At 50.8% G+C, this 57,671-nt stretch carries 47 protein-coding genes and 2 pseudogenes (1 of these 49 running past the window's edge); 25 read left to right on the forward strand and 24 right to left on the reverse strand.

What is annotated here, in order from left to right:
• From EHT25_RS01755 to EHT25_RS01790, 8 genes are all read right to left on the reverse strand, one after another.
• Positions 1-1,169: the 5' portion of a DUF1501 domain-containing protein gene (locus EHT25_RS01755; protein ID WP_124869738.1), read on the reverse strand. Its footprint begins 277 nt before the window's first position; 1,169 of the gene's 1,446 nt are visible here — the first part of the coding sequence; the start codon lies at positions 1,167-1,169; its stop codon lies beyond the left edge, outside the window.
• Between the two features lie 5 nt (positions 1,170-1,174).
• Positions 1,175-4,519 carry a DUF1553 domain-containing protein gene (locus EHT25_RS01760; protein WP_124869741.1) on the reverse strand — a complete coding sequence of 1,115 codons (3,345 nt, stop codon included), beginning with the start codon at positions 4,517-4,519 and terminating at the stop codon, positions 1,175-1,177.
• A 145-nt stretch (positions 4,520-4,664) separates the two neighbouring features.
• The gene (locus tag EHT25_RS01765; protein WP_124869744.1) at positions 4,665-6,293 is read right to left on the reverse strand and encodes a RagB/SusD family nutrient uptake outer membrane protein; all 1,629 of its coding nucleotides are present in this window, start codon (positions 6,291-6,293) and stop codon (positions 4,665-4,667) included.
• Between the two features lie 11 nt (positions 6,294-6,304).
• Positions 6,305-9,655: a SusC/RagA family TonB-linked outer membrane protein gene (locus tag EHT25_RS01770; protein ID WP_185731250.1), complete on the reverse strand. Its 3,351-nt coding sequence runs from the start codon at positions 9,653-9,655 to the stop codon at positions 6,305-6,307.
• A gap of 43 nt (positions 9,656-9,698) precedes the next feature.
• A complete protein-coding gene (locus EHT25_RS01775; protein WP_185731251.1) occupies positions 9,699-10,724 on the reverse strand; it encodes a FecR family protein in 1,026 nt (341 codons plus the stop codon).
• A 258-nt stretch (positions 10,725-10,982) separates the two neighbouring features.
• Positions 10,983-11,594: an RNA polymerase sigma factor gene (locus tag EHT25_RS01780; RefSeq protein ID WP_124869753.1), complete on the reverse strand. Its 612-nt coding sequence runs from the start codon at positions 11,592-11,594 to the stop codon at positions 10,983-10,985.
• A gap of 184 nt (positions 11,595-11,778) precedes the next feature.
• The gene (locus EHT25_RS01785) at positions 11,779-14,643 is read right to left on the reverse strand and encodes an outer membrane beta-barrel protein (RefSeq protein ID WP_124869756.1); all 2,865 of its coding nucleotides are present in this window, start codon (positions 14,641-14,643) and stop codon (positions 11,779-11,781) included.
• Between the two features lie 97 nt (positions 14,644-14,740).
• Positions 14,741-15,604 carry a GLPGLI family protein gene (locus EHT25_RS01790; RefSeq protein ID WP_185731252.1) on the reverse strand — a complete coding sequence of 288 codons (864 nt, stop codon included), beginning with the start codon at positions 15,602-15,604 and terminating at the stop codon, positions 14,741-14,743.
• Positions 15,605-15,739: 135 nt separating this feature from the next.
• Here EHT25_RS01790 and EHT25_RS01795 point away from each other — a divergent pair, with 135 nt between their 5' ends.
• A complete protein-coding gene (locus tag EHT25_RS01795; RefSeq protein WP_124869759.1) occupies positions 15,740-17,224 on the forward strand; it encodes a sensor histidine kinase in 1,485 nt (494 codons plus the stop codon).
• Positions 17,225-17,332: 108 nt separating this feature from the next.
• Complete coding sequence (locus EHT25_RS01800) at positions 17,333-18,010, forward strand: response regulator transcription factor (RefSeq protein WP_124869762.1); 678 nt, start codon at positions 17,333-17,335, stop codon at positions 18,008-18,010.
• Positions 18,011-18,020: 10 nt separating this feature from the next.
• On the opposite strand, the pseudogene EHT25_RS33410 reads toward EHT25_RS01800, so the two are convergent.
• From EHT25_RS33410 to EHT25_RS01820, 4 genes and pseudogenes are all read right to left on the reverse strand, one after another.
• A pseudogene (locus EHT25_RS33410) lies at positions 18,021-18,340 on the reverse strand (DUF5615 family PIN-like protein).
• A pseudogene (locus EHT25_RS01810) lies at positions 18,340-18,574 on the reverse strand (DUF433 domain-containing protein). The pseudogenes EHT25_RS33410 and EHT25_RS01810 overlap by 1 nt, the downstream one beginning before the upstream one ends.
• A gap of 55 nt (positions 18,575-18,629) precedes the next feature.
• Positions 18,630-19,406, reverse strand: a complete 777-nt coding sequence (locus EHT25_RS01815; RefSeq protein ID WP_124869765.1) for a recombination directionality factor — start codon at positions 19,404-19,406, stop codon at positions 18,630-18,632.
• A 68-nt stretch (positions 19,407-19,474) separates the two neighbouring features.
• Entirely contained in the window at positions 19,475-21,154 is a 1,680-nt protein-coding gene (locus tag EHT25_RS01820; RefSeq protein ID WP_124869768.1) for an ELWxxDGT repeat protein, read from the reverse strand.
• 156 nt (positions 21,155-21,310) lie between these two features.
• Between EHT25_RS01820 and EHT25_RS01825 the strand changes: the two genes are divergently transcribed.
• Positions 21,311-22,063: an ABC transporter substrate-binding protein gene (locus tag EHT25_RS01825; RefSeq protein WP_124869772.1), complete on the forward strand. Its 753-nt coding sequence runs from the start codon at positions 21,311-21,313 to the stop codon at positions 22,061-22,063.
• On the opposite strand, the gene EHT25_RS01830 is transcribed toward EHT25_RS01825, so the two are convergent.
• Positions 22,055-23,323: a hypothetical protein gene (locus tag EHT25_RS01830; protein WP_124869775.1), complete on the reverse strand. Its 1,269-nt coding sequence runs from the start codon at positions 23,321-23,323 to the stop codon at positions 22,055-22,057. The genes EHT25_RS01825 and EHT25_RS01830 overlap by 9 nt on opposite strands.
• A gap of 119 nt (positions 23,324-23,442) precedes the next feature.
• Here EHT25_RS01830 and EHT25_RS01835 point away from each other — a divergent pair, with 119 nt between their 5' ends.
• The 4 genes from EHT25_RS01835 to EHT25_RS01850 all read left to right on the forward strand — a co-directional run bounded on the left by EHT25_RS01835 (position 23,443) and on the right by EHT25_RS01850 (position 26,690).
• Positions 23,443-23,958: a DUF2911 domain-containing protein gene (locus EHT25_RS01835; RefSeq protein ID WP_124869778.1), complete on the forward strand. Its 516-nt coding sequence runs from the start codon at positions 23,443-23,445 to the stop codon at positions 23,956-23,958.
• Entirely contained in the window at positions 23,955-24,824 is an 870-nt protein-coding gene (locus tag EHT25_RS01840; protein ID WP_124869781.1) for an alpha/beta fold hydrolase, read from the forward strand. Before EHT25_RS01835 ends, EHT25_RS01840 begins: the two co-directional genes overlap by 4 nt.
• Positions 24,825-24,950: 126 nt before the next feature.
• Positions 24,951-25,631, forward strand: coding sequence for a hypothetical protein (locus EHT25_RS01845; protein ID WP_124869784.1), 681 nt, complete (start codon positions 24,951-24,953; stop codon positions 25,629-25,631).
• Positions 25,632-25,661: 30 nt separating this feature from the next.
• Positions 25,662-26,690, forward strand: a complete 1,029-nt coding sequence (locus EHT25_RS01850) for an AraC family transcriptional regulator (RefSeq protein WP_124869787.1) — start codon at positions 25,662-25,664, stop codon at positions 26,688-26,690.
• Here EHT25_RS01850 and EHT25_RS01855 read toward each other — a convergent pair.
• From EHT25_RS01855 to EHT25_RS01885, 7 genes are all read right to left on the reverse strand, one after another.
• Complete coding sequence (locus EHT25_RS01855; protein WP_124869791.1) at positions 26,623-27,042, reverse strand: DUF4260 domain-containing protein; 420 nt, start codon at positions 27,040-27,042, stop codon at positions 26,623-26,625. The genes EHT25_RS01850 and EHT25_RS01855 overlap by 68 nt on opposite strands.
• Positions 27,043-27,140: 98 nt before the next feature.
• Entirely contained in the window at positions 27,141-27,539 is a 399-nt protein-coding gene (locus EHT25_RS01860) for an OsmC family protein (RefSeq protein WP_124869794.1), read from the reverse strand.
• Entirely contained in the window at positions 27,536-28,258 is a 723-nt protein-coding gene (locus tag EHT25_RS01865; RefSeq protein ID WP_124869797.1) for a carbon-nitrogen hydrolase family protein, read from the reverse strand. The genes EHT25_RS01860 and EHT25_RS01865 overlap by 4 nt, the downstream gene beginning before the upstream one ends.
• 57 nt (positions 28,259-28,315) lie before the next feature.
• Entirely contained in the window at positions 28,316-28,732 is a 417-nt protein-coding gene (locus EHT25_RS01870; RefSeq protein WP_124869799.1) for a DUF6157 family protein, read from the reverse strand.
• Between the two features lie 60 nt (positions 28,733-28,792).
• On the reverse strand, positions 28,793-30,349 hold the full coding sequence (locus EHT25_RS01875; RefSeq protein WP_124869802.1) for an FMN-binding glutamate synthase family protein: 1,557 nt from the start codon (positions 30,347-30,349) through the stop codon (positions 28,793-28,795).
• Positions 30,350-30,455: 106 nt separating this feature from the next.
• Complete coding sequence (locus EHT25_RS01880; protein ID WP_124869805.1) at positions 30,456-31,694, reverse strand: 3-phosphoshikimate 1-carboxyvinyltransferase; 1,239 nt, start codon at positions 31,692-31,694, stop codon at positions 30,456-30,458.
• A gap of 162 nt (positions 31,695-31,856) precedes the next feature.
• Positions 31,857-32,450, reverse strand: coding sequence for a hypothetical protein (locus tag EHT25_RS01885; RefSeq protein WP_124869808.1), 594 nt, complete (start codon positions 32,448-32,450; stop codon positions 31,857-31,859).
• A gap of 249 nt (positions 32,451-32,699) precedes the next feature.
• On the opposite strand from EHT25_RS01885, the gene EHT25_RS01890 reads away from it, so the two are divergent.
• Together EHT25_RS01890 and EHT25_RS33415 are read left to right on the forward strand one after the other, a co-directional pair.
• Positions 32,700-32,972: a glycoside hydrolase family 97 N-terminal domain-containing protein gene (locus EHT25_RS01890; protein ID WP_185731253.1), complete on the forward strand. Its 273-nt coding sequence runs from the start codon at positions 32,700-32,702 to the stop codon at positions 32,970-32,972.
• Positions 32,926-33,096 (forward strand): glycoside hydrolase family 97 C-terminal domain-containing protein, encoded by a 171-nt coding sequence (locus EHT25_RS33415; protein WP_374756146.1) that lies wholly within the window; start codon positions 32,926-32,928, stop codon positions 33,094-33,096. Before EHT25_RS01890 ends, EHT25_RS33415 begins: the two co-directional genes overlap by 47 nt.
• Positions 33,097-33,159: 63 nt before the next feature.
• Here EHT25_RS33415 and EHT25_RS01895 read toward each other — a convergent pair whose 3' ends face one another.
• Complete coding sequence (locus tag EHT25_RS01895) at positions 33,160-34,770, reverse strand: DUF4139 domain-containing protein (protein WP_185731254.1); 1,611 nt, start codon at positions 34,768-34,770, stop codon at positions 33,160-33,162.
• 175 nt (positions 34,771-34,945) lie between these two features.
• On the opposite strand from EHT25_RS01895, the gene EHT25_RS01900 reads away from it, so the two are divergent.
• From EHT25_RS01900 to EHT25_RS01940, 9 genes are all read left to right on the forward strand, one after another.
• Positions 34,946-36,022: an Ldh family oxidoreductase gene (locus EHT25_RS01900; RefSeq protein WP_124869817.1), complete on the forward strand. Its 1,077-nt coding sequence runs from the start codon at positions 34,946-34,948 to the stop codon at positions 36,020-36,022.
• A gap of 29 nt (positions 36,023-36,051) precedes the next feature.
• On the forward strand, positions 36,052-37,401 hold the full coding sequence (locus tag EHT25_RS01905) for a hypothetical protein (protein WP_124869820.1): 1,350 nt from the start codon (positions 36,052-36,054) through the stop codon (positions 37,399-37,401).
• A gap of 138 nt (positions 37,402-37,539) precedes the next feature.
• The gene (locus EHT25_RS01910) at positions 37,540-38,481 is read left to right on the forward strand and encodes an EamA family transporter (RefSeq protein ID WP_124869822.1); all 942 of its coding nucleotides are present in this window, start codon (positions 37,540-37,542) and stop codon (positions 38,479-38,481) included.
• 93 nt (positions 38,482-38,574) lie between these two features.
• On the forward strand, positions 38,575-39,612 hold the full coding sequence (mltG, locus tag EHT25_RS01915) for an endolytic transglycosylase MltG (protein WP_124869825.1): 1,038 nt from the start codon (positions 38,575-38,577) through the stop codon (positions 39,610-39,612).
• 97 nt (positions 39,613-39,709) lie between these two features.
• Positions 39,710-40,129 carry an acyl-CoA thioesterase gene (locus EHT25_RS01920; protein WP_124869828.1) on the forward strand — a complete coding sequence of 140 codons (420 nt, stop codon included), beginning with the start codon at positions 39,710-39,712 and terminating at the stop codon, positions 40,127-40,129.
• Between the two features lie 27 nt (positions 40,130-40,156).
• Positions 40,157-41,107, forward strand: coding sequence for a YihY/virulence factor BrkB family protein (locus EHT25_RS01925; protein WP_124869831.1), 951 nt, complete (start codon positions 40,157-40,159; stop codon positions 41,105-41,107).
• A 268-nt stretch (positions 41,108-41,375) separates the two neighbouring features.
• Positions 41,376-42,422, forward strand: a complete 1,047-nt coding sequence (locus EHT25_RS01930) for a glycosyltransferase family 2 protein (protein ID WP_124869834.1) — start codon at positions 41,376-41,378, stop codon at positions 42,420-42,422.
• A gap of 113 nt (positions 42,423-42,535) precedes the next feature.
• Positions 42,536-43,159: an L-threonylcarbamoyladenylate synthase gene (locus EHT25_RS01935; protein WP_124869837.1), complete on the forward strand. Its 624-nt coding sequence runs from the start codon at positions 42,536-42,538 to the stop codon at positions 43,157-43,159.
• A gap of 233 nt (positions 43,160-43,392) precedes the next feature.
• The gene (locus EHT25_RS01940) at positions 43,393-44,382 is read left to right on the forward strand and encodes a hypothetical protein (protein WP_229311405.1); all 990 of its coding nucleotides are present in this window, start codon (positions 43,393-43,395) and stop codon (positions 44,380-44,382) included.
• Between the two features lie 72 nt (positions 44,383-44,454).
• On the opposite strand, the gene EHT25_RS01945 is transcribed toward EHT25_RS01940, so the two are convergent.
• Positions 44,455-45,330 carry a lysophospholipid acyltransferase family protein gene (locus tag EHT25_RS01945; protein ID WP_124869840.1) on the reverse strand — a complete coding sequence of 292 codons (876 nt, stop codon included), beginning with the start codon at positions 45,328-45,330 and terminating at the stop codon, positions 44,455-44,457.
• Between the two features lie 115 nt (positions 45,331-45,445).
• Between EHT25_RS01945 and EHT25_RS01950 the strand changes: the two genes are divergently transcribed.
• The 3 genes from EHT25_RS01950 (at position 45,446) to EHT25_RS01960 (ending at position 49,985) form a co-directional block, all read left to right on the forward strand.
• Positions 45,446-46,099, forward strand: a complete 654-nt coding sequence (locus EHT25_RS01950) for a WbqC family protein (protein WP_124869843.1) — start codon at positions 45,446-45,448, stop codon at positions 46,097-46,099.
• A gap of 60 nt (positions 46,100-46,159) precedes the next feature.
• On the forward strand, positions 46,160-48,688 hold the full coding sequence (locus EHT25_RS01955; protein WP_124869846.1) for an ATP-dependent Clp protease ATP-binding subunit: 2,529 nt from the start codon (positions 46,160-46,162) through the stop codon (positions 48,686-48,688).
• A 151-nt stretch (positions 48,689-48,839) separates the two neighbouring features.
• On the forward strand, positions 48,840-49,985 hold the full coding sequence (locus tag EHT25_RS01960) for a hypothetical protein (RefSeq protein ID WP_124869849.1): 1,146 nt from the start codon (positions 48,840-48,842) through the stop codon (positions 49,983-49,985).
• Positions 49,986-49,989: 4 nt separating this feature from the next.
• Here the strand turns inward: EHT25_RS01960 and EHT25_RS01965 are convergent, their stop codons facing one another.
• Positions 49,990-50,913, reverse strand: coding sequence for an alpha/beta fold hydrolase (locus EHT25_RS01965; protein WP_185731255.1), 924 nt, complete (start codon positions 50,911-50,913; stop codon positions 49,990-49,992).
• 204 nt (positions 50,914-51,117) lie between these two features.
• Between EHT25_RS01965 and EHT25_RS01970 the strand changes: the two genes are divergently transcribed.
• Positions 51,118-52,260, forward strand: coding sequence for a hypothetical protein (locus EHT25_RS01970; protein ID WP_124869854.1), 1,143 nt, complete (start codon positions 51,118-51,120; stop codon positions 52,258-52,260).
• A gap of 588 nt (positions 52,261-52,848) precedes the next feature.
• On the opposite strand, the gene EHT25_RS01980 is transcribed toward EHT25_RS01970, so the two are convergent.
• Positions 52,849-53,622: a phosphatidylinositol-specific phospholipase C/glycerophosphodiester phosphodiesterase family protein gene (locus EHT25_RS01980; protein ID WP_124869857.1), complete on the reverse strand. Its 774-nt coding sequence runs from the start codon at positions 53,620-53,622 to the stop codon at positions 52,849-52,851.
• A 134-nt stretch (positions 53,623-53,756) separates the two neighbouring features.
• Between EHT25_RS01980 and fabG the strand changes: the two genes are divergently transcribed.
• The 3 genes from fabG (at position 53,757) to EHT25_RS01995 (ending at position 57,617) form a co-directional block, all read left to right on the forward strand.
• Positions 53,757-54,503: a 3-oxoacyl-[acyl-carrier-protein] reductase gene (fabG, locus tag EHT25_RS01985; RefSeq protein ID WP_124869859.1), complete on the forward strand. Its 747-nt coding sequence runs from the start codon at positions 53,757-53,759 to the stop codon at positions 54,501-54,503.
• Between the two features lie 98 nt (positions 54,504-54,601).
• Positions 54,602-56,686, forward strand: a complete 2,085-nt coding sequence (locus EHT25_RS01990; RefSeq protein WP_124869861.1) for a vWA domain-containing protein — start codon at positions 54,602-54,604, stop codon at positions 56,684-56,686.
• Positions 56,673-57,617 carry a DUF2279 domain-containing protein gene (locus EHT25_RS01995; protein ID WP_124869864.1) on the forward strand — a complete coding sequence of 315 codons (945 nt, stop codon included), beginning with the start codon at positions 56,673-56,675 and terminating at the stop codon, positions 57,615-57,617. Before EHT25_RS01990 ends, EHT25_RS01995 begins: the two co-directional genes overlap by 14 nt.
• Positions 57,618-57,671 lie beyond the last annotated feature (54 nt).

Genomic DNA, 57,671 nt, shown 5'->3' on the forward strand with positions numbered 1-57,671 from the left:
TGCGAGTAGTTCGTCCGGCCAAATTCGCCACCAAAAATCACCAGCGTATCGTCCAGCAAACCCCGCTGCTTTAGATCTTTGATGAGCGCGGTTGTCGGCTGATCGACCGAGTCGGCCATGATTTTGATGTCTTTGGGCAAATTGCCGTGCTGGTCCCAACCCTGATGATATAACTGAATAAACCGCACATCTTTCTCCGCCAATTTGCGGGCTAAGAGGCAGTTGGCGGCATACGTCCCCGGTTTTCGACTTTCGGGACCGTACATATCAAAGATGTAATCTGGTTCTTTGGAGAGGTCGAGCGTTTCCGGAACCGACGTTTGCATCCGGTATGCCATCTCGTACTGCTGCATCCGGCTGTTGATTTCGGGATCGAGCACGTGTTTGTACTGATCTTCGCTCATTTTGGCCAGGTAGTTCAACATCGTCCGGCGCGAGGTTTTATCGACACCTTCCGGATTGTTGAGGTAAAAAATCGGATCCGGCCCCGACCGGAATACCACGCCCTGGTGCGTCGACGGAATAAAACCGTTGCTCCAAAGCTTGGCGTACAGCGGCTGATCACCACCCCGCGCCCGCGACAGCAGCACGACAAACGCGGGCATATTTTTATTCTCCGATCCCAGTCCGTAACTCACCCAAGACCCCATCGACGGACGACCGCCAATCTGATTCCCCGTCTGAATAAACGTAACGGCCGGGTCGTGGTTGATGTGTTCGGTATACATCGATTTGATGAAACACAGGTCGTCCACCATCGACGTGTGGTGCGGCAGCAACTCACTGACCCACGACCGGCTTTTACCAAATTGCGCGAACTTATAGACCGAAGCCGCCAGCGGAAATGAACTCTGGCTTGCCGACATGCCCGTCAGCCGTTGCCCTTTTCGGACGGACTCGGGGAGGTTTTGGCCCCACATCTGTTCCAGTTTGGGCTTATAATCAAAGGTTTCCAACTGCGAGGGCGCCCCACTTTGCAGCAGGTAAATGACCCGTTTGATTTTGGCCGGAAAATGCGGCAAGCCCAGCCCCGGATCGGCTCCGGCGGCTGTCGCATTCGGAGACAACAGGGAAGAAAGAGCCGCTGCCCCCAGCCCCAAACCGCTGCTTTGCAGGAATGTCCGGCGGCTCATCTGATCGTGGATGCTATCTTGCAAATCGTTAGTCATGACACTTATCGTTTGATGGTCGCTTCGTCGTAATTCAAAATGGTATTCGCAACAATTGTGTAGGCCGCGAGTTCGGGGCTTTTCAGACCGGGGTCGCGGGCGTACTCACCGGTTTTCAGCAAGGATTCGGCCCGTTTCGGTGATTTTATAAAGCCCTGATAGGCAACACCGTACAATTCGTTCATTAACGCTAACTCGCTGGCGCGCGGATTTCGGGAAACGATGGACTGAAAAAAGTACCTGATCCGCTCATTCGGGTTTGCTTTCGAACGCATGGTTCGCTGGGCCAGCACGCGGGCGGCTTCCACAAACTGCGGATCGTTGAGCGTCACCAGTGCCTGCAAGGGTGTAGCGGTTTTTTGCCTTCGAACGGTACACAAACTTCGGTCCGGCGAATCAAAATTCAGCATCATCGGCGGAGGACTGGTCCGTTTCCAGATCGTGTACATACTGCGCCGGTACAGGCTATCGCCGTGTTGCTGGCGGTAACTGATCGTGTTGCGGGTTGCCAGGGCTTCCCAGATGCCGGCGGGCTGGTAAGGATACACGCTTGGTCCGCCAATTTTCTGAACCAGCAAACCGCTGGCTGCCAAGGCATTGTCGCGAACCTGTTCGGCCGAAAACCGGTAGCTGCTACCGCGCGCCAGCCATTTGTTATCCGGATCACGCTCGATTTCTTCCGGCGTCGCTTTGGACGACTGCTGGTAGGTGGCCGACATCACCATTCGTTTGATAAACCGCTTTGTGTCCCAGTTTTCCTCCCGAAACTGAACAGCCAGCCAGTCCAGCAATTCGGGATGCGAAGGCAAGTCGCCCTGACTCCCGAAATCTTCCTGCGTTTTGACGATGCCATTGCCGAAGTAATTCAACCAGAGCCGGTTGACCATGACGCGGGCAAACAGGGGATGATCTTCCGCCAGCAGCCATTGCGCCAGTCCAAGCCGGTTTTGCGGGTAATCGGTGGGTAATTTGCCCAGTCGGAGCGGGGTTTGGGAGGAAACTTCCGCACCCGGCGCATCATAAACTCCGCGATTTAGCACGAAACTTTTGCGTTGCTGACTGGCAGGTAACTCCTGCATCACCATTACTTCGGGAATGTCGGACAAAACCGCCACCTCCTGACCCCGAACCGCAGACAGTTGACGGTTTGTCTGAGCGAAGGTAGAATCCGCCGTCAACAGGTAATGTTCGAGGAGATTTTGTTGCTGTTGTGCGGTTCGTTGGGAGGCTGGTAGTTGTAAAACCGGGGTGATTCGATCGGTGTTCCCAGACAGGGACTGAACTTCCAGGACAGACAATCGACGGTTATAAATCCGTAATTCGTCCAGGCTAACATCTTGCAGCGTTTTCTCCCGAGCGTCATAGCCCAGCTCAAACCCGTAAAATTTGCCCTGTTTGTTGGAGTTGAATTCGCCGTGCAGCAAGCCTTTCGTGAGGTTGTCGGTAATGACGTTCATCCGCGCCGGTTTGCCATCGACGAAAAACCGCACGCCGGCGGCTTTGGCTCCACCGTCGTAGGTCAGCGTGAGGTTTTGCCAGCGATTGAGTCGCAGTTTGTCGGTGGTTCGCAATTCGATGCAGTTGGCGGGCCAGACGTAACTCAGCAAAACCGTCAGTGTTTGATCCGGATTCAGCTTCACCGAATACCCGCGGTAGCCTTCATTTTCGTAGTTAGTCCGCCGAAAAATAGCGCCTTCAACACCTGCTTTGGCCGGATTGATCCACACACTGACCGAAAATTCCTGATTCCGCTCGAAGTTCAGCCCCTTGCCAAACCGCTTCGGCGATTCCACGAGTTTGCCATTGATCCGGTCAACCGTTTCCGACAGAATCCCGATGCCACATTCGCCCTTGAGCGCTATGGCGTTACCGATTTTTCCGGCGGTCGGCAGCGGTTTTCGCTCTTTGTCGCCCGTTACAAATGCCGTAAAGGAGTTGTCGCCCCGGTTTTCGTAACCGGTAGTTCCCTCCCCATCCAGCGGCAAATGCACCAGCAAACCGCGATTCAGGGTTGAAACCGTTGTCGGTTGACGGGCCCATTGCGTAAAGGCGGTTTCGTACAATTTGGGTTGTAAGCGGGTTTGGAGGTGTTGAATTTTTGTCCGTATAAATTTCAGCGTTTGCTCGGTTTGGGCCGTCGGTAACATCACCGTGGGGCAGGCTTCTCCGTTGTGCGTAATCTGACCCGCTTCTTTATTCTGGTTGAAAAAAGCAAACAGCGAATAGTAGTCTTTCTGGCTAATGGGGTCGTATTTGTGGTCATGGCAACGGGCGCATTCCATCGTCAATCCCAGAAATGCTTTTCCGAATGTATTGGCACGATCGGCCACGTATTCGATGCGGTATTCTTCGGGAATAATGCCGTTTTCGCCACTTTGAGAGTGCAGTCGGTTGAAGGCCGTGGCCAGTATTTTCTCCCGTTGAACCTGCGGATTGGGCGAAACCGGCAAGAGATCCCCGGCAATCTGGTTGATCACGAACTGGTCGAACGGCAGGTTTTGATTGAAGGATTTGATGACCCAGTCGCGGTACGGAAACGCATTACGCATCGGATCGTCCTGATAGCCCTGCGAGTCGGCAAAGCGGGCCAGATCCAGCCAGCTAACGGCCTGCTGTTCACCGTAATGTGGTGATGCCTGCAGTTTGTCGACCACCTGTTCGTAGGCATTCGGTGCCGTGTTTTTTTCAAACGCTTCTACCTCAGCGGGCGTGGGAGGGAGGCCCGTCAGGTCCATGTAAATGCGCCGGAGTAAGGTCGCTTTTTCGGCCTGAGGACATGGTTTTAATCCCAGTTCCTTCATTTTCGCCAGTGTAAACCGGTCGATTTCGTTGCGGACCCAGTCGGTTTCGACATCGGACGTAATGCCCCAGCGTGACAGAAAACTTTGCCCGACTTTCGGAACGTCCGGTTTTTCGATCTTCGTCAGCGACCAGTGTTCCTTGTATTCCGCGCCCTGCTCGATCCATTTGATCAGGATGGCTTTTTCGTCCGCCGTCAACGTCAGATTGGACTTGGGTGTGGGCATCACTTCGTCGGGATCGTGACTCAGAATCCGCTTGACCAGTTCACTTTTTCCGACATTGCCCGGCACAATCGCCCGTCGTCCTTCCTTGTTTTCCAGCGTGGCACCTTCGAAGTTCGCCAATTGCAAACCGGCTTCGATCTTGGCTTTGTCGGGGCCGTGGCATTTGAAACAACGATCCGAAATGATCGGCTTGACGTGCAGGTTGTAATCCACCGTCTCGGGCGTTTTCTCCAATGCCAACTGCACGTCCTGCGGGAGTTGATTCGTCTGACAACTCGCCAAACTCACTACCGCCAGAATCCCCCAAATGCCAATCGTTTTCATACGCATTAATTGCAAAACAATCTAAAGATACTGAAAAACCGGGTTTTCAGAAGAATTTAGCCTATTATAATAAGTGGGTATGCCAAAGAATAATTATCAGCCCACGGTTTGGATCGTGGGCTGACATTTCTCTCTCGCTATTCAATCAATATCCTTTATTCTGCGGGAAAGCCTGAATCCCACCCTCCGTTCGGTCAATCTGAGTTTGGGGAATGGGACGCAGGACGTGGAAATCCCGGATCTGATTAGCCCCGTCAGGATTGTATTTCTTCACCCGTTCGAGCAGTTTCCCGGTCCGGACCAGATCGAACCAGCGGACGTATTCGCCCAGCAATTCACGGGCGCGCTCGTCCAGAATAAAGTCGATCGTTAGCTGATCTTCCGTCACCTTCATGGCGGTTTCCGAGCCTTTTTTAGCTGCCCGCGCCCGAACCGCATTGATGTACGTCAGCGCTTCGCTTTTCTTCCCACTCATCATCAGTGCTTCGGCAGCAATTAAGTAGGCTTCGGCCAGTCGGAAAACCAGAAAATCCCGCGACCCCCGCATTTCCTGCACACTGACCCGGGTTGGGTCCAGAAACTTGGTGAGTGTCGGATAAATCCGGTCATTATAGGCACTGGGCGGATAAACGCTGTAATTTTTCTTCGCCAGTTCGGCGGCCGTTAGTTCGCGGTCGGCGACCCAGATGGCGGTATCGCCCTGCGCAAACGTCACCTGTTTTTGACCGATGGTATACGTACCCGGTTTATTCGAGTAAAAAACAAATTTGAACGAAGCTTCGTAGCGGCTGTCGTTTTTCCGGTCGAACAGATTCATGACGGTAAACATCGTCGGCTTAAACCGCACCCAGGGCCGACCATTGGCGATGTCGCGCTGCATGCCGGGAAGCCGGTCATACTCCGCCAGATAATATAAGTGGGCTGAATTGCCGAGGCCGGTGGTCAGTAAATCCGTGCTGTATTGGATCGCCCAAACCACTTCACTGTTTTTTTCACCCGCGCCCTGTTCGAAAATTTTGGGGTAGCTGCTGAGCAGACTCAGGTTCGTATTGGCGATCACTTTCCTGGCCAGATCAGCGGCTTTCGCGTAGTCGTCGGCTCCGGCAGCTTCCGATCCGGCTCGGGTCAAATAGACTTTCGACAACAGAAATTCGGCGGCCGATTTGTAAACACGTCCGTAAATCGCAGCCGTAGCGGGCAGGTTGGCGATGGCAAAATCCAGGTCGTCAGTGATGACTTTGTAAACGTCTTTGATGGGCGAGCGTGTTGCCGTAACCACCACACCTTCCGATTCCTTCAGCGAAATATGCACCGGCCCAAACGTTTGAACAAGTAGAAAATAATAGTAAGCACGCATAAACCGCACCTCCGCAATTCGGGTCGTTTTGACCTTTTCATCGAGCCCCGGCACCTTGTCGGCCCGACCGATCACGGCGTTACAGTTGTTGATGCCGATGTACATATTGTCCCACAACGTGGCCAGTACGGGTGCGCGGGGATTCAATCCGCTGTCGTAGAAGTTCAGATTCATGAACGTGCCGCCGTAGCCGTTGGTGAATTCGTCGGTCCCGAAAACCGACAGCGCACCGCCCTCTTCCTGTCCGTAAAAGATCCGGATGTGGCTGTACGACGCATTGACGGCAGTTTCAAAACCTTCGGGCGTATTCAGGTAGTTGTCGGTAATCTGCGAACGCACGTCTTCCACCAGCAGACTGTTGCAGGAAGAGGTGAAAATGCTCAGGCCGATCAGGGTACAAATGAGTGTCTTTTTCATCGGATTGCTCGTTAGAAAGTGATGTTAACGCCGGCCAGAAACTGGCGGGAAAGGGGCGTGTCGGAAGTCGGAATTTCCGGATCAATGCCGTTGTGTTTTTGAACGTATGGCGCATACATCAGTGGATTCTGAATGCTGCCGTATACCCGGATGGCGTTGGCTTTCAGTTTCTTGGCGAATCCGGATGCCAGGTTGTAACCCAGATTGATGTTCCGTACTTTGACAAACGAACCGTCGAAGTAGGTCAGCGTGGAGTTGAACAACGGCCGTTCCTGCGACAGATTCGGTTGCGGATAGGCGTTGGTTGGGTTGTCTTTCGTCCAGTAATCCACTTTAAAATTGTTGAACCGGCCCGCCAGTGCGAAAATCGAACCGTCGTGAAAACCGCTCTGGATCATATTCCCGAATCGGGCGAAGAGGAAAATCGACAGGTCAAAACCTTTATACGAAAACCGGTTGGTCAAACCGCCGGTAAATTTCGGAACCGAAGTGCCCAAAATCATCCGGTCGTTGGGGTCGATCACGCCGTTGCCGTTGCGGTCGTTAATTTTGTTCTGACCGACTTTCGAGCTGAATTGAGCCGCCTGTTTGTCTTCGCCCAATTGCCAGATTCCGATGCGTTCGTAATCGTAAAAAACCGAAATCGGCTGTCCGATAAACCGGGCATTCCCTACGTCATCGGTCTTTCCCTGCGAGAGTTCCAGAATTTTTTCCTTGTTGGTAAAGAAATTGAAATCCGTCGACCAGGTAAAACCGCCGTTTTGCGCGGTGATGTTGCGGGTCGATAAGGTACACTCAAAACCGGTATTTCGGGTCGAACCGACATTTTCGAGAATGGACGTAAAACCGCTGGTGGTGGGTAAAACCCGGGGCAATAGCAGATCGCGGGTGGTCGAACGGTAAAATTCCACCGAACCGGTAATCCGTTCGTTCAACACGCCGAAGTCGACACCGATGTTGGCCGAACTGGTGGTTTCCCATTTCAGGTTGCTGTTCCGGATCGTTCCCGGGCGATACCCATAAGCCGCCGTTCCGTCGAAATCATAGGTAGTCCGCGTCAGCAAACCCTGTGTCTGGTACGGATCGATGCCGGTATTTCCGGTTTCGCCGTAGCTCATGCGCAGTTTCAGGTTGCTGAAAACCTTGCTGCTTTTGAGGAAATCTTCGTTGATCACGTTCCAACCCAGGGCTACGGACGGGAAGAAGCCCCACTGATTGCCGGGTGCAAACCGCGACGAACCGTCGAATCGCCCGGTGAAGGTCAGCAAAAACCGGTCGTCGAACGCGTAATTAATCCGCCCCATGTACGACAGAATCGCCCATTTGGAATAAGCACTGCCCACGCTGTTGATGGTGCTGCCCTGACCGAGATTGAAAAATTGCAGCGATTCGACCGGCAGCCCCTGCACGTTGGCCGAGAGGTTTTCCTGCGTCCGCGCCTGAATACTGTACAAACCGGTCAGGTCGAGCGTATGCAGCCGGGCCAGCGTTTTCTTGTACGTCAGGATATTTTCCCAGGTGTAATTAAAGACAAATTCGTCGGCCACATTTGCCGACGGAACCCCACCCTGGTTGGCGTTGGTGAATTTTCCGCGAAAATTGCCAATGTTACTTTTCGTCAAATCGGGACCAAAATTCATCCGAAACTTCAAGCCGTCCAGAATTTCCGCTTCGCCGTACAGACTCGTAAACAGCCGAAACCGCTTATTGACATTGATAGCCGCGCCCTTCACCAGATCGGACATGGGGTTGGTAATCAGGGCATCGTTGGTCGGGCGAAAAATCAGATTTCCCATCGGGCCATAGGGGACGCCCAGCGGGTTGGCCTGCAGGGCCAGTTGATAGACATTGAGGTCGGCACCGTTCTGAATGCTGTACGCACCGAGCATGGATGTTCCGACGCTGAAGCGTTTGCCGATCTTCTGGTCGATGTTGATGCGGGTTGTAAACCGGGTAAAATCCTGCCCCGGAATGATGCCTTTGTCGCGAAAATACCCGAGCGAAATATTGAACCGGGTTTTGTCGCTGCCGCCCGAAATGCTCAGGTCGTGGTTGTTGGTAAAACCGTTCCGGACCACCATGCGCTGATAATCCGTCGAGCGACCTTCGGCAATGGAAGCCAGTTCGACCGGTTCGAAGAGCAGTTTGTCCGACTCGGCCGGTTTTTCAACGTCGTAGCGCCCGGCCGTGCGGGCGGCTTCCCGGCGGTAGGCGGCAAACTCGGCGCCGTTCATCATGTTGGCGTAGCGCGATATGGTCGAAACGCCCAGGTAATTGGTGTAATTGACGGTGATTCGTCCCGGCGTTCCGCGTTTGGTCGAAATAATAACGACCCCATTCGCACCCCTTGAACCGTAGATCGCGGTGGCAGACGCATCTTTCAGCACCTCCATCGACACGATGTCGCTCGGGTTGATGTCGTTAAAACCGCCCGCAATGGGAATCCCATCGACAACATACAACGGGTCGTTTCCAGCGCTGAACGACCGGCGACCCCGGATTTGAACGGTTGCGCCCGACCCCGGTTTGTAGCTGCTCTGAACCACATAAACCCCGGCGGCCCGGCCCTGCAACATCTGCTGGGCATTGGTGACCGGCACTTCCCGCAGTGATTTTTCGGAAATTGACGTAATGGCTCCGGTAATGTCGGCTCGTTTCTGAGTTCCGTAGCCGACAACCACGATTTCTTCGAGCGCTTTGGTATCGGCTTTCAGAACCACGTCGATGACCTTTAATTTGGCCACAACCACTTCTTCGGGCAAATAACCCACGAACGAAAAAATGAGCGTTGAAGCTTCGTCCGCAACGTCCAGCCGAAACTTCCCCTCGGCGTCGGTCGTCGTCCCTTTTGTCGTTCCTTTAACGATGACGCTGACGCCGGGCAGCGGTTCTTTGTTGTCGCCCGCCGTTACGCGACCGGTAACTTCAATGGCCGTTGATTCATGGAGGAGTGTTGGTGAAATGAAGGCCGGAGCGGTTTCAACCCGGCTGGTGGCTGGATCGGCGGTTTTGGTACTTTTCGGCGTGACCTGGAAAATCAGATACCGGCGTCCGGATTGTTTTTCAAACTGGAGGCCCAGCGGCTGAAGCAGCTCGTTCAGCTGTTTATCCAGGTTGTCGTTCGTAATTTCGTCCAGATTAACGACCACTGTCTTATTCTGGATGAGCCGGTTACTGTAGTTAAAAAATACCTTTTGCCGGGCCTGAATCGTCTGCAAAACCTGCTCCAGTGCCTGCGGACTTTCCATCCTGTTTGACGCAGGTTTGGTTTCCTGATCAGGAGTAAGCCGCGCAAAACTTTGCCCCGGCGATGGCAAAGAAAAGCCCAGCAGGGCCAGTGCGAATGCGGTCCTTCGTAACATGTACATAAATGGATGGTTTAGGAATAAAGGTTAATCCATGAAATTATCGGGATTGGATCGTCACTTGCTGCTCATTGGTTCGTGTAACCTGTAAATCAAAAGCCTTGGATAATGTTCTCAGAATGGTGTTCGGATCGTTGGTGGGCAAATTACCGGTGAAGGTCAGATGACGCAGCGAATCGTCTGCGAACGTCACGTTTAGTTTATACGTATCTTCGAGCGTCTGGGCGATTTCCTGCAATGGCGTATTGTCAAAAATCAGCACCTTCTGAGTCCAGGATGAATAAATTTCGGGTTGTTTCACCTGTTGCTGCCGGAAGGTTTTCTGCACATTGGAAAACTCAACCACATCGCCCGGTTTCATGACCATGCTGGATTGACTGTTCAGACTGGCTAACTGGCTGATTTGGATTTTTCCTTCATTCAGGGCGACGTTGACCATCCCCCGGCGATTTTTTACATTAAACCGGGTGCCCAACACCTCGATATTTACATCCGCCGAATGCACAACGAACTTCACGGGTTGTTGCTGAAACCGGTGTTTCGTCACCTTGAAGTAGGCTTCACCTTCCAGCCAAACCTGTCGTTGCTCCTGATTGGACCAATTGGCTGGATAGGAGAGGGTTGAGTTGCCATTGAGCGTAATCTGCGAGCCATCGGGAAGATTAAACTGCCGGATTTGTCCGAAAGCGGTTTTGATGGCAATCATTCGCTCCGAGTAAGTTTGCCAGCCGCGCCAGCCCGCTAGAAAAACCACTGCCAGGACAGCGGCAATCCGGTACCAGCGCGATACCCGGAACCGCCCGGAATCGGGCATCGGATGAACCACCTGCGGAGACCGGTTTTGGTCCAGAATGGATTGCCAGAGTGTTGCGGTTTCGGCATCGGAGAGTTCAGGTTCGGTTGGCAGGCTCAGCAAAACCGCTCGGGCCTGATGCACAAATTGTTGCTGTTCTTCCGTCGCATTGGCCAGCAGAGCGTCCCACTTTTGATTGAGTTCGTCCGTCGGTTTCAGCACCCAATGGCGAAACTCGGCGTTTTGTAACAGCATCTCGGGCAACCAGTTCATTGGGCGGAGCATTTATTCGACAACCTGGTGTTGAAACCTTCTACCCTTAATAGGAGGGTACGGTTTTAAACTCACCAATTATTTGGAGAAATTTTTTAAAAAATGGGAATCTTGCCGGAAAAGACGCCGGGAAGTGCCAGCTAATCCCGGAATTCTGCAAGCGGAGATACGGTGGTGTAATAATAAAATCCAGGGCAGGACGTGCAGGCTGGCCAGCGTATTTTTGGCCGGGAGTATCCGAGTGTATTTGAAAAAAGCTTAAAACCGGTCGATCGTGAGGAGGAAAAGCAGGAAAAGAGAATTCGCCAGAATGGTTCGAATGGACTTTAAGGACTTGGAAATGAGGTTGCAAACCGCCGGATAAGTCAACGACATGACTTCGGCGATCGACTGATTATCAAGGTCGTGGTAGAACTTTAGATAAATAATTTCCTGCTGCCGATTGGTCAGTTGGGCAACCGCTTTCCGGACCTGGCTGGTTGCTTCCTGGCTCATCTGAGTTTCAATCATTTGCTCCTCCATGCTGGGAATCAGTTCGAAGGCATAATCGGCGGAAAGGGGCCAAAAAACCCGCTTCTGGCTCTCGGCCAGGAGTTTCCGTCGCAGGGATTTCATCAGGTAATTTTTAACGCTGGCGGTTTCGGAAACTGTGGCTGATTTCTGCATCAGCTCACTGAACAAATCCTGAATGCAATCTTTGACCAGATCGCCGTCCGCATTGAATTTCCGTCCGTACGCGTAGAGCGGTTTGACGTGCCGACTGTAAATGAACGAGAGCGCTTGCTGATTTCCTGTGCGGTAAATCGACCACAACTCCTCATCGGAATGACGCGAATGTTCAATCTGGACAGTGGTAAGCGAGTCGGTCATTTCCTCAGGATAAGCTTTTTAAATACAAAGCTTATTATAATAAGATTATACTGTTTTTTAACCGAAAAGTGCGATGGTTTTTCGGGTTAACTAAAAAAAGTAACAGCTTTCTGATGCGGCAGGAGGTTGAAAGTCAGCGAATTAAGTAAATGAAGCCAATGGGTTTCTTGCTGAGTCAGGCGGTTTAATTGCGTCCGCCCGAACGCGGCATGCCTCTCGGTTGATAAAACGGATTGCGCTCTTCCCGTCCGTTGCGATCGGTGCGCTGCGACTGCCGACCGCTGCCGAATTTCCGCAGGTTATACGTAAAACTGAGCATAAAATACCGGTTTAGAATTCGGCTATTCGTTTCTTCGGTATAGGTTTCCGTCACATTTCGGACGACGCTTCGGTTTTGGTTCAGTAGATCATAGACCTGCAGCCGAAGTTCACCTTGTTTATTTTTGAAGAATTGCCGCGTTAAAGCCACGTTCCACAGGGCGAAATTCTGGACCGCTCCCGCCGATTTGCCCGAGTAATTATTGTACGTAATATCGGTGGTAACAACCAGCCGGAAAGGCAATTGATAATACAGATCACCGCTGAGTGATTTGTTAAAGAACTCCGTGTTTTGGGAGGTCTGTAGAGAATATAATGCCGTCTGGTAACTGATGTTGCCACTGACGCCAAATTCCAGTTTATCGTCGAAATTGGAATTGATTCGCGCACCCTGGCTGAACGTCCAGTTTTGGGAACGATTGGTTTGCTGATTGACCAGACTAACCCCCCGGTTGAAATTGACATTGCTCGTTAAATTGACGTTGGCTTTAATGGGCTGGATGCGCCGACCAAGCCCCAGAAAACCGCTCACGGTGTAATACCCGTTTGTGTTCACGGGTTGGGTGGTTTGTGCGCCCTGATTGGTAAATGTGGTGGCATTCACAATCTTATTGTTGGTTTGGGTCGCATTCAGCATTGCAAAAAAGCTCCGGAAAGTGGTCTGCTGGAAGGTATTATAGTTGAGCGAAACCGTGTTTGTAAACTCCTGTTTCAGATTCGGATTACCGAGTCGGATGTTCAGCGGATTGGTATTGTCGGGGACCGGTTGCAACTGCGAAACCGAAGGGGCATTGGTTCGGCTCCGGTAATTGAAGCGTAACGTGCGGTTTTTACTGAACGTGTACGTAAACAAAGCGTTCGGAAGCAGGTTCGTGAAACTTTTTCGTAATTCCACATCCGTTGTCCGGTTATCGCTCTGAAGATCGGCCTGCTGCATGTCGAAGCCCAGGGCATAGGTGTATTTCAATCGCTTGTTTTGAAACGTTGAACCCAAGCGATTGGTCATGTAGTTATTTACGAAGTTATTGCTCAGCGTTGGGTTAAATACGGAATAATCCTTCGTCAATTCATCAAAGTCGTTTACGGTTCGGTTCGAGGTGTTGCGGTTATTCGAATAACTGTAATGGAATTCCAGCGTTTTGCTCAGCGACAGCGGTTCGGTATACGTCAAATTAATCGAATTGGTCACGGATTTACTGGTTTGCTCATTCCGCTGGTTGATGTTCTGATTTTTTCGCCCACTGGTTTGGCCAAAAAACGCGTTGACCGACTGGTTAATTCCGTCCGTATTTTGGTTGTTGACGGCAAGGCTCCAGTTGAGTGACAGTGTACGACCTTTGCGTTTAAACTTCCGCATCAGCAACGCGTTATTATTTCCCGATATCCCGTTTCCGGTCGAATTGTAATTCGTGTTGCTGGTGTTGATCAGGTTCGCCGAATCCAGTTGCTGAACGCTGGCTATGGCGTCATTCGTTAGCGTTTGTGATCGGTTAATGCTTTGATATTCTGAATTTTGCATTGTAAAACCGGGCGTGATGCGCAGCGTCGTCATCGAGTCGAGCTGGAAATTTAGCCGCATATTAAACCGGTGGCTGGTGACCTGATTTCGCGATGTACTGTTTTGATTGACCTGATACGAGGTGTCGGGCAACGCATACTGCCGACGGCTTTGCTGATCCGTTACGGTATTGAGGTCGTTCAGGAAATAGCTGGCGGCAATGTCGGCTTTTTTGCCCCACTGGTCGCGGTAATTCAATCCGCCCGCCAACGTCCGGGTGATGGCGTTCGAGTTGCCGCCGTTGTTTCCACCACCTCCGCGACCCCCACCGCCAAAATTGGCACCCAAACCGGCTCCTCCGCCAAACATATTCTGACCCGTAAAGCCCTGCTGATTGATGTTATTCGCCTGACCAATGAGCGAAATTTGCTGATTTCCGTTAAACCGGTTCAGGTTCAGACGGGCCGCGTACCGCACATCGTCGCTCGTTTCATTTGGTCCGGCTCCGATCGATTGCTGGCCGAAATAGCCTTTCCGCTTGTCTTTTTTGGTGACCAGATTGATGGTTTTGTTCCGATCGCCGTCGTCGATGCCCGAAAACTGGGACTGGTCGGATTGCTGATCGAACAACTGAATTTTGTCGATGATATCGGCGGGGAGGTTGCGGGTCGCCATTTTGGGGTCATCCCCGAAGAACGGTTTTCCATCGACCAGCACCTTTTTGACTTCCTGCCCCTGCGCCTTGATCGTTCCGTCGCGGTCGACCTCCACGCCCGGCAGTTTCTTCAGCATGTTCTCCACCATCGCATTCGGCTGCGTTTTAAATGAGTTGGCGTTGAATTCGACTGTATCCTGCTTGATGACAATCGGCGGGCCTTCCTGTTTCACCACCACTTCGTTCAGATTGACGGCCTGGGTGGTCATTTCAAACGTTCCGGCCTCAGTCACCGGTTTTTCGGAAGTAATCGTAATCCGTTTCGACTTGTTGCGGTATCCGACATACGTGATCAAAATCCGGTAGGTTCCGGCGGCAACTTTATGGAAAGTAAACGCACCGTCACCATTCGTAATCATGAATGTAACCACTGATGAGTCGCGAATCGACAGGAGTGAAACCGTTGCTTCCATGAGCGGTTTTCGGGTCGTGGAGTCGACTACGCTGCCCCGCAGTGATTGCGACACCGCAGTCGTATAGCTAATCAGAAGGAGGCAAAAAGGGAGAAGTAAGCGCATTGGCTGGCGTATTTCAGGTTGTTAAGCGGTTTTCGGTATACGGTTTTCACTTTCGTCGGACCGGCGAAAACCGTATACCGAAAACGGTAAACCGGGTTTATCTCGGCTGTAAATTATTCATCATTTGCTGGCGGAAATCGGCCATGGCTTTCTGGCGTACTGTATTCATTTCTTCGGGCGTAACGACCTGAGCGGTTTTGGGTGGAACGACATCGCTTTCGTTGATGCTCTGTTCTGCCACCTTTGTTGCTTTAAAGGCTTCATTATCGCTCTCGATCTGGAGAACAACGCCTTTTTCGGGTGTTAGGCTGGGAATGGGTGAATAGGTGAACGGCAATTCGGTGGTATACCACACGGTATAAGACACATTCCGGAAGGGCACCGTTGCTTTTTTACAGAGATAGCCCGCAATTTTCTTCGTTTTATCGCTTGCCTGCCAGCCGGTCACCTTATTCATAGGTAGATCCATCTGGTAGGATTTGCTCACCGAATCTTTTTTAACCGTCACCACTTCAACGGCTTTTTGCGCGGCCAGATCGAAATACAGATTTCGCTCGAACGGACGACCGCTGAAATTCCGGTTTCCGCGCCCATCGGGAACAGCTATCCCACCGGGTCCGCCAGTTGCCGGTCCTCCGGGTCCTCGATCATCCTGCCGCACGTCCATGTTCACCTGGCGGATCGTCATACCGCCCCCGCCGTTGCGATCCTGCTCTTCCTTGCCGTAGTTTCCGGAAAAAATGAATTGCTGGGAAAACGAACGGGTTTCCGGCAAATCGACGGGTGCGTCGGCGCTGCCGGGCCGGACTTCCTGCCCATTGATGACGATTTTCATTTGGGAGAAATCGACCTTTTGCATGACTTCGTACAAAATTTTACCGGATTTGGGCTGGGCGGAGGCTGTCAGCGAAACGAACACCATACCGGTTAGAAAAACGGCTGCGAATCGGAATGTTTGCATATGGAAATGGGGCTTGATGGTTAGCAAAAAAGCTGGGACAAAGATGGGGCGGCTGGATGTAAAGCACTGTTATTTAGTGTTAAACAGTGTTAAGACTCGTTGCCGGTCCGCCGAAAGCGGGGTACATTTGTATCTATGAAGCAGCGCATTCGGTCGATTTTTGTTCTAATGACGGTTTGTATTCCGGGCGTCCTGGCGTTTCAGACTTACTGGCTGTATACCAGTTATCAACTGCACGAGCAGCAATTTCGGCGGACGGTTCGGGGAGCGTTTATTTCGGCGGTTGAAAAACAGCAGTTTAACGATGCCCGGCGGTTATTTCGGGTCGGGCTAGACAAAGGACCGCAGCGCTTGCGGCTTCAGTTTCGGGAACCGGCACTGGACGACGAATCCGAAGAACCGTTTGCAGTCAATCGGGTGAAGGACAGTCTTTTTGTACGGATCAATCATTCCGGCCCAGACAATGGCGAGCGAATGAAAGTACGCGTCATTCGCAGCACCCGACAATCGAAAGACCGTATTTTTATCGATACCATTGCCCGAAAAATATCCAATGTACTGATTGCCGACTGGGCCGGCAATCACCGGTTTAATCTGGAAAAATTTGACTCAACCTACCGGGCTGAGTTGCGGTTGCGGGATATCGACGCAACCTTTCAACTGGACACGATTCAACTAAAACCGGAGTTGTTCAGGCAACAGATGCAGAATAGAGCGCAGGTCGTTATGGAAGGGCCGATTAAAACCTCGCCCATGCCCATTAATCCGGTCAAAAACCAGTTTCTGCAAGCGTCATTTGATACGCCGACGGGGTATATTCTGCGGAAAATGGACTGGTTGCTGGCGGGTTCGGCCCTCCTGATGGCCCTGACAATCTGGTGTTTTCTGTACATGTTATCGACGATCCTGAAGCAGAAAAAACTGTCGGAAATCAAGAACGATTTTATCAACAACATGACGCACGAGCTGAAAACGCCGATCGCAACGGTTTCGGCGGCCGTGGAAGCCATGCAGCATTTCGGCGCGCTGAACGATCCGCTGAAAACAAAAACATACCTGAATATCTCAAAAAATGAACTGCAGCGCCTTTCCGATCTGGTCGAGAAAGTGCTGAACATGGCCGTCGACGAAAAGAAGGAACTGGAACTGAATCGTGAATGGCTGAAACCGGCCGAACTGATTCAGGAAGTGGTCGGCAATCACCAGTTGCAGGCGCGATCCGGCACTTCGGAAAAACCGGTGGCCATTGAGGTCGAAATCGAACCGGAGAATGCCCGTGTTCAGGCCGATCGGTTACACCTGGGGAATGCGATCAATAACCTGATCGACAACGCGATCAAATATTCGAAGGAATCGGTCCAAATCTGCATCAACAGTCAAACCGATGAAAACGGCTGGCGATTGACGGTGCAGGACAATGGCAACGGGATCCCGAAAGTGTACCATGAAGCCATATTCGACCGGTTTTTTCGGATACCGACGGGGAATCTGCATCCGGTCAAGGGCTTCGGTCTTGGGCTGTCGTATGTCCGGCAGGTGGTCGAAAAACACGGTGGCCGCATCGAAGTTTCCAGCGAACCGGGGCGGGGGAGTGTGTTTCGTATCTGGATTCCGAATTAAAAGCGTTACACAGGGTTAATCAGAGAAAATCAGAGGTCATCAGGGTTTTTCTCTGATTAACCCTGATGACCTCTGATTCCTCTGTGTAATAACTGTTTTCAAAGAATTATGCCAACTGTACTTTTGATTGAGGATGAACTTTCGCTGGGGATGATTGTCCGGGACAGCCTGGAAGTGCGCGGATTTACGGTCTGGTACGCGGCTGATGGCGAGGAGGGATTCGGGCAGTATGTGCAACACAGGCCCGACGTGGTGGTGGCTGACGTGATGATGCCTAAACTCGATGGTTTTACGCTGGCCGAACGCATTCGGCAGATCGACGCCGACGTGCCGATTATTTTCCTGACCGCCCGTTCGCAAACCGCCGATGTGGTGCGTGGTTTTGAGTTGGGGGGGAATGACTACCTGAAAAAACCGTTCAGCATCGACGAGTTGATCGTTCGGATTCAGGCATTGCTCAACCGCAACCGATCGCTTCGACCACCGATGCCGGACCGGTTGCGCATCGGCAGTTACCAGTTCGATTATCCCAAACAGAAATTGGCGTTCAACGGCGCCGAAACGGCCATGTCGCATCGCGAAGCCGAACTGCTGAAACGACTTTACGAACAACGCAATCAGGTGTTGGAGCGTTCGGCCGTGCTGCTGGATCTGTGGGGGGACGACAGTTTTTTCAATGGACGAAGTCTGGATGTGTTCATTACCCGGTTGCGCCGGTATCTGAAAGACGATCCGCAGGTGCAGATTGTGAATGTGCGTGGAGTGGGGTATAAGTTGATTGTGTGAGGAGAAACAATTAGAATAATTCAAGCAGACCGGTGTCTGGTGAATCGTATCCGTTTTTCAAGTCCTCATAATGTTTGATCAATGTGTCAGCCATTGCCTGAGTAGATTGATTGCCAATGCGTATAAGAACAACTTTGGGTGGAAAACCGTACAAATTTGCCAGATTGTAATAATCATCGTCGTTTGTGATGATCATTCGACCGTTTGGTTGGCTATATCTTCAGCGGGAATGGGTAGACCTGAACGAGTTACATGTTGACAATCTGGATAAATCTCAGCTGGTTTTTTAACCAACCGGTATGACAAATTCGCATATAGAAGTAGTTTCATCAGGCAGCTAATAGGCGGGTACGACGTTCGCTATCGGCAGCAAATGCCAATGCGGTCCGAATCTGGTCCGTAGTCAATTCTGGGAAATCGTCCAGAATTTCTTCATTCCGGAAGCCAGCCTAAAATATCTTGAATGGCAATGCGTGTTCCTATGATGCACGGTTTTCCGAACCGAATAGTGGGGTTGATTTGGATGTATTTTTGATACTGCTCTAGTATACTGTATACTGGCAAGTTTTACTTTTAAATATAGCCGGTTTTTTCAGCACTCAGATACTATTATCAAAGCTCACTCCGCAGACGATGGCAATTGCTCCGGTTTTTCGCCCTGCTCGCTCAACCAGCGGCTGGCGTCGGCGTTTGGATTTTCGCGAAGATAGCGAGCCAAACGGTGGGCGGTTTCGAACGAAAACTGCGGCACCAGATCGACAATCGGATATTGATAAACCATACCGGGTTTATTCGTTTTGACCTTTTTGACCTTCAATAAAAACGGCAGATACTGCACACTGCCGAACAACTTCTTATACTCGTCGAATTTGTTGCGCAGATTAGGAATCGTGGTCTGAACAGCCCGGGTGCTGAACTGCCAGTAGCCCAGCAGCGGAATATCTCGAATTACGAACCGAAGTGTCAAAACCGGTAACCACCGAATCAGTTTGGCTTTACCGGGTGGGAGGTTCTTCTGTACGAACGCAACGGTTTCGTCCATGATCTGAGGACGTCGTTCGGTGGTTGTCACGGCGTACTTCTTCAGTTCGTCGTTCCAGATGTGAAATGTCTGGTTGTCGCCGTAACCAAAGAGCTTGCCGTCGGCCGTGCGGATTTCGAGCCGTTCGTTGCAGACCAGTTCTTCCTGATCGGAGTAGAACAGGATGGGCAATTCGGTGATGGTTTCCCCGTAGATTTTATGGACGGTTTCGGCATGATCCCCGCGAATGCGAAAACTATCGATGCTGCTGGGAACCACCTGCCCCGATCGCTCCACTTTCTCACCCACGGCAATCCGTCCCAGTTCCGTCAGTGCCGATTGGGGTGGCTGCGGTTTGTCCGATTGAATTCGCATGTTGTTGTTTACCTTCGATTCGATGGACAAATATAGGCAATCGGAAGGAACAGAACATCGGATTTGAATCAATCCGTTTTCACCACCTTCACCGTTTGCTCCCGATCCCCAACCATTGCCCGCAGCAACAGCACCCCGGCGGGTTGGCGACTCACGTCAAAGGCCTGCCGTTCGGTCATATTGGGCTGCGCGATCTGACGGTTTTCGATCAATTCGCCGTTACGGTTCATCAGGTGAAGGTGCAGCGGTTGGTTGGCGGCCCCGCGTATATCAACCGTAATCGTGTGTTGCACCGGATTGGGTAGAAGCGTCAATTGAAGAGAATGGGTGGGTTCATCCGACGAAGCCGCCAGCCGACTCATCGGGCAGACGTAGCATTGGGCGTATTTGTACAATTCCATGCCAGACGATCCGTCGGTGGCCCAGAACAAAACCGTGGAGCTGTTCAACGCCAGAAAACCGGTGGAAGCTGAATTCCCGGTCGGGTGAATGTCGTCGAGCATGGCCGTTCCCGCCGTAGTTCCCGATGATTTCCAGGGTTCCAGGTAGTGAAAGAAGAGCCGGTTGTTCACCGAACTCATGCTGGAAAAAGTAGTCGAACCCGCCCCAAATACCAGATCAACCACCTGGACGGTGCCGCCCGCCGTACCGTCCGACTTCCAGAGTTCGGTGCCTTTCACGCCATCGGTGGCCGTAAAATACAGGGTGTTGTTGACAACTGTCAGGTACGAAGGAAAGGCGTTGCCCGTAGGGTTGATGTTTTTGACCAGAACCGTTCCCCCACTTGTTCCGTCCGATTGAAAAAGTTCGGTGTCACCTCCGACTGTCGCCCGGAAAAAAAGCGTCGAGTTGACCACTTTCAGGTCCTGCGGCTGGCCGCTGCTGCTTCCGGCGGCCAGATTTTTCACCATAACGGTTCCCGCACTGGTTCCGTCGGATTTCCAGAGTTCAGTGCCGTTGGTACCGTCATTGGCAGACATGTACAGCTTGTCGTTCATCACCACCATTTCGAACAGATTGCTGGAACCGGCCGGATGAATATCTTTGACCAAAACCGTCCCCGCGTTGGTTCCATCCGACTTCCAGAGTTCTTCTCCATTAACGCCGTCGTCGGCCACAAAATAGGCCGTACTGCCTAAAATCGCCATTTTTCGCAGGTAATTCGGGACTGAATTGCCCGACGGATTGATGTCTTTCACTAAAACCGTGCCGCCCGCTGTTCCATCCGATTTCCAGAGTTCCTCGCCGGTTGTGGCGCCGGTTGCTACGAAAAAAAGCGTGCCGTTGACGTTGGTCAACCCCCGCGGATTGGAGTCGCCACCCGGTCGGACATCCTTGACCAACACCGTTCCGCCCGCCGTTCCGTCTGATTTATACAACTCCCGGCCTGAACTGCCGGTGGCGACAAAATACAACGTACCGTTGATCTCCGTCATCCAATCCGGGTTCGAAGATCCGGCTGGGTTAATATTTTTAAGTAAAACCGTACTGGCTTCGGTCCCGGCTGTTTTCCAGAGTTCGGTACCGTTAGCCGCCGTATTGGCTGCAAAATAAACCGCACCGTTTATGGCGACCGCCGTTGTTCCGTCACCCGACACGTACGAATTGGCGGCACCAGGATTGATGTCTTTCACCCGGCTTACATAATACGACGCGGGTAAGGTCGTAAACTGGGCGACGGCTGGTAATTGACTCAGGCTTAAGCATCCGGCCAGGATCCCGTTAAGAAGATTGTAGTGTGGTTTCATAGCGGTATTGATTACGCATTGATAAGGTAAACGTAGTGATTATCAGCGGTTTTTTAATGAACTATTGAGCCTGTGGTCAGGCCGGTTGAACCAGATTCCAGCAGAGGTAGTTATCTGAAAAACTACCTGTCTGGCTAAAATCCAATCGGCTACATTATGCCACCAAAACGCATTATTTCCGTCGTCCCCTCCCAGACCGAACTCCTTTTTGATCTTGGACTGAACGGCGAAATTGTGGGCATCACGAAGTTCTGCATCCATCCAACGGATTTGGTGAAGGAGAAAACCGTAGTCGGCGGAACGAAGACGCTAAACCTCGACCGGATTCACGACCTGAAACCGGATTTTATTCTTGCTAATAAGGAAGAAAATACCCGCGGGCAAATTGAAGAACTTCAACGTCATTATCCGGTTCACGTAACGGATGTCAACAATGTCGCTGAAGCGCTGGCGATGATTCGGGAAGTTGGAGATTGGGCGGGGCGAAAAGCAGAAGCGGAGCAACTGGCAACGCAGATTAATGATTCATTCCAAACGATAAAATCGCCGGGTCATTCGACCGGTTTGTCGGTCGCGTATTTCATCTGGCGAAAACCGTATCTGGTGGCGGCTGGTCAGACGTTCATTCATTCGATGCTGGAATGGGCCGGTTTTCGGAACGCGTTCGGGGATGCGTCACGTTATCCCGAAGTGACCGAAACGGACCTCAAAACCGCCCGGCCTGATTTGCTTTTTCTGTCCTCAGAACCGTTTCCTTTTTCTGAAAAACATGTAGCCGAATTGCAGGAAATTTGCCCGAATACGCAGATCGTGCTGGTCGATGGGGAGATTTTTAGCTGGTACGGAAGCCGGTTACTGAAAGCCGCGGACTATTTCCGGCAACTGCGGAATACCATTGGATTACTGTAAAACCGTCTGGTTTGGGCCGTTGTAAAACCGGGCGGATTTCACGACGCCGGGGCCCTGGAAATAATACCGAAGTCCGACAATTTTGCCCGCATCCTCCTGAAAATGGTCTTCGTAAGCCAGTTTGTTGTTGACGAACACCTTTACGTGTTTGTCCTTTACTTCGCAGCGAACGTTGACCCAATTGGAAAAATCGACGCCAAAACCGGACAGGTCACTGGTTTTTCCGGAAACCCCCTGACCGGCAAAAGAAAGGTTCAGTTCACTCACGCAGCCTTTTGCGGACAGTTGGATCAAATGCATGCCCCTGGAACACAGCAGCATAATTCCCGTTCGTTGACAAACGGCGTTGAAACGATTGAACGGGCTTTTTAACTCGGTTTCAAATCCGAAATTAGTACTGGGTAATTCACCCAACGGCTGAACGTAGTGGAGGCTCGTTGACGGCACCTCTTTCTGAAAATCAACACCCTGCTCCGTTAAATCGGTTTCGGTGATCGCGATGGTTCCATTCCGGTGAAGGCGTTTGTCCGGGAAATAAACCGGAATCGAATCGCGGTTGATCGTGCCCAGCCAGCCGTCGGTGTTGATGTACAGATCGTGTTCCTTCACAATGGAATCGTTCAGAACGAGTTTGGCGCGGAAATAACCGGGATAAAAATAAATCCCGGCGTATTGATGCTCGTCTTTATCAACCCGGTAACGGCGTCGCGGATCCCAGCTTTGCTGGATAAAAACGCTGTCGGCGTTGGAGTCGGTGGCGTCGTAATCGAACAGAACCGTGTTGGGTAATCCCTGCGTAACCGGACGGCTGGTAAAGGTCAAATCCCCGTATTGTAACGGATTGACCCGGTTTTGGAATGCCCAGATGCCAATTAAACCCAGCAATACCAGGGCGCCCATGATCCAGGGCCAGCGCAAGCCCATTGGATGGGAAACCAGGGTGGGGGCGGACGGGACGGGAACGGGCTGAAGGGTTTCCTGGTAAACCAGATCCGGTTTTTTTCGAAACTCCCGCCAGTTTTCAAACCCCACAAACTGGGCGAGCGTATTGAGCGTGGTTGCGGTGGGAGCGCTGTCGTAGCGAACTTTCCCCCAGATGCGTTTGAGCGTGCTCACGCTCAGCGTAACGTTGGTTTCGGCAAAAATACGTTCGCTCAGCGTCTCAAAATCCTGATTTTGCCACTGGCTGCTGTCGCCCCAGTTCACTTTCTCCTCAATCAGCATCCGGCAATGCTGCAAGTTTTCGTCTTCCGTATGCATTGACAATCAACGTGAATCAATTTGAACAGGCTTGAACAGGAGCAGGACTACCAACTTTCGTCAGATTTTCACACCTTTGTTTAGTCAATAATCCTTCAACCAAAGTTACGTAAACCATTATGAAAAAATTGCTCATTTTCACAACATTGCTTTTGATCGCTCAAATCACGTTCGCCCAGGAAGACAAGTCGAAACGACCCAGCCCTCCGGCGCAGGCCAAGCAAACCGTCGGCAGCAAAACCATCACGATTGACTACAGCCAGCCGTCGGTAAAAGGCCGCAGTGTTTGGGATCCGGCGGGAAAAGTTGCTCCGATTGGCAAAGTCTGGCGGACGGGTGCCAACGAAACCACCACCATCGAATTCTCGGACGATGTGAAACTGGAAGGTAAATCTGTACCGAAAGGAAAATACGCCCTGTTTACAATTCCGGGCGAAAAAGACTGGACGGTGATCATCAACAAAGGCATCAAGTGGGGCGCGTTTACCTACAAGGAAGACGAAGACGTGGTGCGGGTGACGGTTCCGTCGAAAAAAGCGAAAAGCTTTCAGGAAAAATTCAAGATCGACATTTCCAAGAAGGGTGAGGTGGCCATGGTTTGGGCGGATACCGAAGTTGATTTCAACGTAAAATGATTCGCTATCTTGATCAGGATGACCTGATTAAAGCGATTCTGATTGCACTTTATGCGCTTTTCTCGCTGGTAGCAAAAAGCCAGTCGCCTGAAAAAATACCATATGGTTCCAACCCGAAAGCAGGGCGGTATTTGCAGGTAGACGACGCTAGAATCTATTACGAGGTTTATGGACAGGGCAAACCGGTTGTGCTGCTGCACGGCGGTTTGCTCGGTTACATCGACGAATTCAGCGATCTGATTACGCGCTTAAGTAAAGAATATCAGGTGATTGCGGTAGCGACTCGCGGCCACGGCAAATCCGAAGTGGGTACCAAACCGTATACGTACCGGCTTTTTGCGGAAGATGCCCGCGCGGTGATCAAAGCCGTCGCAAAAGACAGTGTCATCCTGATTGGATTTAGCGACGGCGCGATTTCGTCCTATATTCTGGCGGTTGATCATCCGGAACTGGTTCGCAAAGAGGTTGCCATTGGTGGGGGCGTTCTGGGAATCGGGGATTATGACGAAAGTCAGAAGAATTTCTGGACGAAACTAACCGACGAATCGCTGGAGAAGGCCCTCCCCGGTTTTATCGCCGAACGGAAAAAACAGATGCCGCAACCGCAGCAATGGAGCCGGTTTCTGAGCGAATTGCAAAAGGCCTGGCTCGAGCCGGTTTACATTGACAAAGCGGCTTTGAAAAAAATCAAGTGCCCTACCTTGATTGTCGCCGGTGATCACGATGGTTCAACGGAACGGTTTGTATCCATTTATAAGACAATCCCCAATGCCCAACTGGCCATTATTCCGGGTTCTGGCCATGTGGTTTTGCTTCAGCAACCGAAGCTGACCTACGATGTGATTCATCCGTTTATAAGCCATTAACACGCATTTAAAGACAATTCCAGCCCACGGTTAAAACCGTGGGGTAAACTCATCGTGGGTAATTTTGAGAACCGTTTCCCCGGTTTGGAGCACCGATACTTCCGTTACACCTCAAATTGTCAGGCAATGAACAGCACTAACAACACGTACTACTTTCTTTTTCTGATCACCGGGTGGTTGATCAGCGTGACGGCAAGCGGGCAGAAAACCGCCGGAGCTATCGATCTGGTCAGCGTGGCGAAGCAAAACGGGTTTACCACCTTCAATCGTTCCCTGACCGTGATTCAGGAGGGCAGTCGTCCGGGCGTTCGGCTGGAACAGAAAGAGGCCGATGCGGGTTTCGCCTGGTTGTCTGGTTCCTCGTTTAGCGAGGGAACCATTGAGTTTGATGCGCGCGGCAAAGACGAATTCCAGCGCAGTTTTCTGGGCATTGCGTTTCATGCGAAAGACGAAAAGCTGTACGATGCGGTTTATTTCCGCCCGTTTAATTTCCGCGCTGAAGATCCGGTTCGCCACCGACACGCCGTTCAATATATCTCCATTCCGGGTTTTGACTGGCCGACCTTGCGCAAAGATTTTCCGGATCAGTACGAGCAGTTCATTGAGCCAGCCCCCGATCCGACCGGCTGGTTTCATGTCCGGCTGGTTGTGGAGAAAGAAACCATTCGTGTTTTTGTAAACGACCATTCAACGCCGAGTCTGGCCGTCAAAAAGCTGAATGACCGGATCGACGGTAAAATCGGATTGTGGGTCGGGGCCGGGTCGGGTGGTGATTTTGCGAATCTGAAAATTACGCCGGTGCGGTAGGAATTTCGCCGGAGGTCGTATCTTCGGGTAATGGGAACCACTGACGATACACTTTCTTCCGGCTCTTTTAATCTGATTCTGCATGCCGCCCGGCAGCGTGGTGCAGATTCGCTGGTGCTTTGCAAAACCGTTGGGGTGGACCCGGCGGTTTTGCAAAATCCCGATGCGCGGGTTCCTATTCGGCTGGTTCAGGCGCTTTGGCACGAAGCCATTCGCGTGACGGGCGAGCCGGATCTGCCGCTGCAACTGGGCGAACTGATCAATCCGTTGTCGTTGGGTGTGCTGGCGTATGTCATGATGCACTGCCCAACGCTCGGTCAGGCCATTGAGAAACTCTGTCACTATCAGGATATTGCGTGCGAAGGGGTGCAAACGGTCGGCCAACTCGCGGGTCAGCGGTTTTCTATTTTACTGAAACTGACCAGTAATGCCATCGTGTATCCCGAGTACACCTTGAGTTCCGAATTCTCGGTTTACCAATCGGCATTTCGGGCGTTGACGGGTCGCATGGTTGCTGCCGAAGAAATCCGGTTTGGTTTTCCTGAGCCCGAAAACCGGTCGGCTTATGAGCGGGTTTTTGGTCCCGCAAAACTGGTTTTCGGTGCTGATGAAACCAGGTTGATACTGGATGCTGTCTGGCTCGAAACTCCCATTCTGAACGCCAATCCCGGCCTGTTTCCACTTTTCGAACAACACGCCGAAGAACTTCTGCAGAAATTACGCCAGCCCGATTTGTCGTTTCGGGTGAAACAGGAAATTGTGGCGTTGATGAACGGGGAAGAACCAACGCTGGGACTCGTGGCCGATCGGCTGGCGATGGGGGTCCGAACGCTCCAGCTTCATCTGAAAGAAACCGGCGTGACGTATCAGCAACTGCTGGATGATGTCCGGCGAAATCTGGCGATCCAGCACCTGCGCGAGCCCAACTTCAGCACCACCGACATTGCCTACCTGCTTGGTTTTTCGGAACCCAGTGTTTTTTACAGGACGTTTAAAAAATGGACAGGTTCGACTCCCGGCGCGTATCGCCAGCAGACGGTTTCGTCGCGGCTGGCTTAGCCATTTTGCCGATCAGGCCGAGGCTGGTGTGGCTAAAGCTGTCTTCGTATTTCAGACCGTAGCCCATCATTCGGTCCATCGCCGAGTGCCCAAAAAGAATCACGCCAGTCAACAGTAAAACCGGATTGGCCAGCAGAAAACCGGTTGCGGCCAGGGCAATAGCAACGGCCTTGTGATGCACCAGATTATACGCGTAAGCCCCCATTTTTGGATTGATCAGATAGCCCAGCATGCCCAGATCAGGAACGAGAATCAGGGCCGGAAACCACCACCAGGCAAACGGTAACTGGCTGAATACGACGATAGAAAGCAAAAATTGGGCGACTTCTTCGAGTTTCAAAAGCGTTTTCATGACGGTCTTTGTGTTTTTGTGTACGACAAAGGTCAGCCGAAAAAGCCGGGTTGGGGGTGACCAAAAATGAAAATGGAATGACGGATTATGAAAATGAGTTAGGGAGTCAACGTCACATTCAATCCTTTCCGCAGCGTGTTGTGAATTTCGGCGATCTGGTCGGTGTGCCGGATCAGTTCTTCGATCTCGGCGGCCGGTGCGTCGGAGGTGACGTGGGCCCTGTAGCTGAAGTTGGAACCCGGTTCGCCATCGGCCCCAAATTCGCTGAAAAATTCGACCTCAACGCCCGAAACCGGGATGTTTCGTTTGGCCGCTTCCCGGTAGATATCGTTGCAGAAACAGGTCGCCAGCGCCAGCATCAGGAGTTCCCCGCCGTTGATCGACGATCCAAAACCGCTTGCTTTGGGCAGAATCTGCATTTCTTTGGCCGAATCATTGGTCGTTACAACGATTTCGTGATGATTAAAACTGCTCTTGAGATGGGCTGAAATTTTCATAGGGTTTCCTGCCAAATTTCCTGGGTTTCGGTGTCGATCAATAGAATACCTTCGTCGTTGTCATTCATTTGTCCGAGTAGTTCCCCGCTGGTATTCCAAATCGCTGATTTGCCGCCCGATACAAAATTATCACTTGGGCCTACACTATTCGCCATCAAAACGGTCATGCCGTATTTCCGGGCAATATCCGACAAACTGATTGCTGCATTTGCCACACCAGATGCGGTTTTTGCCACACTGACCAGATAGATTTTAGCCCCGTGTTTAAAAGCGGTTTCGGAATGCGCCGGAATGGATAATTCGTAACAAATCGCCAGTGCCATATCGGTTCCGATCAAACCGTATGCCGCGTCTCCGCGGACAAAAAACGGTTCTTCGTCGGCGTGTAAATAGTGTTTCGAATAGGTTTGCCGGGCTTGATCGGGCTGAAAAATGATCAGCGTGATTAAATTCCCTGCCTCACTTTTGGTCGGCATGCCAACGCCAATCGTCACCCGGTTCGCATCACTGATTTCCTGAAATACGGCAAACCGCTGATCATCCGGAGAAGTGGCAAGTTCGTTGGCGAGTTCCGGTTCGTAGCCTGTTAGCGAAAGTTCGGGGAAGATAACCGTGTCTGCGCCGTAAGAAACCGCCCGGTTTATCAGTCCGATGTGGTTTTCAATATTCCGTTGAATAGCCCCTTTCACCGGCCGGCTCTGAGCGACACATAGTTTCATTCTAGTTCACGGTTTTTCAATTGAAACAGGTATAAATTAACGAACCATAAGGCTATTTTAAGCCCTTTTGGAGCGCATGGCCTTCACCCGGTCCAAATTTTTATCCAGCGACAGGGATTTATATTCGTCGGAATCGACGGCGTAAACCGCAACCTTTCCTTCCGCATTGTTGTGTACGCCCCAGCCGTATCGTTTCGTCAATGGTGACGTTCGCAAACAGGGCTGACCTTTGGAGAAGAAGCGTTCGCGTTCGGCCTCCAGTTCACTGGATGCCAGGTCTTTTTTGGTGGCGTAACACTGGAACACCACGTCGTCGGAAGTGTATTGATACGGATGTTTTTTGATCATGTCGAACTGAATGTTCGCAACTGATCGGGCATCTCCTTTGGTCGGTGGCGTTTCGCCAAAACTGGCCGGTGAATCGTCCGCAACTTCGATGAACGTGTTGGTGTAGTTGGTGGTGTGGGTTTTCATGGTTTATTCCACGGTTTGTCAATTAGGTGAAGTTACTTCGTGTTATCGTCAAACAACCGGCTAGTGGCTGGCTCTGTCCATATACGGACTTTTTAATAAATCGGCGATCGACGTAAATGCCACCTCGTCCTTGCGGTAGCCGTAGGCATCAGCCAGCGTCTGAATCATGTTGTTGTCGCCCATGGCCAGGTTGACATCTTTCATTGTAAACTGGCACGGATGTTCGTAACCCGACGCGTGGGAGATTTCCAGGATTTCTTTCGTTAGTGTTTTGATGTAATTGTAAAACCGTTCACTTTTCAGGGCTGGATCAATGCCGTTCTGCAACCACTTGCTTTGGGTGGCAACTCCGGACGGACAGCGGTTGGTGTGGCAGATCTGGGCCTGAATACAGCCGATGGAAAGCATGGCTTCCCGCCCCACATTGATGAGGTCGGCGCCCATTGCAAACGCCATCACCGCCGATTCGGGCAGACCGAGTTTGCCCGAAGCAATGAACGTAATGCGATGCACCAGACCTCGTTTCTGAAAAATCCGGTAAATTTTCGAAAAACCGTATACGAACGGCAGCGAAACGTGATCGGCAAAGGAGGGAGGGGCCGCGCCGGTGCCGCCTTCTCCGCCGTCGATCGTGATAAAATCGGGGCCTTTACCGGTTTCCAGCATGTAATCCGCCAACTCCTTCCAGAGTTCCAGTTTGCCGACCGCCGACTTAATGCCAACCGGAAGACCGGTTTTTTCGGCCATCGCTTCGATGAAATCCACCATCGTGGGAATGTCGGAAAAGGCCGAGTGCGAAGCCGGAGAAATGACGTCCCTGCCCATCGGAACGTGCCGGATTTCGGAGATTTCGGCGGTGATTTTAGCCGCCGGAAGTACTCCGCCTTTGCCCGGTTTGGCGCCCTGCGACAGCTTTAGCTCCAGCATCCGGACAAACGGATTGTCCTCGACGAGCTTCACCAGCTTTTCCATCAAAAAATTGCCCTCGTCGTCGCGAACCCCGAAATACGAGGTTCCGATATTGACCACGACATCCGCGCCGAATTTGTGATAAGATGACAAACCGCCTTCCCCGGTGTTGTGGTAACAGCCAAATTTCAATGCGCCTTTGTTCATCGACTCGATCGCTTTGGCCGACAACGATCCGAAGCTCATCCCGCTGATATTAACAATCGAGCGCGGGTGATAGGGCCGACGGCGTTTGTGAAAAACGCCGATGACTTTGGCCGCCGGAGCGGTGTAGGGATGACCATAATTCGGATTATCGGGTGCCAGTTTGAGCGGGAGTAGGGCGGGATTGATGAAGATATACCCGGCGCTCGTAATGTCCTGATCGGTGCCAAAACCCTGAAAATTGTTTTCCTGCTTCGACGACGAATAAATCCAGGCCCGCTGCTGGCGATTGAATGGGAGTTCTTCCCGATTATTGGCGACAATGTACTGCCGCAGTTCGGGCCCGAAACTTTCCAGAAAATACCGAAGGTTACCGACAACGGGAAAGTTGTGTCGAATGGTGTGCTTTTTTTGGTTGATATCGTAAAGGGCAACCAGGGCCAGACCGATCAAAATCCACCCCCACCAGGGGATGTTACCAAGAGTTGTGAAGACAAGTTCCAAAATGCAGCAATGATTCAGTGAGTACCGTAAATGTAAGTAATGATGCAAAAAAAACCGGTAGGTCCCGAAGGTCCCACCGGTTTAAATCGAATTTTAATTCGGTCGATTAGGCTATAAAATGAACGTCGGCCACCCGCGCCACGTCGTCCCAGAACGACGGATAGGATTTGGCCACCACGCCCGGCTCTTCAATAACCACTTCCTGACGCATGGCCACGGGAGCGAACGCCATCGCCATGCGGTGGTCGTCGTAGGTTTCAAACGTCGGTATTGCGTCAGAACCGCTGGTTTTCCGGACTTCGTACCGGGTGTTTTTTTCTACTTCGACTAGTTCGGCTCCTATTTTCCGAAGTTCGGTCTGGAGCGCAAAAATCCGGTCGGTTTCTTTGATTTTGAGGCTTTCCACGCCGGTCATGGTGAGCGGAATATCTTTCACGGCGCAGCAAACCGCCACGGTTTGGGCCAGATCGGGGCAGTTGGTAAAATCCCAGGTCAGCGATGATTCTGCCTTCGTTTTCGTCAACAAAACGCCCTCATCCGTGAAATTGCTTTCGACGCCCAGCGGACGCATGATGTCGACAATGGCACTATCGCCCTGCAGCGAATTTTCTTTTAACCCCAGCAATTCAATTTCCGCCGATTCATCTTCCGCCAGTGCCAGCATACTGAACCAGTAACTGGCTCCCGACCAATCGGATTCGATGGCGTAATCAGCGGGCGTATACGGCGTGGGCGGAACGGTCAAGGTTTTGTTTTCCCAGTCGACAACGGTTTGAACGCCAAAGTGTTCCATTTGACGGAGCGTCATTTCAATGTACGGTCGCGAACCCACGTCGCCGGTCAGTTCGAGCGTCAGGCCGTTGGGCAGGAGGGGAGCCACCATCAGCAATGCCGAAATGTATTGGCTGCTCACATCCCCGCGAATGGCCAGCCGGTTGGTTCCAAGGCTCGAAAAACCTTTGGTGGAAATGGGCGGGTAACCTTCGTTTTTCAGGTATTCAATATCGGCACCCAGCGCGCGCAGGGCATCGACCAGAATCCCAATCGGCCGTTCACACATCCGGGGTGTTCCGGTCATTGTTTTGTGCTGACCCGTTACCGCAAAATAGGCCGTCAAAAACCGCATGGTCGTTCCGGCATCCAAAACGTCGGCAATGGGATCTTCCGATTGCAGCAGCCGGATCATGGTTTGCGTATCACGAGCCGCCGAAACATTCTGTAAGGTACCGCGAAAACCGCTCAACGCGTTGATAATCAGGGCGCGATTGCTCTCACTTTTTGAAGATGCCAGCGGGATGGTTGCCCGGACAGAACCGGCAGGTGGGGTCAGACGTACAGCGTTCAATTCAGAAAAGGATTGGTTAATTTTTCTGCAAAACTACAGGAGAGATTTTATAATGAACAAGGAATAATGAATAATGAACAAGGAATATCGGGCATGACCTCATTCTTTCCGAAAAGAAATGTATTCATTATTCCTTGTTTGTCATTCATTACTGATTGGAAATCAGTACGTTTCCAGGACTTTCAGCCGGTGGTTTTTATTGATTTTGTAACGGGGGAAACTCACTTTGTAGCAAATGGCACCTAGAGCAATCATAACGGCGGGCGCTTTCAGGGCGCGGGGATCGGCGGCTAATTGCTTCTCCTGCCGGGATACGTTGACAACATCCGCAACGAAAAAAAGCATTCCGGCGATGGGAAAAAGATAGGAACCTTCGGTGATAAACGGAATGTGGCGGTTGACGTAGACTTTCTCAATCCGGTCGAGCCGGAAGTGGACGGTTTCGGGCAGGAATGTGTTCGGGTCTTCCAGAATCAGGATGAGTGTCGAATCGGTTACGCCATAAACCGGTTCCCGGTATTTTTTGCCTTTGTACCGAAATTTAATTTCTTCATTCGGGAAATACCGGTAGCGTCGAAAACCGCCCAGGCCGCCCATGATGTCCAGCGCAATGTACTTTTGCCCCGGCTTGATCATGCCGAGGTAGGGCGATTTCTGCCTGATCATCAGCGAGTCCACAGTAAGCGTATCGCTCTGTGCCTGAACAGAGTGGATGAAAAAGAAGAAAATGACCGTAGTAAGCAGACGCTGAATCATACGCTATAAACAACAAAGCTGAAAAAATATACCCCGCGCGGGTTCTTATTTTTTTACAGTAAAAACGGGCCAACTGGTTTTAAAGACCAAAATAGGAACGCTTCGTGGGGTAAATCCGTACTTTTTTGCCGGATATTGATTGCAAAATCAGTCAAATCTTTTGCTTTTCTACTATAGAAAAGGCTATTTATGGGGGAAGTCGCTGGCCGTTTCACCGCTTCTCTTTCCCGCTTTTATAAGAACTACTGCTTGCTTTTTCTGTTACTGGGCTGCTGCCAATCGCTGGTGCTGGCTCAACTGCCGATTTTGAGCTGGTCTCCCAATCGCTCCCTGCACTTTCTGGTCCGTAATGCTCCGACGGGGGAAGTCTCGTACGAAGTTCGGTATAAAAATAGACCGGTCATTAAGCCTTCCACGCTGGGGTTTGTGTTGAGCAAGCCCAGGGCATCGCGGACCCGGTTTCGCATTATGGCAATTGACTCCGCCCGGAAAGAAGAGTCGTGGAAACCGATCTGCCGCTGAAGCCGATTGGCAGACCAATCCGGAAGCGTGCGTGATCGAAAAAATGACGGTTACCTCCCGGTCAAAACTGGCGCTGCATCTGTCCAAAGGGGGCGGTTGTGCGATTCAGTTAATTCCAAAATAAATCAGGAAAAAGCGTGAAACCGGCCTGGTTATCCAGGTTACACCGGTTTCCGTAGTTCCGTTTTTATTCCGCATTGACGAGCTGTTTGCCTTTGGGGTATTTGATGGTGTACCTGAACAGCAAATCGCGGCTTTCGTTCGGTTTGAGCGACAAATTCCAGGTCAGGCGGCCGGTTTCGGAATTCTGCCCGGCTCCGGCGCTGTCGTTCAGTTCCACTTCAATCCGGTTGTCGGTTGAAACCGGAATCTGGTCGAAAACCGTCAGATTTACTGCTTCAGATTTGGTATTTCGAACGGTGATCTTGTAACTGTATGAATCCCGAACGGAGGAACTCAGTCCTTTGCGGCTGCTGAAATCCTGCGTTTTTTCCCGCTTCACGATAATTTTCCTGTCGCGACCTAAACCAATCGAAAGTGTATCACCGGCCTGCTTCAAATCCACCTGCGATTCGCCGACGTACGTGCCTTCAAAATACGTGCGGGCGGTTCCATTCAACAGATTCAATTTTTCCCAGCCGGATAATGTTGCGATCAGAAACGCATCCTGATCGACTTTGGGCGTGGCCGTGTAGCGATACGTAGCCGGTATTTCACCGGTTTGAATGTCGACCACCTGTGGTCGGTTGTTCGATAAAATGGTGTAGGGTGTTGAAATTTCAAAGTTGACACTGGTTGGCTGTTCCGTAACCTGGGTAAAATCGGCGGCCGTATTCAAATTCGGTGCCACTACTACCATTTCATTAAGTGTACCGGAGGCATCGGCAATCTGCATTTGAGCCTTGGCACGCGGGGCGCTGACAGGAACCGGGCGGGGTTCGTAAAAGGAAACAAACTGTGTTTCCAGCTGCGGTTGCGTACCGGGCAAAGCCGGGTTGGATGTCGACAAGGTCAACCGGACATTCTGCCAGTCAAAACCGGTATTTTGGTATACATTGGCTTTGTAGGCGAGTGCCGCCGGACTTTTGGTGTCGCGAACCCGAATGTCGTAGAACGGCACCCAGCCGGCGTTATTCACTACATAACTCAGTTCCAGATCAATAGCGGTTTTGGCTTTGGATGAGAGCGTCACCTCAATTTCGCCAACGGGCCGGTCACGTTTGGCATTCTGCTCCCGAACCTGACCTTCGAGCCGATCCACTTTCAGTTTCTGTTCTTTCACCAGCTTTTCCAACGCCAGCAGTTTTTTGCCGACATCGGTCAGGCGGGTGCGAAAAAAGTCGGCCATGTCTTCCACATCCTCGACCACCGTTCCTTTTTCAGTCCCCACTTTCTGGTTGGCCAACACCATTTTTTTCTCGTTATCAAGCACTTCTTTCTGGAGATTCAGCACGTCGAACGTGTCGCGGGCAATCCGCAGTGAATCTTCCAGCCGCTGCAGGGAAGCCGGTTTGGTCACTTTCGTCAGAAAATTGGTGCGGAACTGAACGCCCTGAATCACGGCGTCGCCCTTACCGCTGACCTGAATGCTCTGCGGATCGGTTTGGGCCGAGGCATTGTCGATGATCAGCCGCGTGACGCCCGGACTGATTGTGGCCTTCGCCTGAGCGTTGATCTGGGCACGATTCAGAAAAACCGTCACGTGCTGGATTTTTGAGGTGATTCGCTGTTCATCGTCCTGCGCCTGCGCGATCGATACAAACAGAAATGCGGCTATTAATAACGAGATCGTTTTCATGAATGAATGGAAAGAAAACCGGTTTCGAGAATATAGATACCGTTTGTGACGGTTTCGTTTAGTCTGTCGGCTATTTTTGTGAAAAAAGCGTGCCACTATTCGACTTCGATTTAGTGAATTGTTCGTAAAAACCGTTCGGCCGGAGGCAAATTTCCGGTTCATTTTCCTTAAGCAAATGATTCCAGTTCAGCAACTTAAAGCATTTACCAAACAGGTTTTTCTTAAAATCGGATTTTCCGACGCCGACGCCGATCTGGCGACTACGGTTTTGGTTCAGGCCGACCTTCGGGGTGTTGATTCGCACGGCGTCGCGCGGCTGGCGGGTTACGTCCGGCTGTTCGACCACGGTCGATTGAATCCGACGCCTACCATTCAGATTGTTCACGAAACGCCGTCCACGGCGGTGGTCGATGGCGACCGGGGTGTTGGCCTGGTGGTCGGCCCCAAAGCCATGCAGATTGCGATCGAAAAAGCGCGGATTGCCGGAACCGGCTGGGTGGCCGTGCGCAATTCCAATCACTTCGGGATTGCCGGATATCACGCCATGCAGGCCCTCGAACACGATATGATTGGCCTGACGATGACCAACGCGGCTCCGCTCGTAGCACCCACATTTTCGCTCGATAAGTTGCTGGGAACCAATCCCATTGCTGTTGCCGTCCCGGCCCTGACCCAGCCGCCCTTCGTGGCCGATTTTGCATCGACGGCGGTTGCTTACGGCAAGATGGAAATTTTGCAGCGCAAGGGCCAGGAAGCCCCACTGGGCTGGGCGCAGGACGCTGCGGGCCAACCTTCGACGGATTCCAATCCGATTAAAAATGGGGGCGCTTTATTGCCGTTGGGTTCCGACCGCGAACACGGAAGTCACAAAGGCTATGGCTTGGGTGCGATCGTCGATATTTTCTCCGGCGTTTTGTCAGGAGCCAATTACGGGCCCTGGGTACCGCCTTTTGCCACGGCGGGTTTTATGGCCGCCAAAGAAGGCGTTGGGGCCGGAACCGGTCACTTTTTCGGAGCCATGCGCGTCGATGCATTCCGGCCCGCCGATGAGTTCAAGCAGCACATGGACAACTGGATTGGCGCGTTCCGCAACGCCCGGGCGGTGGAGGGCAAACAGGTTCTGATTCCCGGCGATCCGGAGCGTGAAATGGAAGCCGAGCGCGGTGAAAACGGATTACCCCTGATTGAACCGGTTCTGCAGAGTTTGCGGGATTTGGCGGAACGTTTTGGAATGGATAGGTTGAACGATTAGTTTTACATACAAACTATTTGTTCGCTTGCATGAAAACTATATCCCACCAACTGATTAAAAAAACAACATCATCGATATTAGTGCTTGTGGTTTTGACTCTCGCCGGATGTGGCATCGAGGAGAAAGTGATACCCGCTATTGCGGAGGAGCTACGTTTAGGCCCCAAAATACTGAGTGCATCGATCTCCGGAATTCCAGATGAAAATATAGAAATCGACCATAAGAAAAATCAGATTATCATTACTGTTCCGGCCGGTTTAATCAATCTGACCAAAAAAATTGAAATCACAATCCAGGATAAAGCGGAATGGGCCAGCAGTCAGCCCGATGTGATTAACTTTTGCTCAGGCACACTTTCGCATAGCTGGGGAGGTGTTTCCACCACCGATCTGGAATATGATACCCATACCGCCGTTATCAGAAAAGGAAATATTGAAAGGGCTTATCGGGTCGTGATAAAGCAGAATGAGGATATGTATTTTGCAGTTACGGATAAGGTAATCGAGATTGAGGCAGAGTTTGGCGACAGTTTCTTGAGCAATATTCCCATTTATAATTTTTCAGATGGCGATGACAGAACAGCTGATATTGTTTTTACCAATACACAATCGGGTAATCAATTTGTCGCAAGTGGCCCTAATTGCTGGTATAATTTTGCTACTGATGATTTGTGCAGAATTCCAGCAAATACGCCACCTGGTGAATATAGTGTTCAGCTACAAAAGAAAAACGGCCGGAAAACAACCAATCAACTTCGTGTGTTGCTGAAAGCTGGGGCACCCTATGTCGCATATCTGAACGAAATCATCCTAACTCCCCGTCCGAAGGATATTAAATTAGTTGGCGCAAATTTATATTCTCAGGCAAAGATTGAGGTGGAAATTTGGCATCATCGCACGCAAGAGCACTATCGGATCAAACCTATTTTGAATGATCCGAGCGGTCGGGAGGGGGTACTGCCCATGCCACTAAATTTTAAAGCCGGTCAATATTACTACAAGATATATGCCAACGGGGAACTACAGGAGAACGAAAAGCGACTCATTGTGCGGCAAACAGAGAAACAACCCTTCCTTTTTTGGTCAAGTATTGGAGAGCCAATCGTTCTTCCGAAAAATGTGCCGGTGAATTACCTTTATTGCTACCAGGTTTTGCCAACTCGTTCACCAACAGCAAAATTAACATCGATAAATGACGATAAAAAAACGTATTTATTTCCCATTCTTTCAAGAGATTCCATATACGAATTAGGGCCTAATTACTTTATTATTCCGAATAATGTACAACCCGGTCGTTATTTAATCACCATGCAGTACACCGATGTTGACGGAGTTTTGCAGGAAAGTGAACCGATGGAAACGGATGTCATTGTTAAATAAAATTGATTTTACAACCAATTAAACGGATTTGAAACATCGCTGACTTTTAATTTTAAAGGAGTAATACTGATTTAAAGATTACGTTTGTTTCGGAACGGTTTGGCCTGAAATGGGATTAAAGAAGGAAACAGCCGCTCTATGACGCAACAACCGAAACCCGTACTGGTTCTGTTGGCATTTGCCGCCATTTATATCATTTGGGGATCGACGTACCTGGCCGCATTGTTCGGTTTGGCAACGATTCCGGTGTTTCTGATGTCGGGCATGCGGTTTTTTATTGCCGGAACGCTGTTGTTTGGCTGGAATCTGATGCAGGGAACGATCGACCTGACTCCGCAGGTGCTGGGCCGAAATGCGTTAAGCGGCATCCTGATGCTGTTTGGCGGAACGGTTTCGGTGATCTGGGCCGAGCAGTTCATTCCGTCGGGGCTGGCCGCCATTCTGGTGACGACGCTGCCATTCTGGTTTGTCCTACTGGATCGCCGACAATGGGCCACCTACTTTTCAAACTGGATGATTCCCGTTGGTTTACTGATCGGTTTTGGCGGGGTGGTTTTACTCGTGATTCAGCCGGGACAAACCATGCAAGTATCGCAATCAACCGAAAAATTTTGGCTGAGCGTGTCAGTGTTGTTGGTTGGCGGCATTTTCTGGACCCTCGGATCGCTCTATGCGAAATACCGCCCGCCCTCGTCATCGACCCTGCTGAACGGCAGTCTGCAACTCATGTCGGCGGGATTGTTCAGTGGTTTCGTCAGTCTGCTTTCCGGCGAACTTAGTGATTTTCAGTGGGCTCAGGTTACCCTGAAATCCTGGCTGGGACTGGTTTACATGATCGTGATGGGGTCAATCATGGCCTATCTGGCGTATTTATGGTTGCTGAAAGTCCGGCCACCAGCGATTGTCAGTACGTATGCCTACGTGAACCCGGTTATTGCGGTTTTGCTGGGCGGGCTGTTTGCCAATGAGTCCATTTCCGGGCGTCAGATCGTGGCACTGGGCGTTATTCTACTGGGCGTTTTGCTGGTCAATTTACCCAATTACAAAAACGCTCAAAAACCGGCCGGGCCAAAAGGCTGATTTGTTAGTAGAGAATCGCCTTCCTTGCTACCTTTGCAGTCAAAAATTTATTGACCATCGTCAATGGTCAATGGTCAATCGTCCAACTCATTTATGTCCCGCACAGTTGTCATAGCGATTCTGATTATCGTATCGGTTTTATTATCTACGCTTTCGTTTTATGCGTGGCAGATTTTCAAGACGCCCAATTTGCAAGTCGGCGAGAACGACAAAGATTTTGAGTTATTTATTCCGCGCGGAGCCACCTTCGAAACCGTCATGGATTCGCTCAATGCGCATCAGGTCGTCAATGACAAGATGTCGTTCCGGTTTCTGGCCCGTTTCATGAAATACAATGAAAACGTCAAGAACGGGCGGTATATCATCAAAAAGAAAATGAGCAATCAGGAAGCGATCAGGAAGCTTCGCTCGGGTGCGCAGGACCCAATGAAGTTGACATTCAACAACATCCGACTGAAAGATGAACTGATTACCAAACTGGGTGCCAAATTTGAATTTGGACCAAACGCACTGGACAGTTTGTTGAAAGATCCCACCGTTTGCGCGCACTACGGTTTTGATACCACCACCATTATGTGTATGTTTCTGCCCAACACCTACGAGTTTTTCTGGACCACCAGCGCCGACAATTTTCTGGACCGGATGGGCAAAGAATACAAGAAATTCTGGACGCCGGAGCGCCAGCAGAAAGCGAAGGCCATGGGATTGACGCAAACGCAGGTGCAGACGCTGGCTTCCATTGTGGAGTCGGAAAGCAAGGCAAACGACGAAAAACCGCGTGTGGCCGGGGTGTACTGGAACCGCCTGCAGAAAGGCATGCTGCTCGAAGCCGATCCGACGCTGGTTTTTGCGCTTCGGGATTTTACCATCCGCCGGGTGCTGAACGTCCACAAACAGATTGACTCGCCCTACAATACGTACAAATACAAAGGCTTGCCCCCCGGCCCGATCAATCTGCCGACTTTAAGTTCGATCGATGCGGTTTTGAACCACGAAAATCACGACTACCTGTATTTTGTGGCGCGTCCCGATTTTTCCGGACACCATACCTTCGCTAAAACCTACGATGAGCACATGAACAACGCCCGGATGTATCACGCCGAGCTGAACAAGCGGGGGATTATGAAATAGAGTAGAGTAAAGAGGTGAGACAAGAGAGTAAAGACTATTGAGTTACAGGTTTTCTTTTCTTTACTCTCTTGTCTCACCTCTCTTGTCTTTTAGAAAAATGTTTAGCTACGAAGTTCCGCCCATCCGCGTTCGGTATGCCGACACTGATCAGATGGGGTATGTTTATTACGGAAATTACGCCCGGTATTACGAAATCGGGCGGGTGGAAGCCCTGCGGAGTCTGGGGTTTCATTACAAGAAGATGGAAGCGTCGGGGGTAATGATGCCCGTGTACGAAAACCGCTCGCGGTATTTGCGGCCAGCCCGTTACGACGACATGCTGACCATTCGGGTCACGATTCCCGAGCGGCCGGGTGTACGCATCGTTTTTCATTACGATATTTACAACCAGGATGGCGAGCACCTGAACACCGGCGAAACCACCCTGGTTTTTATGCAGGCTGCCACGGGGCGACTCACCAAATCGCCCGCGGAACTCAACGAAAAACTAAAACCTTTTTTTGAAACGGCGGTTTAAATTTTCGTCCTGTAACGATTCGGTATCATGTTGGAAAAATTGATGCGGTTCAATACCGTCCAGCGCGTAATAGTTTATCTGCAAAAGCACCAGGCACTGGATTCTTCGCAAAACTGGTTTGATTTTCTCCGGCATTTCATCCCGCGGGTAACCGACAACGATACCAGCGAACGGGCCGCTTCGGCAGCATACAGCCTCATTCTGGCGGTTTTTCCGTCGGTTATTTTTCTGTTCACGCTCATTCCACTGATTCCGATTCCGAACCTCGAGGATCAGGTCATGGAATTTTTCTCCCAGGTACTGCCCGCGTCGACGTACGATACCGTTAAAACGACGATTTACGACATCATCAGCCGCCCCCGGGGCAATGTATTGTCGTTCGGTTTTATTTTGGCTTTGTATGCGGCAACAAACGGAATCCTTTCGTTGATGATGGCCTTCAACTCGTCGCACACCATTGGCCGGCGCGGTTTTTTCAAAACCCGTCTGATTGCCTTTGGGCTAACGATCATGCTGGCGATTGCCCTGTTTCTGGCCATTGCGGTGCTGGTGGTGGGGGGCGTTATCACTGATTATCTGCAACACATCCGGATTCTGGATAATGTCGTCGTAACGACGATGCTGAACATGGGGCGTTACCTGGTGGTCTTTGCGGTTTTCGTGGCGGCCATTTCGGTCATTTACAAATTTGGCCCCGATATCGACAAGCAGTGGAAGTTTTTCAATCCGGGGGGAATTCTGGCATCCGTGCTGATTGTGTTGACGACCTACGGTTTTTCGTTTTATGTCTCCAATTTTGGTTCCTACAACAAGTTATATGGCTCCATCGGAACGCTCATCGTGCTGATGATCTGGATCAATCTGGTCTGCTTGTTACTGATTATCGGCTTCGATATGAACGTCGTGCTTTACAAAAGACGCGGAGATAAAACTTCCCTGACCGGCGATAAAACAATAAATGCTCCCCAAACCGCTTAGAGAGCATTTACGATAACCCTAACCCAAAAAATCAGCGGCCAAGCTCTCGGCAAAAGCCCTGACTGTTTCTTGGTGATAATCAGCATAAAAACCGTGCCAGAACCGACTTTTTTTACTATTCGGTTTTCTTCGCAATACCGCTCCCGGTTTTAGAATGCGTCGCCGTTCAATAAAAAATGTATCATTTATCGTTCGAATAATCCATACTATTGCCTGATGAAGAGAGCTGATTTCTTTGTCCGATAAATGCCAATCCTTCATCACCATCATGACTGAAAATCCCGTCGGGGCAGCGCCCGGCTTGCTGGCTGATTATTTGTCGTCGATCCGACCGCTGGTAACCGTTATCTGCATCAGCTACAACCATGAGCGGTTCATTACCGCATCCATCCAGTCGGTCATGGATCAGACTTATTCCATGGTCGAACTGCTTGTGATTGACAACAACAGCAGCGATCAATCGGCCGCCCGGGCGGAAGAAATGCAGCAGAAATACCCCAACATTCAGGTAATTCGGAATGCGGAGAATGTGGGCAACTGCCGGGCGTTCAATCAGGGCCTGAAACGGGCCAAAGGACGCTACATTATTGATTTATCGGCCGACGATTTATTGCATCCCGATCGGATTGCCCGGCAGGTGACCGGTTTTGAACGACTGGCCGGCGATTATGCGGTTTTGTTCAGTAATGCGGCTTATATCGACGAAAACGGACGGTTGATAGGCTATCATTATCCCATTGGTCAAACCGGTGAGGCCACCGTCCAGGTGCCGTCGGGCTGGGTTTTTAAGGAAATTCTGGCGACGTATTTTGTTTCAACGCCCACCATGATGATGCGGAGGGATGTGCTCGAAAGCTTGGGCGGTTATGACGAGTCCCTGAGTTACGAAGATTTTGATTTTTGGGTTCGAACGGCGCGTAATTACCGGTACCATTATCAGGACGAAGTGTTGACGAGCAAGCGCATTGTCCGGCATTCGCTTTCCGGTCAATTCCGCGAACGGCACAGCACGCTGCTTGCGTCCACCCTGAAGGTCTGTTACAAAGCGTTCGATCAATGTCAGTCTCCCGAAGAATACCGGGCGTTGGCGGGCCGCATCCGCTGGTTTATCCGGCAATGTTTTTATACCGAGCAATTCGATTTGGCATTCCGGTTCAGGGAATTGCTGGAGTATATGGAAAAACCGGATTTCCGGACTACGGTCATTTTGCAACTCTGCAAGTGGCAGGTGCCGGTGAATGGCCTATACCGGCATTATGCGCAATGGAAGCAAAACCGGCAAATGAGTCGGGGCGAGGTGCGGATGGTTGTCTGATAAATTTTCCGGACTGAATTCTTCGATCTTTCTTCTTTCAAGCGGACGGAAGAAAGCGGTAATTTGCAACCAAATTGCCGCTGCTTTGTTAAGCAGAAAACCAATCGAATTGTATGTCAGCCGAGTTCTTACGGATTCACCCCGATACGCCCGAAGAGCGAAAAATCCGTCACGTTGTCGACGTCCTGCGCAACGGGGGAGTCATCATCTATCCGACCGATACGATTTACGGACTGGGTTGCGACATTCACAATACCCGCGCCATCGAGCGCATTGCCCGGATCAAAGGCATCAAACCGCAAAAAAATGACTTTTCGTTCATCTGCCACGATCTAAGTCACATTGCCGATTATGCCCGCGTTGGCAATCAGGCGTTTAAATTAATGAAGCGTTTACTGCCGGGGCCCTATACCTTCATTCTGGATGTGAGTCACCGGGTTCCGAAAATTCTGCACACCAGCAAACGAACCGTCGGCATCCGGATTCCCGATCACAACATTCCCCGCCAGATTGTGAACTTGTTGGGCAATCCCATCATCACCACCACGATCAAAGACATCGAGGATGACATCGTGCCGTATATAACTGATCCGGAAATCATTTTTGAACGGTTTCAACACCTGGTCGACATCGTCATTGACGGCGGTATGGGCGGAAATGTTCCCTCGACCATCATCGATGCAACGACGGATGACTTCGATGTTGTCCGGCAGGGGTTGGGCCTGTTGGAAGATTAAGCGGTTTTTTCAGCGACTTCCAAAATTGCTTACTCATTTTTTCAAAATTCCTGTTTCGATTTACAGCAGAGTTTCTATTTTTGGGAAAACGTACCTACACCGCCCGGCGGTCCGCAGGTACTTCAAACTATTCACATTCTAATCAAAATACAGTGGTAAACGGAGGGGGTATGTCATGCCGGACGGCATGGAAAATGGTTGCATTTACGTCTTTATTCATTCAATTTAACGCATTGTCCAGCTGCTCGTCCGGTACAGGCAGCGGAGAACAAACCAAAACCGACAGTGTTGCCGCGGCTGCTCCGGCCAAAGATTCGGTTCAGAAAGAAACGCCGGTTCAAACCGCACCGGCCGACACCGTGGTCGAAACCGATCCGCTGAAAGCCGATACCCTCCAATTTGCGGGCACCCTGCCCGACACGCTGCTTCCCAAACACCGGATTCTGGCGTATTACGGCAATCCGCACTCCAAAAAAATGGGTGCGTTGGGCGAATACCCCCGGAAAGAGATGCTGCGTCGGCTGGATGCGGAAGCTGCGAAATGGCAGAAAGCCGATCCCTCGAAGCCCATTCAGAAAGCACTTCATCTCGTAGCGATCTCGGCGCAGGGAACGCCCCAGAAAGACGGAAATTACCGGTTGCGGATGAGCGACAAAACGATTCGCAAAGTGATGAGCTGGGGTGCCCAGCATGGTGCCATCGTTTTTCTGGATATCCAGGTGGGTCTGGCCGATCTGAAAGGGGAACTGGCTTATCTTGAAAAATACCTGAAACTGCCATACGTTCACCTCGGCATTGATCCGGAGTTTTCGATGAAAACCGGCGCTCGTCCGGGAACCAAAATCGGTACCTACGATGCCGCCGATATCAATGACGCCGTGCAGTTTCTAAGCCGGATTGTCAAAGAAAACAATCTTCCACCGAAAGTGCTGGTGGTACACCGGTTTACGCAACGGATGGTGACCAACTACAAAAATATTAAACTCGATCCACGGGTAGCGATCGTGATGGACATGGACGGCTGGGGCCCGCCTTCGCTGAAAATCGATTCGTATCGGGATTACATCGTGAAAGAACCGGTCCAGTACACGGGTTTTAAGTTGTTTTACTACAATGATTTAAAGAAAGTCGATCACCGCTCGAACCACAAAGTTCCGCACCTGATGGAACCGGCGGAAGTCCTGTCGCTGGAGCCCAAACCGCTGTATATTCAGTATCAATAAGTAGTTAAAAGAAGGTTATTTCGCGGAGTTAAGCAGAGAAAATTACCGCTTCGCTTAACTCCGCGATTTTTTTTAAAACTTCACCTGCGTCTTCACGTACTTGTCCCGCTTGTGCTTCCAGCGTTTGTGCGACCAGAGCCAGTCGGAAGGGGCTTTTTCGATGGTTTTCTCGAGCAGGTCGCGGTAGCGATTCAGAATTTCGCCATCGGTCAGGTTGGCATAGGGCGGTTCGGCAATTGGGGAAAAGGTCAGAGAATAGTATCCCCGGCGCGTGCGCTTCATTTCGATGTAAAAAACCGGCAGATTAAAACTTCGGGCGAGTCGTTCCGTTCCCGGATAGAAAGGCGTTTCCTGATGCAGGAAGGTCGTCCAGTACCCGTATTCGGGCTGGTCGGGAATCTGGTCGGCGACGAGGGCAATCAGTCGGGGCTCTTTCCGGCGGGTGACCATCTCGCGCAGAAGCTGCTTCATTGGGACCGGTTTGGCCCCAAAGTTCGACCGGATGTAGTATACCAACTCCTCCGAAACTTCATTCGTCAGTTTTTTGTAAACCGCATCGGCGGGCATGCCATTGACGACCGAAGCCGAGGGCGCCCATTCCCAGTTGCACTGGTGGGATGCCATGATCAAAACCGCCTGTCCCTGCGCGAGTTTTTCCTGAACAAGTTCTTGGTTGGTAAAGGTTACCCGGTTTTTCAGCTCATCGGGTGACAATCCCGGTAACTTAAACGTCTCAATCAGTACATCGGCAAAATTCCGGTAAAATTTTTTGGCGATAAGTTGGCGCTCGGTATCCGATTTGTCGGGGAATGAGCGTTTTAAATTGGTATCAATGACGTGTTTTCGATAGCGGATAAGGTAAGCTAACAAAAAGTACAAAACGTCAGAAAAGACGTACAGGACGGCAATTGGCAGTTTGGAAAGAAAGCGAAAAAAAGAGAGCGTCATTGGAAATTTGGTAGTCCGAACCGCAAATCTATGCCGACAAATTAAAATTTTGCAAAACCGTTTGCTTGTTCAATGCGAAATTCATTTATTTGGTACTAATAATGCGTCGCGTATATTGGAAAAGTACCACGTTGATCAAGAAAGTCAGGGCATACGGATCGAGTTACATTATTTGCCCAGCCTGACCTATTTCACCGCACTCTTACCCTTCGATACCGTTTGGCTGGAAGCAGCCGAGCATTATGGAAAGCAAAGTTACAGAAATCGGTGTTATGTCCTGACGGCAAACGGCATCGACCGGCTAACGGTTCCGGTACGCAACGGTACGCACAAGCAATCGATTCGTGAGGTACGGATTGATGACCGGCAGGCCTGGCCCGATCGTCACTGGCGATGTCTGGTGTCGGCCTACAGCAAAGCTCCTTTTTTCGAGTTTTATGCTGATGAACTGGAAGCGGTTTTTCGAAAGAAATGGAGCTACCTGTTTGACCTGAATCTCGAACTGCTGACATTATGTCTGAAATGGCTCGGTTGGAAAAAACAGCTTCTTTTGACCGAAGTCTTTGAGAAACAGCCGTCTGTAGGAATTCTGGATGCGCACACGCTTGTTGTCGAACGGGCAACTACACAAAATGGCAGGTTTTACCAACCCGTTTCGTATCAGCAGAACTTTGGCAATGTATTTGTGTCGGATTTAAGCATTCTGGATTTGATTTTCTGCCAGGGAACGCTTGCCCCCGACGTTTTAAAGCAGTCATTCAAGCAGTGAACAATACCGAAAATTTTTTCGTTAGTACGAGTAAGACGCAATTAATACAACCCTAAGCGAATGGAAGCTAAATTTTCGAACCGAGTTAAAGAAGTTATCTCGCTCAGCAGAGAGGAAGCCCTGCGTCTGGGTCATGATTACATAGGTACAGAGCACCTGCTGCTGGGTATGATTCGGGAAGGCGAAGGGGTAGCCGTTGGGTTATTGAAAAAATTGGGCATTTCTCTGGACGAACTCCGCGTGACAATCGAGCAGGCGACCAAAGGAACCGCAACCAACAACGTCAAAAATCTGGCCAATATACCACTCACCCGCCAGTCTGAAAAAGTACTCAAAATTACGTACCTGGAGGCCAAGATTTTCAAGAGTCCGTTGATTGGAACGGAGCACCTGCTCCTGTCGATTCTGCGCGATGAAGACAATGTGGCAACCCAGATTCTGAACAAATTTAATGTCAACTACGAGGTGATAAAGGAAATGCTGGAATATCAATCCTCCGGTACACGTCCGCACATGGGCCCCGAAACGGACGACGACGACAACGACCGCGGCATGTTCGGTAGCAGCAGCTCCGGTTCGGGCAAAGATCCGAAAGGGTCCGAGAAGTCGAGAACGCCGGTTTTGGATAACTTCGGACGTGACCTAACCAAACTGGCTGAATTGGGCAAACTGGACCCAATCGTTGGCCGTGAAAAAGAAATCGAACGCGTTGCCCAGATCCTGAGCCGCCGGAAAAAGAACAATCCGATTCTGATTGGCGAACCGGGTGTCGGTAAAACCGCCATCGCGGAAGGGCTGGCGTTGCGCATCGTTCAGAAAAAAGTATCGCGGGTGCTGTTTGGCAAACGCGTGGTTACGCTGGACCTGGCTTCGTTAGTGGCCGGTACCAAATACCGCGGTCAGTTTGAAGAACGCATGAAAGCCGTGATGAACGAGCTGGAAAAATCACCGGAAGTGATCCTGTTCATCGATGAGCTGCACACGATCGTTGGTGCCGGTGGCGCTTCGGGATCACTCGACGCTTCCAATATGTTCAAACCGGCATTGGCCCGGGGCGACATCCAATGTATTGGGGCTACGACACTGGACGAATACCGCCAGTATATCGAGAAAGACGGCGCGTTAGCCCGCCGGTTCCAGGTCGTCATGGTCGATGCTACCTCGGTAGAAGAAACCATCGAAATCCTGAACAACATCAAAGATAAGTACGAAGATCACCACCACGTCAACTACACGCAGGAAGCGGTTGAAGCGGCTGTCAAACTGTCGGAACGGTATATTTCCGACCGGTTTTTGCCCGACAAAGCCATCGACGTGCTCGACGAAGTAGGTGCCCGCGTACACATCTCCAACATCTCGGTTCCTGAAGATATTCTGCGGCTGGAAGACAGCATCGAGAACATCAAGAAGGAGAAAAACCAGGTGGTGAAAAGCCAGAAATACGAAGAAGCCGCCCAGCTGCGCGATAAGGAAAAACGCCTGATCGATCAACTGGACCGCGCTAAACTGGCCTGGGAAGAAGAAACCAAGAAAAAACGGTATACGGTTTCCGAAGAAAACGTGGCCGAAGTCGTCGCCATGATGACCGGTATTCCAACCAGCCGGGTAGCCACCAACGAAGGCGCCAAACTGCTGAACATGTCCGAACAATTGACCGGTCGCGTGATTGGTCAGGATAAGGCGGTTCAAAAACTGGTGAAAGCCATTCAGCGGACGCGCGTCGGGTTGAAAGATCCGAAAAAACCGATCGGTTCGTTCATCTTCCTCGGGCCGACCGGGGTTGGTAAAACCGAGTTGGCGAAAGTGCTCGCTTCCTACCTCTTCGACAAAGACGACGCCCTGGTGCGCATCGATATGTCGGAGTACATGGAGAAATTCAGCGTAAGCCGTCTGGTTGGAGCTCCTCCGGGTTATGTGGGTTACGAAGAAGGTGGTCAGTTGACGGAAAAAATTCGCCGGAAACCATATTCGGTCGTGCTGTTGGATGAAATCGAAAAAGCCCACCCGGATGTGTTCAACATTCTGTTGCAGGTGCTCGACGATGGTATTCTGACGGACGGTTTGGGCCGCCGGGTCGACTTCCGGAACACCATCATTATCATGACCTCCAACATCGGGGTTCGTGACCTGAAAGATTTCGGTTCGGGTATCGGTTTTGCCACGCGTGGCAAGTCGGAAAACCAGGATGAGATCATGAAGAGCACGATTCAGAATGCGCTGCGGAAAGCTTTCTCGCCGGAATTTCTGAACCGGTTGGACGATGTGATCGTGTTTAACTCGCTGCAACGTGAAGACATTCACAAGATCATCGACCTGATGCTGGGCAAACTGTTGGGCCGCGTAACCAGTCTGGGTTACAAAGTTGAGCTGACCGATAAAGCCAAAGATTTCCTTTCCGATAAGGGATACGATCCCCAATATGGCGCTCGTCCGTTGAGTCGGGCCATTCAGAAATACCTGGAAGATCCCGTCGCGGAAGAAATTTTGAAGGGTGATCTGAAGGAAGGGGATGTGATTCTGGCTGACTATGACGATAACGGCGAAAACCTGGTCATCACGGTTAAGAAGCAGGAACCGGTAACCGAATAAGATTATTTTGATACATTAAGTTACGATTTCGAATAGGCTGGACGAAAGTTCAGCCTATTTTTTTTGAAGTTCGTGAGAAACGCAATTGATCGTCGTTGGAAAAGTGAACCGGTATTATTATTGCTAGTTTATTTTCATAACTCAACACGGTATGAAAATAGCACCTTTCCTCTTCGGTTGCCTCGTCGCTCACCTCACGTTTGCCCAGACTGAGCCGGGTCGCGCTCTTTGGAGCGGAAATCTGCAACTTAACACCACACAATTGGCCGGCGAATACCCCAACGGTTACACCCGACGCAGCCCCCAACTTAATTTTTCGGTCAACCACGGGGTTTTTATTCAGAACAACTGGTTTGTTGGATTAGCGGTTAATGGTTCGTATTACAAACAGGTGAACATGAGCACGATTCCGCTGAACCAGGAATACAGGCGGGGTGGAGCGTCGGCTTTCATCCGGAAATACTGGGGTGCTAATAACTGGCGGATTTACGCGGGTGGAGGCATCGGAGGCAGTCTCGATCAATACAAACAGGAGGTCTTCGAGGCCAGTACGAGCATGAGGAGCGAAAACCGGACAAAAACCTACTCGGTTTCTCCCTTTACCCAAATCGGTGGTGTTTATTTTCTGGATGGGCGCTGGGGGATGGAAGTTTCGACCAACAGTACCATCTTTCCCTTTACCTTCAGCGGTTTAACCGCCGGGTTGATTTACATGACCGGCCGGACGCGCTCTGAACGGGAAATTCAGTCGTTTACCCCGCCGACCGTAGGTTCTCAGGCGCGGGCGGGGCGGTTTACGGTCGGCGCAAGTATTGTTTTCTCAGGGCGGACGGAAGAGGTGAACCACCGAAGTTTTGAAGCCCAAAGTTTAATTGCCGCACCGGCGGTTGGTTTTTTCGTCGCCAATAACTTCCTGGTCGGTATTTCAATACCCATTACCTGGAGTAAAAACATCGGCACGAATACCACGACAGAAACCAGTTTAGGCTTTGCACCCTATTTGCGGGCTTATCTATCGAACACGCGTCTGCGTCCCTACGTTGGGGCCACCTTTACCTACGCATCGAACTCGTTTAAACAAGATCCTTTTGAGCGGGAGAAGGTGAATCATACCGCCGGAGGTACACTGAACGGCGGACTCGCTTATTTGTTGGGTAAAAATTTTATTGTCGAAGCTAATTTGCTTAACCTGAACGTCAGCAAGCAGACACAGAATAATCTATTGAAAAACGGCCTGCGGCTTCAAGGTTTGCAATTGACAACCTCGCCCGCTTTTACGCTTCAATACGTCTTTTGACCGATCAGTACGCGTAACACACGGATTTGTTGATCGTGTGCCAAACTAACTCCAGTGCTTCTTTGGACGTTTCAATCCCGTGGGAAGTATTGGGAAGAATCTGGCTGCCTTGTAACGTCAGAATGTGTTCTTCAGCCAGCCGAATGGTTTCATCGGGCGGAAAAAGCAGGTCTTTCTCCCCCAGAATCAGATAGATTTCGGTGGTCAGCCGGTGTAATTCCTCCTTTTCCAGCGGTGCCGGATAATCCCCCCGGAACTTGTGATTGAACAGCGCATACAGCAAATATTCACAGAGCAGATTCCGGTAAGGCGTCGGCACCGCGTGGTGAGGAGGACAAAGGATGGCTTTGTTGAGAAATTTATTCAGATTGCTCAAAGTCGGCCACACAATGGGCAGCAAATTATAATAGAGATTGGAAATCGAGGTTGAAAACGATTGAATACCCGCCGGGTTCAACAAAATGGCTTTTTTGACGCGCCGGGGAGATTCCAGACACAATTTCAAACAAATCAGACCACCAAGGGAAGCACCCACAATGGTCGTCTTTTTCAAACCCAGGCCGTCCAGGAGTTCAGTTGCCCACACCCCGTAGTCGGAGGATTTCAGTCGGGGGCAGGTCCCGGCGCTCAGACCGGGCTGACCGTTTACATCCACAATGTAAAACCGGTGGTTCTCACGGAACGGTTTCAGAGCATTGTCCATGTCCCAGAACAAACCGCACGTCCGGGCACCCGGAAAGAAGACGATGGTTTTGGCATCCGTCAGGTGGGTGTTGGCCGCCCAGATCCGGGTGTTGCCGAAGGACGTCGAAATGGTAAGCCGCTCGTAGGAAAAACCGTTCAGCGTTTCAATCTGCCGGTTCCATTCTTCCAGAAAATTCTCAGCTTCTGTCGGGTTCTTAAACGTTGAGATGCGGTGTGGTTTCATGGCCATGTGATTGTATGCGATGATCAAAAATAAGCGGGCGACCCAAGTGCGGAAATAATAAATTGATAACGTGTCGGTAAAAGGGAATAACAGGTAGGCCAGATTGAATAAGTGGTTTTTCTCGATTAAATATTTTTAACCTTACTGCTTCTTACATATGTCGGTGATTTGGTTTATCTTTTCGCTTTCAACAATTCCAATACCATGAAAAAGCTTTTCCTTTTAGCAATACTCATTATACTACCCGCATTTGGCTACACACAAACGCAAAAAGGCCAGGGAATCTGGACGGGGGTTGCAACGTTTAATTTTGTGTCCAATAAAACAGATCAGACTCAAATGACGACTTTGTATCGGGAGTCGCAAAGTGGGCTGACATTCAGCAGGGGTGTTTTCGTGAAAGACAATTGGTTGGTTGGCGCTGGACTGTATGTGGGGCAATCTATTACGTATAACGAATCCAAAACGACGAATCAATCCCAATACAATCGGTCTACGAATTATCTTGGCAATCTGGACGGTTTCGTTCGGCGGTACTGGGGAAAAGACCGATGGCGTTTTTTTTTAAGTGGTGGATTGTCGTTGGGCTATGGATTAGCCAATTATGATTACCAGGATGACAAAAACGATTCTAAACAAACTGACTTTTCAATTATTCCCACTTTTCAGGCTGGGGGCAATTATTATCTTACCCGGCGTATCGGTGTGGAAGCTGCTGTTTATTCGAATGCGGTACCTCTGTCTTTCAGTTCGTTTACTCTTGGATTAGTAATACTTACTGGCGAAAATTCAATTGGTTCTTCCGAATCATATGAAGCACCCCAAACGGCAAAGGGGAGCTGGGTCATAGGCGGTAGCTTTAGGTTCGGTACAATAGGTTTTCAAACAAACCGCCCTGGCGTGGATGACGAGCATACGAAATCATTTGCCATAAATCCCTCGGCGGGTTGGTTTATTAAAAAGAATCTATTATTAGGAATTTCTATACCCTTTCAATTTTCTTCAAATAACGCGTCTTCAAGCTTTGCGTACGGGATCAACCCGTATTTAAAAAAGTACATTTCGGGCAACCGACTTCGTCCATTCATTGCGGGTGACATCGACTTCCTGACTGGTCAGAATAAGAACAAGGGGAACAATTCAAAAAACAACATTCAGAAAGCTACTTTGTCGGCCAGTACCGGTTTAGCTTACCTACTGGGTGAGGATTTTATTCTTGAGGCAACGTTAGGCAGCATTTACATTGGCCGAAACTTTTATCCCAAAGAGTCCAACGTGAATTCCTGGAATGGCGGAGTCACCGCAAGTTTACAGCCACGTTTTACAATTCAGTACGTGTTTAATTAGTTGCCCCTGTCACGCCTTGCTGTTAAATAAAGAAACCGTCCCCGAAAACCGGAGGGAGATCGTTTGGGTTAACTTGTTGGGTTTCGATTCGGTCGCCGTCTCCACCTGAAAGGTCTTAAAGTTGGGGTCGCCTAAACGGGTCGTCCAAACCTTGCAGGTTGTAATTTTAGATATTTTAAACGTTAAGTCGTTTCCAGCAATTTCATCCCAAAATCAGGGGCAGACGAGGGAATAAACTGACCGTTTTCAATTTTGTAGGCTCCGAAATCAACGTCCTCGCTGGTAGCTGGAACACCCTCTATAGTCACGGTATGTACTGCCTAACGCGCCGGTTAAGTGCGTACAATAATAGGATTTTAACACCTTGCCAAACGCGTGCGGAGTTGTTGGCACCGAATTGGGGCAGGAGCCAGTCGGTAGTCTGGGCCGACAGCGAAGAACTTAGAAAAGCAACTGAGGTCATTCCTCCGGTTAACCGGTGAATGAAATTGCTTCTTTCCCTGAGCTTGGGAATAAGAGGGTGGATAAGCGATTTACAAATCCTGGCGAAGAAGTCTACAAACGGGCGAAGGCCTGATCCATGCGGTTTTATTTCAACGCTTTGGCGCATTCTTCCACCTTATCCGTGTTGATAAAATCAACGCCCGCTTTTGCCAGTTGCTTCCACGCATTAGGGTTGTCGGGAGCCGCCCAGAACCGGATCGGTTTATTGTCGTTATGCGCTCGTTTGATAAACCGCTTCAGGGTTTCCCGGTCTTTATCGGGCATTTCGCCTTCGCCGTTCCAGCGCGAATAGTTTTGAAACGAATCACTGATCAGGGCGACGTGTTTAATGGTTTCGTCGTCGTAGAGTTCGCTGGGACGACCGTCGAACTGAATATAGGTTGGATAATCAACCCAGTTGGGGACGGGCGGACGGTTTCCGCTGATCACCAGCTGAACGGCTGCCGGGTTCATGGTGCGGTCGAAACAGGTGCGGTAGGGTGCAATTGCTTTTTCCAGTTCCCTGATTCCTTCCACGCCGTTGTCCTTCATGTCGATGATCAGCTGAAAGGAGTATTTCCGGTCTTTGCTAATGGTGCCACTGGTTGCCTGACGGTTTTTGTTCTGTCCAAAAAGCATCGCAATGGGTTTTAGATACAAAGAATCCAGCGTCCGACCGGGCTTTATTTGGGATTTATCGTGAGCAACCATTAACTTACCATCAACGAGGTAGACATCGGCTTCAATCGATCCAGCCTGGTTGCGAATGGCCGCTGTCAGCGGTTCCGGTTTTTCGTAGTCGTTGTGGGCGTGAATTTTCTGGGCGATACACTGCTGACTGAAACCGACAATCAAACAGATAAATGCAAATCTTGTCATGAGTGATCAAAGGTGGGTTCGGAAAAAAGTCAGACAACTCTTGCAACGTTTCGGGCAAAAGTAGTCGGATGATCGAATATATACTACTATTTTTGCGGCCAATCTTTCAAACCCTCGTTACTCACATTTATTCCATGAGTTTACTGCAAGGAAAAGTTGCATTGATTACCGGAGCATCCCGAGGCATCGGTCGGGCCATTGCCACCCGTTTTGCCCAGGAGGGTGCCAACATCGCTTTTACGTACCTGTCGAGCATCGAAAAAGGACAGGCCCTGGAATCCGAATTGTCGGCCTACGGTGTCAAAGTAAAAGGCTACCGGTCGGATGCTTCGGACTTTAAAGCCGCCGAAGAACTGGCCAACCAGATTGTGGCCGATTTTGGCACCATTGATGCGGTTGTCAACAATGCCGGCATTACCCGCGACGGTCTGCTGATGCGGATGAGCGAAGAACAATGGGATGTCGTTATCAACGTTAATCTAAAGTCGGTCTTTAACCTGACCAAAGCCGTGATCAAACCGATGATGAAAGCGAAAAAAGGCTCGATCATCAACCTGACCTCGGTCGTCGGTCTGCGCGGCAACGCGGGGCAGGCCAATTATGCCGCTTCCAAAGCGGGTATTATTGGCTTTACCAAATCGGTCGCGCTGGAACTGGGCTCACGTAACATTCGTTCAAATGCCATTGCCCCCGGTTTTATCGAAACCGAAATGACCGACGAAATCAACGAAAAAGCTCTGGAAGAATGGAAGCAGTCGATCCCGCTTAAACGCGGTGGTCAACCGGAAGAAGTTGCCGACTGCGCCCTGTTCCTGGCTTCCGATCTGTCCCGCTACATCACCGGTCAGGTGCTGCAGGTGGACGGAGGAATGCTAACCTAAATTATGAATGATGAATTATGAATTGGTTGATTTTCCGGTTTCCCGGGAACGCGCTTTCATCCATAATCCATCGTTCATAATTCATCATTCAAAAAAACATGCGCTCCGAACTTTATTTTCAGTCGTCTCCCTGGTGGTTGCTGCTCTGTCTGGTCGTAGGAGCTGGTTATGCGTTTGCGTTGTACCAGCGAAATTCCGGGTGGAGCCAGCGGATGAATCTCTCACTGGCTGCGTTCCGGTTTCTGGTGGTCAGTGTGGTGTGTTTTCTGTTACTTAATCCACTGATTCGCAGTACGCAAACCATAACGGAGAAGCCAAAAGTCGTTCTGGCAATTGATAATTCGGAGTCGATGACGGCGGGCGGACGGGCGCAGGTTGACCGGGCGCTGGAAGCCGCTGAAAAGCTTCGCGAACGGCTGACGAGTGAAGAGGTCGAGGTGGCGGTGCAAACGCTGGGCGACAGTCTGATCACCGGTGATCTGAAAGCCATCCCGTTTAACCAGCGCACGACGGATTTGTCGAACATGCTGGGCGGCATTCGAAACGCCTACGAAGGCCGCAACCTGACTGATGTGGTGCTGATCTCGGATGGAATCGCTAATCAGGGGCTTTCGCCAACGTTTGGGCGCTATAATTTTGCGCTGAATACTGTGGGCCTGGGCGATACGATTCCGAAGCGGGACGTGCAGCTGAAAGATGCTGTAGCCAATAAAATTGCGTACCTCGGCAACCAGTTCCCGATTCAGGCCGACGTGGTTAGCTACGGTTTTCAGGGCAAAAATGGGACGGTGGTTTTGCGGCAGAATGGAAAAGAGCTGAGTCGGCAAACCGTCAATTTTAACCGGCCGGAAACGTTTCAGCAACTCACTTTTCAGACGTTTTCCAACCAAAAAGGCATGCAACACTACGTAATCGAGGTGTTGCCCCAGAGCGGAGAATTTACGCCCCGCAACAACCGCCGGGATGTGTACATCGACATCATTGATGGAAAAGAAAAAATCCTGCTACTGGCACTGACTCCGCACCCGGACATCAAGGCGTTGCGCAGTATCATCGAAAAAAATCAAAATTACGAGCTGGATATCCGGATTCTGAACGGAGGAACTGCCGACATTCCGGATAAAGTCTATGACCTGGTTATTCTGCATCAGTTGCCGGACAACATGAATGCCGGAGCTGCGGTGGTGCAAAAGGCCTTGCAGAAAAATACCCCGGTTCTCTTCATTCTGGGCAATCAGTCCGGTTTGCAATCGTTCAACGGGCTGAATCCAGTTCTGCAGATAACGGCCGGTGGCGGGCAAACCGATAAGGTGACGGGGCGGTTTAATCCCGATTTTCGTCAACTCAATCTGGATGCCCAAAAGCTGACGTTGCTGGATCGACTACCGCCGGTTTTGGTGCCGTTTGGCGATTTCAAACTGTCGCCGGGCAGCGAAGTGGTGTTATGGCAGCAGGTGGGCAGCGTTCGGACGAGCAAACCGCTGCTGGCGATCAATATTTCGTCGCAGCGAAAAGCCGCCGTGCTGGCGGGTGAAGGCTTGTGGGAGTGGCGGTTGGAGGAATTCGCCATCACTGACAATCAGGCCGTTGTGGATGAACTGTTCCAGAAGGTAATGCAACTGGTTTCGATCAAGGAAGACCGTCGGAAACTGCGGGTGTATCCGGTCCGCAACGAATTTCTGGCGGGCGAAAAAGTGACGTTCGAGACCGAGATGTACAATGATATTTACGAAAAACTGTTCGATCGGCCGATTCGGCTGGAAATTACCAATGAACGGGCCGTTCCGCGCAGTTTCAATTACACACCAACGTCCAGCAACTCCCGGTTTGAGGTGAGTAGCTTGCCGGACGGTGTTTACAAATTTCGGGCGACGGCTTCGCTCAATGGCCGAACCGAAACCGCTACGGGCGAATTCATTGTACGGGAGCAGCAGTTTGAAGCCATCAATACCACTGCCGATCACCTGATGCTCCGGCAGTTGGCGCAACAAACCGGAGGGCGTTTCTATAATTCCTCAACGCTGGCTTCGCTGGCTGATGATCTGGTTAAAAAGCGACCGCCGGGCCGTCTGAGCAGCAATGAAGAGTTGAATGAGTTGATTAATTTACGCTGGCTATTTTTCCTGATTGTGGTATTGATCAGTGTCGAGTGGGGATTGCGGAAGTATCATGGAGCCTATTAAAGAGCGTAAAAAACGGGATCGGAACGGCATAAAAAGGGGGGTATTAATCGGTTTTCTCGGTGTGTTCCTGTTAAATGCACTGACCGGTTTTACCCAGGATACTACCCGCCGGACCTCGGAACCGTGTTACCGGTGTCGGCTTCGTGGGTTACTGATTGGTGAAACCGTGGTTTACAGCACCACCATTTACGGCCTGAGCAAAGCCTGGTACAACAACCCGCTGACCAATTTTCATTTCTTTAACGACAACCACGAATGGCTGCAAATTGATAAGGTTGGTCACATGCTGACGGCTTATCAGATCGCCCGAATTTCGGCGCAGGCGTATCGCTGGACAGGTTTGTCGGATAAAAAAGCGGCCTTGTACGCCGGCCTTACGGGGCTGATTTTTCAGACGCCGATCGAGATTCTGGATGGGTTTTCACCGGAATACGGTTTTTCGGTGGGCGATATGGCCGCCAACATCGCCGGTCCGGCCTTGTATACCAGCCAGTACCTGGCCTGGGGTGAATTGCGGATTCAGCCGAAGTTTTCGTTCCACAATACTCCGCTGTACAAGGTTCGGAAAGAATTGTTGGGAAGTACCTGGCATGACCGCTGGCTGAAAGATTACAACGGTCAGACGTACTGGCTTTCGGTGAATCCCTCCGCTTTTGGAAGTCGGGATTCGAAATTTCCGCGATGGCTGAATGTAGCAGCGGGCTACGGAATTCAGGACATGGTGGCGGCCGAAACGCCCAAAAGCATCGAGCGCGGTTACCGGCCTTACCGCCAGTACTACCTCTCGCTGGATATCGATTTCACCCGAATCAAAACCCGGCACAAAGCCCTGAAGACGGTTTTCTTTTTATTAAACACGCTGAAAATACCCGCACCGACGCTCGAATACAACGGTCGGAACGGTTTTCGTTTTCATGCGTTATACTTTTAAAAAACGTACCCACGGACGTTGGGTCCGTGCCAGTAAAGTTAATTTTGATAAAAC

The organism is Larkinella rosea (assembly GCF_003858635.1).
In the GTDB taxonomy this organism is placed as follows: Bacteria; Bacteroidota; Bacteroidia; order Cytophagales; family Spirosomataceae; genus Larkinella; species Larkinella rosea.

Coding starts and splice junctions, on each gene's coding strand:
- EHT25_RS01760 (WP_124869741.1), bottom strand. CDS start 4,519: ATGAAAACGATTGGCATTTGGGGGATTCTGGCGGTAGTGAGTTTGGCG.
- EHT25_RS01765 (WP_124869744.1), bottom strand. CDS start 6,293: ATGAAAAAGACACTCATTTGTACCCTGATCGGCCTGAGCATTTTCACC.
- EHT25_RS01770 (WP_185731250.1), bottom strand. CDS start 9,655: ATGTTACGAAGGACCGCATTCGCACTGGCCCTGCTGGGCTTTTCTTTG.
- EHT25_RS01775 (WP_185731251.1), bottom strand. CDS start 10,724: ATGAACTGGTTGCCCGAGATGCTGTTACAAAACGCCGAGTTTCGCCAT.
- EHT25_RS01780 (WP_124869753.1), bottom strand. CDS start 11,594: ATGACCGACTCGCTTACCACTGTCCAGATTGAACATTCGCGTCATTCC.
- EHT25_RS01785 (WP_124869756.1), bottom strand. CDS start 14,643: ATGCGCTTACTTCTCCCTTTTTGCCTCCTTCTGATTAGCTATACGACT.
- EHT25_RS01790 (WP_185731252.1), bottom strand. CDS start 15,604: ATGCAAACATTCCGATTCGCAGCCGTTTTTCTAACCGGTATGGTGTTC.
- EHT25_RS01795 (WP_124869759.1), top strand. CDS start 15,740: ATGAAGCAGCGCATTCGGTCGATTTTTGTTCTAATGACGGTTTGTATT.
- EHT25_RS01800 (WP_124869762.1), top strand. CDS start 17,333: ATGCCAACTGTACTTTTGATTGAGGATGAACTTTCGCTGGGGATGATT.
- EHT25_RS01815 (WP_124869765.1), bottom strand. CDS start 19,406: ATGCGAATTCAATCGGACAAACCGCAGCCACCCCAATCGGCACTGACG.
- EHT25_RS01820 (WP_124869768.1), bottom strand. CDS start 21,154: ATGAAACCACACTACAATCTTCTTAACGGGATCCTGGCCGGATGCTTA.
- EHT25_RS01825 (WP_124869772.1), top strand. CDS start 21,311: ATGCCACCAAAACGCATTATTTCCGTCGTCCCCTCCCAGACCGAACTC.
- EHT25_RS01830 (WP_124869775.1), bottom strand. CDS start 23,323: ATGCATACGGAAGACGAAAACTTGCAGCATTGCCGGATGCTGATTGAG.
- EHT25_RS01835 (WP_124869778.1), top strand. CDS start 23,443: ATGAAAAAATTGCTCATTTTCACAACATTGCTTTTGATCGCTCAAATC.
- EHT25_RS01840 (WP_124869781.1), top strand. CDS start 23,955: ATGATTCGCTATCTTGATCAGGATGACCTGATTAAAGCGATTCTGATT.
- EHT25_RS01845 (WP_124869784.1), top strand. CDS start 24,951: ATGAACAGCACTAACAACACGTACTACTTTCTTTTTCTGATCACCGGG.
- EHT25_RS01850 (WP_124869787.1), top strand. CDS start 25,662: ATGGGAACCACTGACGATACACTTTCTTCCGGCTCTTTTAATCTGATT.
- EHT25_RS01855 (WP_124869791.1), bottom strand. CDS start 27,042: ATGAAAACGCTTTTGAAACTCGAAGAAGTCGCCCAATTTTTGCTTTCT.
- EHT25_RS01860 (WP_124869794.1), bottom strand. CDS start 27,539: ATGAAAATTTCAGCCCATCTCAAGAGCAGTTTTAATCATCACGAAATC.
- EHT25_RS01865 (WP_124869797.1), bottom strand. CDS start 28,258: ATGAAACTATGTGTCGCTCAGAGCCGGCCGGTGAAAGGGGCTATTCAA.
- EHT25_RS01870 (WP_124869799.1), bottom strand. CDS start 28,732: ATGAAAACCCACACCACCAACTACACCAACACGTTCATCGAAGTTGCG.
- EHT25_RS01885 (WP_124869808.1), bottom strand. CDS start 32,450: ATGATTCAGCGTCTGCTTACTACGGTCATTTTCTTCTTTTTCATCCAC.
- EHT25_RS01895 (WP_185731254.1), bottom strand. CDS start 34,770: ATGAAAACGATCTCGTTATTAATAGCCGCATTTCTGTTTGTATCGATC.
- EHT25_RS01900 (WP_124869817.1), top strand. CDS start 34,946: ATGATTCCAGTTCAGCAACTTAAAGCATTTACCAAACAGGTTTTTCTT.
- EHT25_RS01905 (WP_124869820.1), top strand. CDS start 36,052: ATGAAAACTATATCCCACCAACTGATTAAAAAAACAACATCATCGATA.
- EHT25_RS01910 (WP_124869822.1), top strand. CDS start 37,540: ATGACGCAACAACCGAAACCCGTACTGGTTCTGTTGGCATTTGCCGCC.
- mltG (WP_124869825.1), top strand. CDS start 38,575: ATGTCCCGCACAGTTGTCATAGCGATTCTGATTATCGTATCGGTTTTA.
- EHT25_RS01920 (WP_124869828.1), top strand. CDS start 39,710: ATGTTTAGCTACGAAGTTCCGCCCATCCGCGTTCGGTATGCCGACACT.
- EHT25_RS01925 (WP_124869831.1), top strand. CDS start 40,157: ATGTTGGAAAAATTGATGCGGTTCAATACCGTCCAGCGCGTAATAGTT.
- EHT25_RS01930 (WP_124869834.1), top strand. CDS start 41,376: ATGACTGAAAATCCCGTCGGGGCAGCGCCCGGCTTGCTGGCTGATTAT.
- EHT25_RS01935 (WP_124869837.1), top strand. CDS start 42,536: ATGTCAGCCGAGTTCTTACGGATTCACCCCGATACGCCCGAAGAGCGA.
- EHT25_RS01945 (WP_124869840.1), bottom strand. CDS start 45,330: ATGACGCTCTCTTTTTTTCGCTTTCTTTCCAAACTGCCAATTGCCGTC.
- EHT25_RS01955 (WP_124869846.1), top strand. CDS start 46,160: ATGGAAGCTAAATTTTCGAACCGAGTTAAAGAAGTTATCTCGCTCAGC.
- EHT25_RS01960 (WP_124869849.1), top strand. CDS start 48,840: ATGAAAATAGCACCTTTCCTCTTCGGTTGCCTCGTCGCTCACCTCACG.
- EHT25_RS01965 (WP_185731255.1), bottom strand. CDS start 50,913: ATGAAACCACACCGCATCTCAACGTTTAAGAACCCGACAGAAGCTGAG.
- EHT25_RS01970 (WP_124869854.1), top strand. CDS start 51,118: ATGAAAAAGCTTTTCCTTTTAGCAATACTCATTATACTACCCGCATTT.
- EHT25_RS01980 (WP_124869857.1), bottom strand. CDS start 53,622: ATGACAAGATTTGCATTTATCTGTTTGATTGTCGGTTTCAGTCAGCAG.
- fabG (WP_124869859.1), top strand. CDS start 53,757: ATGAGTTTACTGCAAGGAAAAGTTGCATTGATTACCGGAGCATCCCGA.
- EHT25_RS01990 (WP_124869861.1), top strand. CDS start 54,602: ATGCGCTCCGAACTTTATTTTCAGTCGTCTCCCTGGTGGTTGCTGCTC.
- EHT25_RS01995 (WP_124869864.1), top strand. CDS start 56,673: ATGGAGCCTATTAAAGAGCGTAAAAAACGGGATCGGAACGGCATAAAA.